Annotated in this window: 53 protein-coding genes (1 of these 53 running past the window's edge); 26 read left to right on the top strand and 27 right to left on the bottom strand. The window is 65.6% G+C overall.

Annotation, left to right across the window (positions count from 1 at the left end):
• The 3 genes in view from sdhA to sdhC are tightly spaced (at most 3 nt apart) and all read right to left on the bottom strand, a layout consistent with a single transcriptional unit that may run on beyond the window.
• Positions 1–898, bottom strand: the 5' portion of a protein-coding gene (sdhA, locus tag C167_RS0109615; RefSeq protein ID WP_017518062.1) for a succinate dehydrogenase flavoprotein subunit. 875 nt of this gene lie to the left of the window's left edge; the window shows 898 of its 1,773 coding nt (coding positions 1–898); its start codon is at positions 896–898; its stop codon lies off the left edge, out of view.
• A gap of 3 nt (positions 899–901) precedes the next feature.
• Positions 902–1,270, bottom strand: a complete 369-nt coding sequence (gene sdhD, locus C167_RS0109610) for a succinate dehydrogenase, hydrophobic membrane anchor protein (RefSeq protein WP_026078926.1) — start codon at positions 1,268–1,270, stop codon at positions 902–904.
• Entirely contained in the window at positions 1,264–1,650 is a 387-nt protein-coding gene (sdhC, locus tag C167_RS0109605) for a succinate dehydrogenase, cytochrome b556 subunit (RefSeq protein ID WP_162140471.1), read from the bottom strand. The genes sdhD and sdhC overlap by 7 nt, the downstream gene beginning before the upstream one ends.
• 354 nt (positions 1,651–2,004) lie before the next feature.
• Here sdhC and gltA point away from each other — a divergent pair, with 354 nt between their 5' ends.
• A complete protein-coding gene (gene gltA, locus C167_RS0109600) occupies positions 2,005–3,288 on the top strand; it encodes a citrate synthase (RefSeq protein ID WP_017518059.1) in 1,284 nt (427 codons plus the stop codon).
• A 194-nt stretch (positions 3,289–3,482) separates the two neighbouring features.
• Here gltA and C167_RS0109595 read toward each other — a convergent pair whose 3' ends face one another.
• Positions 3,483–4,088 (bottom strand): START domain-containing protein, encoded by a 606-nt coding sequence (locus C167_RS0109595; RefSeq protein WP_026078924.1) that lies wholly within the window; start codon positions 4,086–4,088, stop codon positions 3,483–3,485.
• Positions 4,089–4,212: 124 nt separating this feature from the next.
• Positions 4,213–4,467, bottom strand: a complete 255-nt coding sequence (locus C167_RS0109590; protein WP_017518057.1) for a YkgJ family cysteine cluster protein — start codon at positions 4,465–4,467, stop codon at positions 4,213–4,215.
• Positions 4,468–4,809: 342 nt separating this feature from the next.
• Between C167_RS0109590 and C167_RS0109585 the strand changes: the two genes are divergently transcribed.
• A complete protein-coding gene (locus C167_RS0109585) occupies positions 4,810–5,151 on the top strand; it encodes a DMT family protein (protein WP_017518056.1) in 342 nt (113 codons plus the stop codon).
• Positions 5,152–5,175: 24 nt separating this feature from the next.
• Here C167_RS0109585 and C167_RS0109580 read toward each other — a convergent pair whose 3' ends face one another.
• Positions 5,176–6,054 (bottom strand): NAD(P)-dependent oxidoreductase, encoded by an 879-nt coding sequence (locus tag C167_RS0109580; protein WP_017518055.1) that lies wholly within the window; start codon positions 6,052–6,054, stop codon positions 5,176–5,178.
• Between the two features lie 100 nt (positions 6,055–6,154).
• On the opposite strand from C167_RS0109580, the gene C167_RS0109575 reads away from it, so the two are divergent.
• Together C167_RS0109575 and C167_RS0109570 are read left to right on the top strand one after the other, a co-directional pair.
• Positions 6,155–6,706, top strand: coding sequence for an exonuclease domain-containing protein (locus C167_RS0109575; RefSeq protein WP_017518054.1), 552 nt, complete (start codon positions 6,155–6,157; stop codon positions 6,704–6,706).
• 111 nt (positions 6,707–6,817) lie between these two features.
• Positions 6,818–7,099 carry a pyrimidine/purine nucleoside phosphorylase gene (locus tag C167_RS0109570; protein WP_017518053.1) on the top strand — a complete coding sequence of 94 codons (282 nt, stop codon included), beginning with the start codon at positions 6,818–6,820 and terminating at the stop codon, positions 7,097–7,099.
• Positions 7,100–7,338: 239 nt separating this feature from the next.
• On the opposite strand, the gene C167_RS0109565 is transcribed toward C167_RS0109570, so the two are convergent.
• Both C167_RS0109565 and C167_RS0109560 read right to left on the bottom strand, forming a co-directional pair.
• Complete coding sequence (locus tag C167_RS0109565) at positions 7,339–8,256, bottom strand: CobW family GTP-binding protein (protein WP_017518052.1); 918 nt, start codon at positions 8,254–8,256, stop codon at positions 7,339–7,341.
• Positions 8,253–10,001 carry an amidohydrolase gene (locus C167_RS0109560; RefSeq protein ID WP_017518051.1) on the bottom strand — a complete coding sequence of 583 codons (1,749 nt, stop codon included), beginning with the start codon at positions 9,999–10,001 and terminating at the stop codon, positions 8,253–8,255. The genes C167_RS0109565 and C167_RS0109560 overlap by 4 nt, the downstream gene beginning before the upstream one ends.
• Before the next feature lie 112 nt (positions 10,002–10,113).
• Here C167_RS0109560 and C167_RS0109555 point away from each other — a divergent pair, with 112 nt between their 5' ends.
• Positions 10,114–11,184, top strand: a complete 1,071-nt coding sequence (locus C167_RS0109555) for a helix-turn-helix transcriptional regulator (protein WP_017518050.1) — start codon at positions 10,114–10,116, stop codon at positions 11,182–11,184.
• Between the two features lie 124 nt (positions 11,185–11,308).
• Here the strand turns inward: C167_RS0109555 and C167_RS0109550 are convergent, their stop codons facing one another.
• Positions 11,309–11,725 (bottom strand): VOC family protein, encoded by a 417-nt coding sequence (locus C167_RS0109550; protein WP_017518049.1) that lies wholly within the window; start codon positions 11,723–11,725, stop codon positions 11,309–11,311.
• A gap of 17 nt (positions 11,726–11,742) precedes the next feature.
• The gene (locus C167_RS0109545; RefSeq protein ID WP_017518048.1) at positions 11,743–12,168 is read right to left on the bottom strand and encodes a YciI family protein; all 426 of its coding nucleotides are present in this window, start codon (positions 12,166–12,168) and stop codon (positions 11,743–11,745) included.
• Positions 12,169–12,408: 240 nt separating this feature from the next.
• Here C167_RS0109545 and C167_RS0109540 point away from each other — a divergent pair, with 240 nt between their 5' ends.
• The 14 genes from C167_RS0109540 to C167_RS0109475 all read left to right on the top strand — a co-directional run bounded on the left by C167_RS0109540 (position 12,409) and on the right by C167_RS0109475 (position 26,398).
• Positions 12,409–13,059 carry a hypothetical protein gene (locus C167_RS0109540; RefSeq protein WP_017518047.1) on the top strand — a complete coding sequence of 217 codons (651 nt, stop codon included), beginning with the start codon at positions 12,409–12,411 and terminating at the stop codon, positions 13,057–13,059.
• Positions 13,060–13,131: 72 nt separating this feature from the next.
• The gene (locus C167_RS0109535) at positions 13,132–13,599 is read left to right on the top strand and encodes a YbaK/EbsC family protein (RefSeq protein WP_017518046.1); all 468 of its coding nucleotides are present in this window, start codon (positions 13,132–13,134) and stop codon (positions 13,597–13,599) included.
• 313 nt (positions 13,600–13,912) lie between these two features.
• Entirely contained in the window at positions 13,913–15,136 is a 1,224-nt protein-coding gene (locus tag C167_RS0109530) for an SfnB family sulfur acquisition oxidoreductase (RefSeq protein ID WP_017518045.1), read from the top strand.
• 202 nt (positions 15,137–15,338) lie between these two features.
• Positions 15,339–16,709 carry an LLM class flavin-dependent oxidoreductase gene (locus C167_RS0109525; RefSeq protein ID WP_017518044.1) on the top strand — a complete coding sequence of 457 codons (1,371 nt, stop codon included), beginning with the start codon at positions 15,339–15,341 and terminating at the stop codon, positions 16,707–16,709.
• Positions 16,709–17,374, top strand: a complete 666-nt coding sequence (locus tag C167_RS0109520) for a methionine ABC transporter permease (protein ID WP_017518043.1) — start codon at positions 16,709–16,711, stop codon at positions 17,372–17,374. The genes C167_RS0109525 and C167_RS0109520 overlap by 1 nt, the downstream gene beginning before the upstream one ends.
• A gap of 127 nt (positions 17,375–17,501) precedes the next feature.
• A complete protein-coding gene (locus C167_RS0109515) occupies positions 17,502–18,272 on the top strand; it encodes a MetQ/NlpA family ABC transporter substrate-binding protein (protein WP_017518042.1) in 771 nt (256 codons plus the stop codon).
• A 178-nt stretch (positions 18,273–18,450) separates the two neighbouring features.
• A complete protein-coding gene (locus tag C167_RS0109510; protein ID WP_017518041.1) occupies positions 18,451–19,686 on the top strand; it encodes an SfnB family sulfur acquisition oxidoreductase in 1,236 nt (411 codons plus the stop codon).
• Positions 19,687–19,695: 9 nt separating this feature from the next.
• On the top strand, positions 19,696–20,913 hold the full coding sequence (locus tag C167_RS0109505) for an SfnB family sulfur acquisition oxidoreductase (RefSeq protein WP_017518040.1): 1,218 nt from the start codon (positions 19,696–19,698) through the stop codon (positions 20,911–20,913).
• Between the two features lie 322 nt (positions 20,914–21,235).
• On the top strand, positions 21,236–22,633 hold the full coding sequence (locus tag C167_RS0109500) for an LLM class flavin-dependent oxidoreductase (RefSeq protein WP_017518039.1): 1,398 nt from the start codon (positions 21,236–21,238) through the stop codon (positions 22,631–22,633).
• 23 nt (positions 22,634–22,656) lie between these two features.
• Complete coding sequence (locus C167_RS0109495; protein ID WP_017518038.1) at positions 22,657–23,454, top strand: MetQ/NlpA family ABC transporter substrate-binding protein; 798 nt, start codon at positions 22,657–22,659, stop codon at positions 23,452–23,454.
• Positions 23,455–23,661: 207 nt separating this feature from the next.
• Positions 23,662–24,723, top strand: coding sequence for a methionine ABC transporter ATP-binding protein (locus tag C167_RS0109490; RefSeq protein ID WP_017518037.1), 1,062 nt, complete (start codon positions 23,662–23,664; stop codon positions 24,721–24,723).
• Positions 24,686–25,360 (top strand): methionine ABC transporter permease, encoded by a 675-nt coding sequence (locus C167_RS0109485; protein ID WP_085988843.1) that lies wholly within the window; start codon positions 24,686–24,688, stop codon positions 25,358–25,360. Before C167_RS0109490 ends, C167_RS0109485 begins: the two co-directional genes overlap by 38 nt.
• A gap of 135 nt (positions 25,361–25,495) precedes the next feature.
• A complete protein-coding gene (locus tag C167_RS0109480; RefSeq protein WP_037006082.1) occupies positions 25,496–26,005 on the top strand; it encodes a hypothetical protein in 510 nt (169 codons plus the stop codon).
• A 39-nt stretch (positions 26,006–26,044) separates the two neighbouring features.
• A complete protein-coding gene (locus C167_RS0109475) occupies positions 26,045–26,398 on the top strand; it encodes a VOC family protein (RefSeq protein WP_017518034.1) in 354 nt (117 codons plus the stop codon).
• Between the two features lie 80 nt (positions 26,399–26,478).
• Here C167_RS0109475 and C167_RS0109470 read toward each other — a convergent pair whose 3' ends face one another.
• On the bottom strand, positions 26,479–27,300 hold the full coding sequence (locus C167_RS0109470; RefSeq protein ID WP_017518033.1) for an alpha/beta fold hydrolase: 822 nt from the start codon (positions 27,298–27,300) through the stop codon (positions 26,479–26,481).
• Between the two features lie 140 nt (positions 27,301–27,440).
• Positions 27,441–28,340, bottom strand: coding sequence for a LysR family transcriptional regulator (locus tag C167_RS0109465; protein WP_017518032.1), 900 nt, complete (start codon positions 28,338–28,340; stop codon positions 27,441–27,443).
• Positions 28,341–28,456: 116 nt separating this feature from the next.
• On the opposite strand from C167_RS0109465, the gene C167_RS0109460 reads away from it, so the two are divergent.
• Both C167_RS0109460 and C167_RS0109455 read left to right on the top strand, forming a co-directional pair.
• Positions 28,457–29,449 (top strand): aldo/keto reductase, encoded by a 993-nt coding sequence (locus tag C167_RS0109460; protein WP_026078922.1) that lies wholly within the window; start codon positions 28,457–28,459, stop codon positions 29,447–29,449.
• 67 nt (positions 29,450–29,516) lie between these two features.
• Entirely contained in the window at positions 29,517–29,984 is a 468-nt protein-coding gene (locus C167_RS0109455; RefSeq protein ID WP_017518031.1) for a thermonuclease family protein, read from the top strand.
• A gap of 12 nt (positions 29,985–29,996) precedes the next feature.
• On the opposite strand, the gene C167_RS0109450 is transcribed toward C167_RS0109455, so the two are convergent.
• The 5 genes from C167_RS0109450 to C167_RS0109430 form a co-directional block, all read right to left on the bottom strand.
• Positions 29,997–30,803: a transporter substrate-binding domain-containing protein gene (locus C167_RS0109450; protein WP_017518030.1), complete on the bottom strand. Its 807-nt coding sequence runs from the start codon at positions 30,801–30,803 to the stop codon at positions 29,997–29,999.
• Positions 30,804–30,898: 95 nt separating this feature from the next.
• The gene (mgtA, locus tag C167_RS0109445; protein ID WP_017518029.1) at positions 30,899–33,616 is read right to left on the bottom strand and encodes a magnesium-translocating P-type ATPase; all 2,718 of its coding nucleotides are present in this window, start codon (positions 33,614–33,616) and stop codon (positions 30,899–30,901) included.
• 130 nt (positions 33,617–33,746) lie between these two features.
• Positions 33,747–37,412, bottom strand: a complete 3,666-nt coding sequence (locus tag C167_RS0109440; RefSeq protein WP_026078921.1) for a translocation/assembly module TamB domain-containing protein — start codon at positions 37,410–37,412, stop codon at positions 33,747–33,749.
• 14 nt (positions 37,413–37,426) lie between these two features.
• On the bottom strand, positions 37,427–39,154 hold the full coding sequence (locus C167_RS0109435; protein WP_026078920.1) for an autotransporter assembly complex protein TamA: 1,728 nt from the start codon (positions 39,152–39,154) through the stop codon (positions 37,427–37,429).
• An 80-nt stretch (positions 39,155–39,234) separates the two neighbouring features.
• On the bottom strand, positions 39,235–39,882 hold the full coding sequence (locus tag C167_RS0109430; protein WP_017518026.1) for a GNAT family N-acetyltransferase: 648 nt from the start codon (positions 39,880–39,882) through the stop codon (positions 39,235–39,237).
• A 131-nt stretch (positions 39,883–40,013) separates the two neighbouring features.
• On the opposite strand from C167_RS0109430, the gene xthA reads away from it, so the two are divergent.
• Positions 40,014–40,826: an exodeoxyribonuclease III gene (gene xthA / locus C167_RS0109425; RefSeq protein ID WP_017518025.1), complete on the top strand. Its 813-nt coding sequence runs from the start codon at positions 40,014–40,016 to the stop codon at positions 40,824–40,826.
• Between the two features lie 57 nt (positions 40,827–40,883).
• Here xthA and C167_RS33250 read toward each other — a convergent pair whose 3' ends face one another.
• From C167_RS33250 to C167_RS0109405, 4 genes are all read right to left on the bottom strand, one after another.
• A complete protein-coding gene (locus C167_RS33250) occupies positions 40,884–42,050 on the bottom strand; it encodes a hypothetical protein (RefSeq protein WP_017518024.1) in 1,167 nt (388 codons plus the stop codon).
• A 325-nt stretch (positions 42,051–42,375) separates the two neighbouring features.
• Positions 42,376–42,999, bottom strand: a complete 624-nt coding sequence (locus C167_RS0109415) for a response regulator transcription factor (protein ID WP_017518023.1) — start codon at positions 42,997–42,999, stop codon at positions 42,376–42,378.
• Positions 43,000–43,233: 234 nt separating this feature from the next.
• Positions 43,234–45,441, bottom strand: a complete 2,208-nt coding sequence (locus tag C167_RS33245) for a hypothetical protein (protein ID WP_157791825.1) — start codon at positions 45,439–45,441, stop codon at positions 43,234–43,236.
• 142 nt (positions 45,442–45,583) lie between these two features.
• Positions 45,584–45,826, bottom strand: a complete 243-nt coding sequence (locus C167_RS0109405; RefSeq protein ID WP_017518021.1) for a hypothetical protein — start codon at positions 45,824–45,826, stop codon at positions 45,584–45,586.
• Positions 45,827–46,023: 197 nt separating this feature from the next.
• Here C167_RS0109405 and C167_RS0109400 point away from each other — a divergent pair, with 197 nt between their 5' ends.
• The 3 genes from C167_RS0109400 to C167_RS0109390 all read left to right on the top strand — a co-directional run bounded on the left by C167_RS0109400 (position 46,024) and on the right by C167_RS0109390 (position 48,817).
• On the top strand, positions 46,024–47,406 hold the full coding sequence (locus C167_RS0109400) for a substrate-binding domain-containing protein (protein ID WP_017518020.1): 1,383 nt from the start codon (positions 46,024–46,026) through the stop codon (positions 47,404–47,406).
• Between the two features lie 201 nt (positions 47,407–47,607).
• The gene (locus tag C167_RS0109395) at positions 47,608–48,651 is read left to right on the top strand and encodes a TerC family protein (protein ID WP_017518019.1); all 1,044 of its coding nucleotides are present in this window, start codon (positions 47,608–47,610) and stop codon (positions 48,649–48,651) included.
• The gene (locus tag C167_RS0109390; RefSeq protein WP_017518018.1) at positions 48,617–48,817 is read left to right on the top strand and encodes a hypothetical protein; all 201 of its coding nucleotides are present in this window, start codon (positions 48,617–48,619) and stop codon (positions 48,815–48,817) included. Before C167_RS0109395 ends, C167_RS0109390 begins: the two co-directional genes overlap by 35 nt.
• A 161-nt stretch (positions 48,818–48,978) precedes the next feature.
• On the opposite strand, the gene C167_RS0109385 is transcribed toward C167_RS0109390, so the two are convergent.
• Entirely contained in the window at positions 48,979–50,208 is a 1,230-nt protein-coding gene (locus C167_RS0109385; RefSeq protein ID WP_017518017.1) for an acyl-CoA dehydrogenase, read from the bottom strand.
• A gap of 167 nt (positions 50,209–50,375) precedes the next feature.
• Here C167_RS0109385 and C167_RS0109380 point away from each other — a divergent pair, with 167 nt between their 5' ends.
• Positions 50,376–51,308, top strand: a complete 933-nt coding sequence (locus C167_RS0109380) for a LysR family transcriptional regulator (RefSeq protein ID WP_017518016.1) — start codon at positions 50,376–50,378, stop codon at positions 51,306–51,308.
• A gap of 254 nt (positions 51,309–51,562) precedes the next feature.
• On the opposite strand, the gene C167_RS0109375 is transcribed toward C167_RS0109380, so the two are convergent.
• The 5 genes from C167_RS0109375 to C167_RS34840 form a co-directional block, all read right to left on the bottom strand.
• Positions 51,563–52,690 (bottom strand): acyl-CoA dehydrogenase family protein, encoded by a 1,128-nt coding sequence (locus tag C167_RS0109375; protein ID WP_017518015.1) that lies wholly within the window; start codon positions 52,688–52,690, stop codon positions 51,563–51,565.
• Positions 52,691–52,700: 10 nt separating this feature from the next.
• A complete protein-coding gene (locus tag C167_RS0109370) occupies positions 52,701–53,891 on the bottom strand; it encodes an acetyl-CoA C-acyltransferase (protein WP_085988842.1) in 1,191 nt (396 codons plus the stop codon).
• A gap of 8 nt (positions 53,892–53,899) precedes the next feature.
• The gene (locus C167_RS0109365; RefSeq protein WP_017518013.1) at positions 53,900–54,670 is read right to left on the bottom strand and encodes a 3-hydroxyacyl-CoA dehydrogenase; all 771 of its coding nucleotides are present in this window, start codon (positions 54,668–54,670) and stop codon (positions 53,900–53,902) included.
• A gap of 18 nt (positions 54,671–54,688) precedes the next feature.
• Positions 54,689–56,353, bottom strand: a complete 1,665-nt coding sequence (locus C167_RS0109360) for an acyl-CoA synthetase (RefSeq protein ID WP_017518012.1) — start codon at positions 56,351–56,353, stop codon at positions 54,689–54,691.
• Between the two features lie 213 nt (positions 56,354–56,566).
• The coding region (locus C167_RS34840; protein WP_200860138.1) for a hypothetical protein at positions 56,567–56,726 on the bottom strand (160 nt) is incomplete at its 5' end.

Below are 56,726 nucleotides of genomic sequence, written 5' to 3'. Positions count from 1 at the left end.
CTTCCTTGACCATGGAGCGGGCAACCACGTCACGGCCAGCCAGGTCTTTCGCGTTCGGCGCATAACGCTCCATGAAACGCTCGCCGTGGGCGTTGATCAGGTAGCCACCTTCACCGCGGCAACCTTCGGTGACCAGTACACCGGCGCCGGCGATGCCGGTCGGGTGGAACTGCCACATCTCGATGTCCTGCACCGGCACGCCAGCGCGCAGGGCCATACCGATGCCATCACCGGTGTTGATCAGGGCGTTGGTGGTGGAGGCGTAGATACGGCCGGCACCGCCAGTGGCGAGGACCACGGCCTTGGAACGGATATAAACGGTGTCGCCGGTTTCGATGTCGATGGCGATGACGCCAACCACATGACCGTCCTGGTTCTTCACCAGGTCAACGGCGTACCACTCATTAAGGAAGGAAGTACCGTTCTTCAGGTTGGCCTGATAGAGGGTGTGCAGCAGGGCGTGACCGGTACGGTCGGCCGCGGCACAGGTACGGGCAGCCTGGCCACCCTTGCCGAAGTCCTTGGACTGGCCACCGAACGGACGCTGGTAGATGCGGCCCTGTTCGGTACGGGAGAACGGCAGACCCATGTGTTCCAGTTCAAACACGGCTTCCGGGCCGACGGAGCACATGTATTCGATGGCGTCCTGGTCGCCGATGTAGTCGGAGCCCTTGACGGTGTCGTACATGTGCCAGCGCCAATCGTCGTTCGGGTCGGCCGAAGCGATGGCGCAGGTGATGCCGCCCTGGGCGGAAACGGTGTGCGAACGGGTCGGGAAGACCTTGGTCACCACGGCAGTCTTGTGACCGCCCTGGGCCAGCTGCAGCGCAGCGCGCATGCCGGCGCCGCCACCGCCAACAATGATGGCGTCGAAGGAAAGAGAACGAATGCTAGCCATGGATCAGTTACCCCAGAGAATCTGCACACCCCAGACGAAGAATGCGAACATGGCCATGCCGCATACTGCCTGGACGAGGAAACGCACGACGGTCGCGGATTTGCCCAGCGCCATCTGAGTCAGGTAGTCGGTCGTGATGGTCCACATGCCGACCCATGCGTGCACGCTCAGGGATACCAGCGTCAACAGGCTGAAGATCTTCATCAGGCTGTGGGAGAACAGACCATGCCACTCGGCGTAGGAAATACCCGGGTGCGCGATCAGGAAGCCCAGCAGGAAGAGAACATAAGCCGCGAGAACGACCGCGGAGACGCGTTGAGCCATCCAGTCATACAGACCCGAACGCGACAAGTTAGTGACGTTAGTTACCATACCCATACCCCCGCCAGAACGATCAGCACCACTGCGACAGCGATGACGATTTTCGAACCACGCTTACCGCCTTCCAGTGTTTCGCCAACGCCTGCATCCATGATGAGGTGACGAATACCGGCTACCAGGTGGTACAGCAGCGCAGACAGCAGGCCCCAGATCACAAGCTTGACCAACGGATGGGTCAGACACGCCTTCACCTGCTCGAAGCTTTCTTCCGAAGCGAGGGAACGATCCAGTGCGAACAGCAGCACTGCGATGCCCACGAACAGAATGACGCCAGAGATGCGGTGGAGAATCGACGTGTAAGCAGTGATAGGGAGTTGGATGGTCCTTAGGTCTAGGTTTACGGGTCGTTTGCTATTCACGGCTTTTTTCACACTGAGAGCCCTTCTATGGATCAGGGCTAGTTGTCGGGAGGTGCACTTGTCAGGTACCCATCACCTTCGGGAGTGACAACCACCAATCAAGCGAGGCCGGACGGCCCTTGGCGGCTGGTCGCCGAGTATAGACAGTTAGGCTCCTAATGACAACGGAAAGACCTCCACCTAAGGACTAATTGCCGCACCCCCATAAAAGGCGTAAACAGGCAAATTTTTCCGGCAAAACAGGGGCTTGGAGGAGCCAAACTTCTCCGATTGTGCAAATTGACATTCGGATTTATCTCTCTATAGTGGTGCGGGCCCTGCGTGGGGGGTCGTACAGATGATTTCAAGCATAAATAGGAGGCCATCATGGCTGACAAAAAAGCGCAGTTGATCATCGAGGGCGCTGCCCCCGTCGAACTGCCTGTCCTCTCCGGCACGCTGGGTCCCGATGTCGTCGACGTGCGGGGCCTGACCTCCACGGGTCACTTCACTTTCGACCCCGGCTTCATGTCCACCGCCTCCTGCGAGTCGAAGATCACCTACATCGACGGTGATAAAGGTGTGCTGCTGCATCGCGGCTACCCGATCGAACAGCTCGCCGAGAAGTCCGACTACCTGGAAACCTGCTACCTGCTGCTCAACGGCGAACTTCCGACTGCCGAGCAGAAGGAAAAGTTCGTCGGCACCATCAAGAACCACACCATGGTTCATGAGCAGCTGAAGACCTTCTTCAACGGCTTCCGCCGTGATGCGCACCCGATGGCCGTGATGTGCGGCGTGATCGGTGCCCTCTCCGCCTTCTATCACGACTCCCTGGACATCAATAATCCGAAGCACCGGGAAGTCTCGGCGCATCGCCTGATCGCCAAGATGCCGACCATCGCTGCCATGGTGTACAAGTACTCCAAGGGCGAGCCGATGATGTACCCGCGCAACGACCTGAACTATGCAGAAAACTTCTTGCATATGATGTTCAACACCCCTTGCGAGACCAAGCCGATCAGCCCCGTGCTGGCCAAGGCCATGGACCGCATCTTCATCCTGCACGCCGACCACGAGCAGAACGCCTCCACCTCCACGGTGCGCCTGGCGGGCTCCTCGGGTGCCAACCCGTTCGCCTGTATCGCCTCGGGCATCGCTGCCCTGTGGGGACCGGCTCACGGCGGCGCGAACGAAGCCGTTCTGCGCATGCTCGACGAGATCGGTGACGTATCGAACATCGAGAAGTTCGTGGCCAAGGCCAAGGACAAGAACGATCCGTTCAAGCTGATGGGCTTCGGCCACCGCGTGTACAAGAACTTCGACCCGCGCGCCAAGGTCATGAAGCAGACCTGCGACGAGGTTCTCCAGGAGCTGGGCATCAACGACCCGCAACTGGAACTGGCCATGAAGCTGGAAGAAATCGCCCGCCACGATCCCTACTTCGTGGAGCGCAACCTCTACCCGAACGTGGACTTCTACTCCGGCATCATCCTGAAGGCCATCGGCATCCCGACCAGTATGTTCACCGTGATCTTCGCCCTGGCACGCACCGTGGGCTGGATTTCGCACTGGCAGGAAATGCTCTCCGGCCCGTACAAGATCGGCCGCCCGCGCCAGCTGTACACCGGCAGTGCGCAGCGCGACTTCGTGGACCTCAAGGCCCGCTAAGCGCTACGGCGCTAGAGAAAGGCCGCCTTCGGGCGGCCTTTTTAATTGCCTTGCCATCTGTAGGAGCGAGCTTGCTCGCGAACGGATTTCCCGGCTATGCCGGCGTCAAGCGGTTCGCGAGCAAGCTCGCTCCTACGAAAGCAAAAAAAGCCGCCCCGGGGGCGGCTTTTTCGTGGGGGAAACGACAGCGTCTATTACTTCTCGGCAGCGCTGCGCAGGCCTTTCAGGGTGTTCATCGGCGCATCGACCACGAAGCTGTTGGCCAGCCAGGACGGAATGCTGCCACCCGGCTCGGTCTGCACCTGGTAAGTCACTTCGGTCACGCCGGCGCCCTTGGGGACCAGCTTCCACTCGCCGATCAGCTTCGGCACGCGGATTTCGCCCTTCTCTTCCGGGATATAGGTCGGCTCGGCCTTCAGATGACGGATCAGGCCGCCGTCGGCGGTCTTCTCGGTGGTCACGTGGATCACCACGTCGCGGCCGGTCACCGGCCAGGGCATGTCGATCTTCGAGTAGGTCCAGGAATTGTCGCCTTCGGTCTTCAGCAGGCGCATCTCGGCGCAGGCATGGATCCACTTGCAGGAGCCGGCCACGTCTTCCTGCAGGGCGTTGATCTTGGCCACATCGGCCTTGATCTCGACGACGCCACGGTAAGCCTTGTACTTGGAACCTGCCACGGGGCTGAGGAAGACCTTCACACCGTCGTCTTCCTTCTCCAGCTTCCAGTCTTCAGCCAGGGCAGTACCGGCAAAGCCCACCACGGCAGTGGCCAGCAGGGTCATACGCAATACACCACGCATCGTCTTACCTCTCTTTATTCTTGATCTTGTGGGGGCCGGCAATCGCGCCGCCCCTTTGCAATCCGCGGTCTTGAGCGGGTCGGGGCGTCAGTATGGACCGCGAAAACGTGACTTCCAAGTCACATCAGGCAGCGGTGATGCGTTCCCACTCGGTAAGGATCTGCAGCGCCTGCTCGTTGCTGCTGCCGCAAGCATCGGCGTCCGCGTCAAAGGCCGCACAAACCTTTGGACGCCGCGAGTCGCCGAATAGTTTGCAGAGATTGCGCTCGTCCAGTTGCACGCAGCGCACACCGGCCGGCTTACCGTCAGGCATGCCGGGGATGGGCGAGGAAATCGACGGCGCGATGCAGCAGGCGCCACAGCCGATACGGCATTCCATGGATGAACTCTCTATGGGCGATCGACAAGCAGAGGGGAAAAGCTCGGCAGCCCTGCTTGCACAGCCGCCGTCAGAAATTGGCCGCCGAGCATATAGCCCGTCAGCCATTCCGCCAAGCTGGCCGGATCAGCGGAAATTCCAGACACCGCCAGCACATCAGCGCCCGGCCTGGCGGCTTCGAACAGGCGATCACGTCAGACCGGGGCCGGCGCGCCGGATGCCGGCAATCCCAGCGTCAATGCCGCGCTTGCCTCCATCAGGAACAGGATCGCTCCGGCGCCCCTTGGCTGTCGGGCGGCGCTCCACTAGGCTCACGCACTGTCCCTTACTGGAGCCTCTGCCATGCCGGTCTGGCTGCAAACCGCGTTTCTTCTGTCGCTTTCCAACCTGTTCATGACCTTCGCCTGGTACGGCCACCTGAAAACCCTGAACAGCAAGCCGTGGATCATCGCCGCGCTGGTCAGCTGGGGCATCGCACTGTTCGAATACCTGCTGCAGGTGCCGGCCAACCGCATCGGCTACACGGTGATGTCGGTAGGGCAACTGAAGATCATGCAGGAAGTCATCACGCTGGCGGTCTTCGTGCCGTTCAGCGTGTACTTCATGCAGCAGCCTCTCAAGCTCGACTATCTCTGGGCCGGCTTGTGCCTGCTGGGCGCGGTTTACTTCATCTTTCGCGCCTGAGGCGCGACTCGCAGGATGAACGACTCAGGACTCGGGCGCGTCCTGCAGGCGAGTGATAAGGCTGGAAGTGTCCCAGCGTCCACCGCCGGCGGCCTGCACCTCGGCGTAGAACTGATCGACGAGCGCGGTGACCGGCAATTTCGCGCCATTGCGGCGAGCCTCGTCGAGGACGATGCCCAGGTCCTTGCGCATCCAGTCCACCGCGAAACCAAAATCGAAGCGCCCTTCCAGCATGCTCTGGTGACGGTTCTCCAACTGCCAGGATTGCGCGGCGCCCTTGCTGATCACCTCCATCGCCGCCATGCCGTCGAGGCCGGCGCTCTGGGCGAAGTGCAGCGCCTCGGACAGCCCCTGCAGCAAACCACCGACGCAGATCTGGTTGACCATCTTGGTCAACTGGCCGCTGCCCACCGGGCCCATGCGTCGCACCATGCGCGCGTAGGTGGCGATCACCGGCTCGGCGCGGGCGTAGATGTCGGCATCGCCACCGACCATCACCGTCAGCGCGCCATTCTCGGCGCCGGCCTGACCGCCGGACACCGGCGCATCGAGGAAGCCCAGCTCGCGCTCGGCCGCCATCACGGCCAGTTCACGGGCTACTTCAGCGGAAGCGGTAGTGTGGTCGACCAGCACGGAGCCGGGCTGCATGCCCGCCAACGCACCGTCCCCACCCAGCACCACGCTGCGCAGGTCGTCATCGTTGCCCACGCAGCACATCACGAAGTCGGCCCATTGCGCCGCCTCGCGCGGCGTGTCCGCGCAGCGGCCGCCGAACTGCCCGACCCACTGCGCCGCACGACTCGCGGTGCGGTTGTAGACGCAGACCTCATGCCCTTCGCGCGCCAGATGTCCGGCCATGGGATAGCCCATCACCCCCAGGCCGATGAATGCCACTCTCGCCATCGCGGTCCCCTTGTCAGCAGAAGGCGCTCAGCCTAGCGCGGTTTGCCGGTCGCGCAAACGCCTTCCATACTCGATTCGAACCCAACCACGAGCACCGACTATGCCCCACTGGCTGGTGATCGACCTGGAAGCCACCACCGAGGAAGGCGGCTGGCCAGTCGAGGAAATGGAGATCATCGAGATCGGCGCGAGCCTGGTGGCAGAGGCCGATGGCCGCGAGCTGGACCATTTCCAGCGTTTCGTCCGCCCACAGCGGCGCCCGCTGTTGACGGCCTTCTGCCGCGAACTCACCCACATCACCCAGGCCAATGTCGATGCTGCCGCGCCGCTGCATGAAGTCTGGCCGCAGTTCGAGCGCTGGCTCGCGCAGCACAGCCCGCGCCTGGCCGGGTGGACCAGCTGGGGCGACTATGACCGCCATCAGCTGGAACTGGAGTGGCGCCGCCAGCATCTGGACAGCCACCTGTCCCGCGTGCCGCACGTCAACCTCAAGCAGCGCTTTGCCCAGGCCCGCCAGCTCAAGCGCCCGGTGGGCCTGAACGCCGCGCTGCACCTGGCCGGGCTGCATTTCCAGGGGCAGCCGCATCGCGCCCTGGAAGACGCCCGCAACACCGCCCGCCTGCTGCCGCTGACCCTGCCCGTCGCCGGCTGACGCCACCCACCAATCACTGACCGCACGGTCGCCAGCCTCGCTCTAGTGACGGGGCCGGCGGCCTTGGGCATACTGGCGGGCCCTTTTTCACCCCTCTTGCAGGAGAAGCCCATGTTCAAGGTCAACGAGTACTTCGACGGCACCGTCAAATCCATCGCCTTCGACATGACCGCAGGCCCCGCCACCATCGGCGTGATGGCTCCGGGCGAATACGAATTCGGCACCAGCCAGCTGGAGGTGATGCACGTCGTCGCCGGCGCGCTGACCGTCAAGCTGCCGGGCAGCGACACCTGGGAAACCTTCGAAGGCGGCAGCAACTTCACCGTGCCGGCCAACAGCAAGTTCCAGCTGAAAGTCGCCCAGGACACCGCCTACCTCTGCGAATACCGCTGAGTTCGGCTGCTGCGTGAAAAACCGGCCCGGGTGGCCGGTTTTTTATTGCCCGCGCCAAGCCCTGACGAAACATCGGTGGGGAGCTTGCCCTCTCCCCCACCCTCTCCCTGAAGGGAGAGGGAGCTGTCCGTGCCGGCTGCGGCCATTGTTTCAACCTGCGCCGAACGGTCCCCTCTCCCTTCAGGGAGAGGGTTAGGGAGCGGGGTAAGCCCAGGCACAGAACCCCAAAGAGCCCAGCCCTACGAAAAGCACCCTTGCAGCCCGGCCTCAAGATCAGCCCGCAACCCCGCATCCTTCTCCGCGATGAACACCAGCCGCGAGCCCTGCACCGCCTCGGCCGCTGTCGCCGGGCGCAACTGATAACGCCCACCGACATACTGCAGCCAGACCGCTTCGCCCTGCCCCGCCAATCGAATGAGCCCCTTGAGGCGTAGAAGGCCGCGCGGCAACGTCTCCAGCCATTGCTTCAGCCGCGCGCCATCGAAGCTCGCCTCGCCCTGCCAGCTCCAACTGTCGAACAGCTCGCCATGGTCGATGCCTTCCTGCCCATGGGGCCGCAGCTTGCGTGACGGCTCACCCAGCAGCAGTTCATCGGGAATCTGCGCCTGGATGGTCTCCAGCACCCGTGCACCACGGCCGAAGCGTTCGCGCTGACTGGCGCGTTCATCGCTGTCGAGCAGGTCGCACTTGTTCAGCAGCAGCAGGTCGGCGGCTGCCGCCTGCATGCGCTCCAGTCGCGCATACTCGCCTTCCAGCGGTTCCCGGCGGGCGCCGTCGACCACGGTAAGCACCGCATCCAGATGCAGGCGCCGACGCAGTTTCGGGTAGCCCAGCGTCTGCACGATGCGCTGTGGGTCGGACACCCCGCTGCATTCGATCACCACCTGTTCCAGGGGCGGGTGCAGGTTCGCCAAGCGCTCCAGTTGCGCCAGCAGGTCGTCCTGCACGCTACAGCAGATGCAGCCGTTTTCCAGGCTGTACACGGCCTCGGTCTGCTCGGCGATCATCCCGGCGTCGATATTCAGCTCGCCGAAATCATTGACGATCACCGCCAGGCGCCGGCCTTCGCAGCGCTCCAGCAGGTTGCGCAGCAGCGTGGTCTTGCCCGCCCCCAGGAAACCAGCCACCACGGTCACCGGAATGCTGGCAGCGTTCATGCGTTGACCCCTTCGATGCGCGGCGGCTCGCCCTGCCACACCGCCGTCAGAGCGGTATCGCTGAACTGGCCGAGGCGGTCGTACACCGGGCGGCCTTCGACGAACGTCAGCAGCACTTCGGTGCGATGGATGAAGTTGCGCGCCGGCTGCTCGAAGAGGTTGCGGTCAAGCACGATGAAGTCCGCCGACTTGCCCGCCTCCAGGCTACCGGTGAGCCTCTCCAGCCCCATGGCGTAGGCGCCATTGAGCGTCGCCACGCGAATCGCCTGTTCCAGGCTGATCGGCTCGCCGAAGCAGGCCGGGTCGTCGTTCCAGGGGTTCTGCCGGGTCACCAGGGTTTCCAGCGCAAGCCAAGGGTCAATCGACGCCACCGGCCAGTCGGTGCCGAATACCGCGATGCCGCCGGCGGCCAGCACCCCCTTGAAGTCATAGATGCGCTTCAGGCGATCCGTGCCGTAGCCCGAGCGCGCGCCGCTGGCGAAGGGTGTCGGGTACCAGGCCGCCGGGGAAAACTCGGCGATCACGTCCAGTTCGCGGAAGCGCTTGAGGTTGCCCGGATGCAGGATGGTGCTGTGCGCGCACTGGTGGCGCACGCCGCTGAAACCATTGCGCCGGCGCGCCTCGGCCACCGCGTCGAGGAATACGTCGGACGCCGCATCGCCGGTGCAGTGGGCGATGACGCGGATACCGCGGCGGTCCATGTCCACCACCATGTCGGTGATGTGCTCGGGCGTCAGGTTCAGCTTGCCGCGCCAGGCGTCCTCGCCCGGCCAGGGTGTAATAAGGAAGGAGGAACGCGGCTCGACGGTGCCGTCGAAATGGAACTTCACCGCGTTCGCCGACAGCCGCGCGCTGCGGTAGTAATGGCGCTCGCCGCTTAGCAGCTCCCAGCGGCGACGCACCGGGAAGATGTCGTCCTGCCAACTGATCGCCGCTTCCACGCGCAGGGTCAGTTGCCCGGCGTCGTCGAGGTACTTGAGGGCGTCCAGGCGGTTTTCGCAGACATGCAGGTACTTGGCCGCTGTAACGCCGCGCGAGCTCTGGAAGTGCACGCCCTCGCGGTAGGACTGGCGCAACACCTTGGCCGGGGTCGGCGGCATGGCGGCGTGGATCAGCGCATAGGCGCCGTCGATCAGCAGGCCGTTGGGCTCGCCGGTCAACTCGTCGCGCTCCAGGTAGCCGTTGCGCGGGTCGGCGGTGCTGGCGTCGATCCCAGCCAGTTCAAGCGCGCGGGAATTGACCATCATGGTACCCCACATGCGATCGAGCAGCGCCACGGGGCGGTCGGGCAGGATGCTGTCGAGCCACTCGCGCCCCGGCTTCAGCCCGGCTTCGCGGAAGGTATAGCGTACCCAGTACTGGCCGTAGACCCAGCCATCGCCGGGGTGGCTGTCGGCGTAGTCGCGAATGGCTTTCGCCAATTGATCCGGGGTCGGGTCCTCGATGCCAACGTCGAGATCGTCGGCATAGCGCGGGTTCAGCGCCAGGTCCGGGTGGGTGTGCATGTCGTGCAGGCCGGGCATGCAGAAGGCGCCTTCGAGGTCGCGCACCAGGGTATCGGGACCGATCAGATGCTCCATCTCCTCTCGCCGGCCTACCGCCAGCAGCCGGCCATCGCGGATGGCCATGGCCTCGGCCCAGGGCTGGGCGGGATCGAGCGTATAGAAACGGCCGTTGTGCAGCAGCAGTTCAGCGAAGCGGTCGTTTGGAGAATGGGAGGAGCGGAAGCGGTCCGGAGCGGTCATGGCAGGCCCTTATTGTTCTTGTCCGTGGAGGCAGTATAGGGCTCGGCTTCCAGCCACCGACTAGCATAAGATAACAACTCACTAGCACAAGAAGACAGCTTGAGGCTACGCCATGCCTACCGCGTCCTTCGACATCGATTACGCCTCCCGCCAGCTGTTCCGCCACTTCCTCGACGAGTGGCGCGCCCGCCCCGCTCTGCCGCCCCTGACACCCCTGCTCGGTGGCCTCGGTCTGCCCAGCAGCAGCGAAGCGGCGGCTGCCCAGATGAACTTCGCCCGCTATTACCGGCTGCTGCAGCAAGCCGCCGGGTTGCTCGGCCCGAGCGACTTCTTCCTGCGCCTGGGCCAGCGCTACAACCTCTATGACCTGGGGGTGATCGGCTATGCGCTGATCAGCGCGGCCAACCTGCGGCGCTCCTGGGACATCTCCCTCGGCCAGCCGTCGAGCCTGATGCCGCACCCCATCCACACCCACCGCGAAGAAGTTGGCGAGCACATCCGCCTGACGCTCCGACTGCCGCCCTTCAGCGACGTGGAGCGCATCGCCCTTTGCGAGGAATGGCTGAGCAGCACCTGGCGCTGGCTCTGCCAGCGCCTGCCGGACCTGGAGACCTGCCCCGGCATGCAGCTGTACCTGCCCTACCCGCCGCCAGCTCATGCGGCCTTGTATGGCGAACTTTTTCCCGGCCCCTGCCTGTTCAATGCCGGGCAAGCCGAGCTGTGGATACCGAAGGCCTTCCACGACCAGCCCTTCTCCACCGCCAACCCGTCGGTGAGCCGGCTGTGCCAGGCGCAGGGTGCAGCGACCCTGGCCAGCTTCGAGCGTGGGCCAGCGTTGCCGGACGATGTGCGCTATTACCTGCTGCAGAACGCGCGCATTCCACTCCCCGACCTGGAGCAGACCGCCGCCTGGCTGCGCCTGCCCCCGCATACGCTGCAGCGCCGGCTGCGCGAGCACGGCCTGACCTTCAAGGGAATAGTGCTGGAGGTACGCATGGCGCTGGCCCAGCGCTATCTGCTGGCCAGCCGGATGGCCTTGCAGGAAATCGCCTTCCTGCTCGGCTATGAACACGTCACCAGTTTTCACCGGGCATTCCAGCGGTTTACCGGGACGACGCCGGAGCGGTTCCGCGCCAGTCGTGGAAGCTCGGATGAACGCCCTCTCCCCCCGCCCTCTCCCTGAAGGGAGAGGGAGCCGTCCGCACCGGCTGACAGTGATGTTTCAACCTGTGCCGATCGGTCCCCTCTCCCTTCAGGGAGAGGGTTAGGGAGAGGGGCATTTTGATCGTGCAGGATCGGTGCGGCGATCAGGCTTCCTTCTCGCAATTGATCATCCACGGCACCCCGAAGCGGTCTTCCACGGCGCCGAACAGCTCGGCCCAGAAGGTCTGTTCCAGCGGCATGGTGACCTTGCCGCCCTTGCCCAGGACGTCGAACAGCCGCCGCGCCTCGGCCTTGCTGTCGACATTGAGGGTGATCGACACGCCCTTCACGCCTTCGTACTGGCCGCATTGCGGCGAGGCGTCCGAGCCCATCAGCACATGGCCGTCCACCTCCAGGCGTACGTGGATCACGCGATTCTTCAGCGCCTCGGGCATGTCCTCGCAACCCGGTGCGTCGGAGAAGCGCATCAGAGCCGGCAGTTCGGCGCGCAACACTTCGGCGTAATAACGGAAGGCTTCTTCGCAGTTGCCGTCAAAGACCAGGTAGGCATTCATCAACATGGCAGTGTCCTCCAGATTCAGGATTTGCCGGCGATTTCTGCGCGCAGGCGTTCTTCCTGCTCGCGCAGTTCAGGGGTGAATTCGGCGCCGAAGTCCTCGGCCTCGAAAATCTGCCGGATCTCGATCTCGGACTCGCCGTCGAACGGATTGGGCGAGCGCTTGACCCAGTCGATGCACTCCTGCAGCGACGCGGTCTGCATGATCCAGAAGCCGGCAATCAGCTCCTTGGTCTCGGCGAACGGGCCGTCGATCACCTGCCGCGAAGCACCGTCGAAGCGCACCCGCGCTCCCTTCGAGCTGGGATGCAGGCCTTCGCCAGCCAACATCACGCCAGCGTTCACCAGCTCCTCGTTGTAGGCCCCCATGGCGGCGAGCAGCTCTTGCTTGGGCATCACACCGGCTTCGGAGTCGGCGGTGGCTTTGACGATCACCATGAAACGCATCGTCTTTCTCCTCTTGTTGTCATTTTCAGCATGGCGGCCGGTTGCTTCCGGTTCCTGACAAGTAGTCGAAGGGCGTGACGAAAGATCGACAGGCCCCGCAAAATTTTTTCCAGCGGTCTTGCGAGGGCTTTGAGCATAGGTCGCTCGGCAGCACCCAGCCGGCGATATAGGAAAATTCGCTATGGACGCCCCTGGCTGGCGCCATTAGAACGTGCCGCTCAGCAATCGCCGGGGCCTCCCATGCAGGTTCAGCTCATCCCCATCATCGAATTGTTCTACCTGGTCGACTCCGTTCCGCTTCCCAGCAACGGTCCGTACTGGGAGCACGTCGCAAGCTGGCGGGAATACCACGAGCGCAACCTGCGGGCCAACGGCTTCAGCCCGCGGCTACGTGCCTACCTGCCGGGCAGTGCGTTCCATCGCATTGCCGACCTGAGCGACGCGGACATTTCGCGTTTGATCCAGCTGCACTGCGCCGAGGGTCTGGAAGGTTCACGGAACTGGGCCCGCGTGCCACCCCTGTCCGGGGGCTATGTGCTGCGGGTCGGCGCCCTCGACGTCCTCTTCCCGCAGTGCTGCAGCGACCTGGGCGACCTGCAAAGCTGGAAGCGCGTCGCCGCCGGCAAAAGCGCCTACCTGTACAGTGGCCACCCCTCGCCCGACATCAACCAGCACAACCAGTCCGCCAGCTTCGACTTCAATGGGCCGGGCGAGGCCTTCGTCCCACCGCCGCCCCTGCATTCGGTGACCGTGCCGCTGTCCGCCCTCACCCGCGCGGTGCAGGCAGCCGAGCGCGAGCTGAGGATATTCGCGGCCCGCCTGGAACTGCTGAACGCCAACCAGTCCATGGGCATCCCCGAGATCGAGAGGCTGCTCATCCACGGACACTGAAAGCACGCTCTGGACAGCTTCGCCCATGCTCCCTAGATTCAAACCTTTTCGCACGACACGGAGCATCGCCCCATGAGCCTGGAATCGGTTCGCGCCTTCTTTGCCGAAAAGGCCCCCGACATCGCCATCATCGAGCTGCAAACCAGCACTGCCACCGTCGCCCTGGCCGCCGAGGCCCACGGCGTGGAGCCGGGCCGCATCGCCAAGACCCTGTCCTTGCGGGTCGGCGAGCGCACCGTGCTGGTGGTCGCCCGCGGCGATGCAAGACTGGACAACCGCAAGCTCAAGGAAGCCTTTGGCGGCAAGGCCAAGATGCTCGGCGCCGAGGAAGTGGTGGAACTGACCGGGCACCCGGTGGGCGGCGTCTGTCCGTTCGGGTTGGCGACGCCGCTGCCGGTGTATTGCGATGTGTCGCTGCAGGCATTCGACGAGGTGCTGCCGGCAGCCGGCGCGGTGCACAGCGCAGTGCGGATCGAGCCGCAGCGCATGCTGGAGTTGGTCGAGGCCGATTGGATAGACGTGTGCCAGGAGCTGGCCTGAGCCCCCTGTTCCCCTGACCAGGTTCGCGAGCAAGCTCGCTCCTACAGACCAGCGTCGGCGCACACCTTGTAGGAGCGAGCTTGCTCGCGAACGCTTTCCCTTCCCGCCCCACGAACTGCCGGTGTGCTCCAGCACTGTTGCCACAGCAACACCCACCCAACACTTTGCTGTCCGCCCAGCGCCTCAACTGTTGGACTGAAAACTCAAACCATTGATTTAAAAGGAAATTAATTTCCGGCACAGCTTGTGCAATGACCCAATCAGACAGACCCGAACGCCGGGTCGATTCATCTGCCGAGGTCGCTGTACTGCCATGCCCCAACTCCCCGAATCCGCCCACTACGACATCCGCGAACCCAACGCGCACCGGATCGGCTCCGATGCCGAGGCCATCGAAATCGCCCACAAGGTCGCCGCCTTCCTGCTCGAAGGCGCCGCCGAACGCGACCGCAACCGCGAAGTCCCGCCCGAAGTCGTGGAGGTCTATTCCAACAGCGGCCTTTGGGGCATCACCGTGCCCCGCGAGTTCGGCGGCGCCGAGGTGTCCTACGCCACGCTGGCCGAAGTCATCGCCATCGTCTCCGCCGCCGACCCGTCACTGGGGCAGATTCCGCAGAACCACTACTGCCTGCTGGAAGACATCCGCCTGCAGGGCACGGAAGAACAGAAGCGCTTCTTCTTCGACCTCGCGCTCAAGGGCAACCGCTTCGCCAACGCCCTGTCGGAAACCGGTGGCAAGAACGTCCAGGACATCCAGACCCGTCTGCGCCATGACGGCGACAGCGTGCTGATCGACGGCCGCAAGGGCTATTGCACCGGCTCGCTCTACGCCCACTGGATCGGCGTGCTCGGCCTGGACGAGCAGAACAACGCGCAGCTCGCCTTCGTCCCGCGCGATACGCCGGGCCTCGTCATCGTCGACGACTGGGCCAGCATCGGCCAGCGCACCACTTCCAGCGGCACCGTGCTGGTGGAAGGCCTGCGCGTGCCGGCGTTCAACGTCTTCCCGACGCACCGCTCCTATGACGTGCCAACCCTGGCCGGCCCGTTCGCCCAGATCACCACTGCCGCCATCGACGCCGGCATCGCCCGCGCGGCGCTGCGCGACACCATCGCCTTCGTCCGCGAACAGGCGCGCCCATGGATCGACGCTGGCGTGGAGAAGGCCAGCGAAGACCCGCTGACCATCATCCAGGTCGGCGAACTGGGCATCCGCATCGAGGCCGCCGACGCCCTGCTGGAACGCGCCGGCAAGGTGATGGACGCCGCCCGCCCGGCGCCGGACGAGGACAGCGTGGCCCGCGCCTCGGTCGCCGTGGCGAAAGCCAAGGTGCTGACTACCGAAGTCGCTATCGACGCCACCAACAAGCTGTTCGAGCTGGGCGGCACCCGCTCCACCCTCGCCCGCCACGGCTTCGACCGCCACTGGCGCAACGCCCGCGTGCACACCCTGCACGACCCGGTGCGCTGGAAGTACCACCTGGTCGGCAACTGGCTGCTCAATGACAAGCGTCCGCCGCGCCACGACTGGAACTGAAAACGGTGAATACGCCTGCTGCGCGAACCGATAGCTGCGTGACTCGCGTTCGCTCGCCCTTCGGGCCCGCCTTCGGCGGTTCAGGTGAAATCACCTGTGCGACGGTGCTCGCGCTGTTCATTCGATATGTCTCGTCGCTGCGCTCCGTCCGCCTGGCTCTCGGATCGCTCGCGACGGCCTATTCACCGTTTTGGTACCCGCTATGAAAGAGATTCGCCTCAACGCCTTCGCCATGAACTGCGTCGGCCACCTGTCGCCCGGCCTCTGGCGCCACCCGCGCGACCAGCAGGCGGCGCGCTACACCGATATCCACTACTGGATCGAACTGGCGAAAACCCTCGAGCGCGGCAAGATCGACGGGCTGTTCCTGGCCGATGTGCTGGGCGTCTACGACGTCTACCACGGCAACGCCGACGCCGCGCTGTTCGCCGGCGCGCAGGTGCCGGCCAACGACCCGTTGCAGATCGTCCCGGCCATGGCCGCGGCCACCGAGCACCTGGGTTTCGGCATCACCGCCTCGGTGTCCTTCGAGCACCCGTTCCCCTTCGCCCGGCGCCTCTCCACGCTGGACCACCTGACCCGAGGCCGCGCCGGCTGGAACATCGTCACCTCCTACCTGAACAGCGGCGCGCGCAACCTGGGGCTGAAGCAGCAGCTCAACCACCAGCAGCGCTATGCCCTGGCCGAGGAGTACCTGGAGGTCTGCTACAAGCTCTGGGAAGCCAGCTGGGACGACGACGCGGTGGTCGCTGATCGCAAAACCGGCGTCTACGCCGACCCGCGCAAGGTGTACCCCATCGAGCACCAGGGCGAGCACTTCGACGTGCCCGGCTTCCACCTGAGCCAGCCCTCGCCGCAGCGCACCCCAGTGCTGTACCAGGCCGGTGCATCCAGCCGTGGCAAGGCGTTCGCCGCTGGCAATGCCGAGTGCGTATTCGTCGCAGCACCCACGAAGAACATCCTCCGCGACCAGGTGGCCGACCTCCGCCGACTTGCCGTGGAAGCCGGCCGCCAACCCAGCGACGTGCTGGTGCTGAACCAGCTCACCGTGATCGTCGCGCCGACCGACGAAGAGGCCCTGGCCAAGCTGGAAGACTATCGCCAGTACAGCGACCGCGAGGGCGCCCTGGCACTGGTATCCGGCTGGACCGGCATCGACTTCGGCCAGTACGCGCCGGACCAGGTGTTGCGCCACGTACAGAGCGACGCCATCCAGTCCGCGGTGGACGCCTTCAGCGCCGCCGACCCGGAGCGCCAGTGGACCGCCGCCGAAATCGCCGACTACTGCGCCCTAGGGGGCGACGGCCCGCTGCTGGTGGGCTCGCCGCAGACCGTGGCGGACCAGTTGCAGGCCTGGGTCGAGGAAACCGACGTCGACGGCTTCAACCTCTCCAGCCTGGTGGCGCCGGAAACCTTCGTCGACATCGTCGACCTGCTGGTGCCCGAACTGCAGGCGCGCGGGCTGTTCAAGCGCGAGTACGAGCAAGGCACCCTGCGCCACAAGCTGTTCGGCCAGGGCGACCGCCTGCGCGCGCCGCACCGCGCCGCGACGCTTCGCCGGGGTGAAAGGTAATGGACGGCTGGTTCCGCAACCTCGACTGGCACGACCTCGGTCAGGCCTGCCTGGACACACTCGCCATGCTCGGCGGCGCACTGGCCTTCACCGTGCTGCTGGGCCTGCCGCTGGGCGTGCTGCTGTACCTCACCGGCAAGCGCCAGTTGCATGAGAAACCCGGCCTGTACCGCGCGCTGTCGGTGGTGGTGAACATGCTGCGCTCGCTGCCGTTCATCATCCTGCTGATCGTGCTGATCCCGGTCACCACGCTGATCACCGGGACCTCGCTGGGCGTCGCCGGCGCCATTCCGCCGCTGGTAGTGGGCTGCACGCCGTTCTTCGCGCGGCTGGTGGAAACCGCCCTGCGTGAAGTCGACCGCGGCCTGGTGGAAGCCACCCAGGCGATGGGCGCCAGCACCTGGCAGATCATCTGGCACACCCTGCTGCCCGAAGCGCGCACCGGGCTGGTCGCCGCCGTGACCGTCACCGCCATCGTGCTGGTGGACTACACGGCGATGTCCGGCGTGATCGGCGGCGGCGGCCTGGGCGACCTGGCCATCCGCTTCGGCTACCAGCGCTTCCAGACCGACGTGATGATCATCACCGTCGCCCTGCTGATCCTGCTGGTGCAGGCCCTGCAGATGAGCGGCGACCGACTGGTAGCACGCTACACGCGGCGCTGAATTCCCCGCCCACTCCCCATCAGGGAGCGGCACCTTCGATCCAGCCGCCGGCAGCCGGCCCCGCTGCCATCCAGGCCCCACGTCCACACCACGACGGCCCACCCCAACTGTTCAAGGAGCAACACCCATGAAAAAGGCCATCGCCATCCTGGCAGCCGTCGTCGCCTTCTCCGCCCACGCGGGGGAAAAACTCGTGGTCGGCGCCACCCCGGTGCCCCACGCCGAGATCCTCGAATTCGTCAAACCGGAACTGGCCAAGGAAGGCGTCGACCTGGACATCAAGGTCTTCACCGACTTCATCCAGCCCAACCTGCAGCTCGCGCAGAAGAACCTCGACGCCAACTACTACCAGTACCGCCCCTTCCTCGATGACTTCAACAAGACCCGCCACACCGACCTGGTACCGGTGGTGGGCATCCACATCGAGCCCTTCGGCGCCTACTCCACCAAGTACAAGTCCCTCGCCGAACTGCCCGACGGCGCCAGCGTGGCCATCCCGAACGACCCGGTGAACACCGGCCGCGCCCTCGTGCTGCTGGCCGAGAGCGGCCTGATCAAGCTCAAGGACCCGACCAACCCGCAGTCCACCGAGCGCGATATCACCGACAACCCCAAGCACCTGAAGATCCGTGAGCTCGAAGGCGCCCTGCTGGCCCGCGCAGTGAAGCAGGTGGACCTGGCGTTCATCTTCGCCAACTACGCGCTGGAAGCGGGCATCGACACCAAGAGCGCGCTGATCGTGGAGAAAGGCAAGGACCTCTACGCCGAGTTCCTCGTCGCCCGCCCGGACAACATCCAGGACCCGGGCATCCAGAAGCTCGCCAAGGCGCTGAATTCGCCGGAAGTCCGGCAGTTCATCCTGACCCGCTACAAGGGCGAGATCGCCCCGGCGTTCTGATGCGAGATCGGGCGCGCGGGGGCGAAGCACCCTCTCCCCCGCCCTCTCCCTGAAGGGAGAGGGAGCCAAAAGCCCGCCGGCTGATGCAACTGTTTCAACGCACTCGGACAGTCCCCTCTCCCTTCAGGGAGAGGGTTAGGGAGAGGGAGTTCCCTGCTCCACAACCACAGGAAACCGCATGACCAACGAATCCGCACCCAAGGACCTTCGTGACCAGGCGCCCCGGCTACTCCCGGCGCGCCGCATCGAGAACGACGCCCAGGCCATCGACGCCGCCCACGAAGTGGCCCGCCTGGCGAAACCCGGCGCCGCCGCCCGCGACCGCGAGCGCGCCCTGCCCTGGCGCGAGCTGGAGCACTTCACCGCCCTCGGCCTGGGCGGCATCAGCATTCCCCGGGAGTACGGCGGTGCGCAGGTGTCCTACGCCACCGTGGCCGAGGTCTTCCGCGTGATCTGCGCCGCCGACCCGGCGCTGGGGCAGATTCCGCAGAACCAGTTTGGCCTGCTCAACGTGATCGACAACGCCGCCAGCGACGCGCAGAAGCGCGTGCTGTTCGGCGGCGTGCTGAATGGTCGGCGCATCGGCAATGCCGGCCCCGAACGCAACACCCGCAACACCCTCGAGCTCAAGGCGCGGCTGGTTCGCGACGGCGAACACTTCCGCGTCAGCGGCGAGAAGTTCTATTCCACCGGTGCGCTGTTCGCCCACTGGGTCGCGGTGAAGGCCATCGACGAGGAAGGCCGCGCCGTCATGGGTTTCGTCGAGCGCGGCGTGGAAGGCCTGCGCATCGTCGACGACTGGTCCGGCTTCGGCCAGCGCACCACCGCCAGCGGCACCGTGCTGCTGGACAACGCCCCGATCGCCGGCTCGCTGGTGATCCACAATGGCCGTCTGGCCGACGTGCCCAACATCCAGGGCGCCGTGTCGCAATTGATCCAGGCCGCCATCGACGCCGGCATCGCGGCGAACGCGCTGGAAGACGCCATCGACTTCATCCGCACGCGCACCCGCCCCTTCATCGACGCGAACGTCGAGCACGCCAGCGAAGAGCCCTTCACCGTCGCCGAGATCGGCCGCCTGCAGGTCGAACTGCACGCCGCCGAAGCGCTGCTGGAGCGCGCCGGCCATGTGCTCGACGAAGTCAGCGCGCGGCCCATCGACGACGAGTCCGCCGCCCGCGCGTCCATCGCGGTGGCCGAAGCCAAGGTGCTGACCACCGAGATCAGCCTGGCCGCCAGCGAGAAGCTCTTCGAGCTGGCCGGCAGCCGCGCCACCCTCGCCGAATTCAACCTCGACCGCCACTGGCGCAACGCCCGCGTGCACACCCTGCACGACCCGGTGCGCTGGAAGGTCCAGGCGGTTGGCGCCTATCACCTCAACGGCGCCCGCCCGGCGCGTCATTCCTGGATCTGAGGAGCGCCGATGAATAGCCTCGTACAATCTCCCCTGCAGCAGAGCAGCCCCATCCACATCATCCGCAGCGACGACGAAGCCCTGGACGTCGCCCGCGCCCTGGCCGCCGACTTCCGTGAAGGCGCCATCGCCCGCGACCGTGAACGTCGCCTGCCCTGGGACGAACTGGAGCGCTTCAGCCGCTCCGGCCTGTGGGGCATCACCGTGCCTCGCGAGTACGGCGGCGCCGGGGTTTCCCGCGTCACGGTGGCCCGCGTGATCGCCATCATCTCCGCCGCGGATGGCTCGCTGGGACAGATTCCGCAGAACCATTTCTACGCTGTCGAACTGCTGCGGGTGAACGGCAGCGAAACGCAGAAGGCCCGCCTGTTCGCCGAGGTCCTGGCCGGCGTGCGCTTCGGCAACGCCCTGGCGGAAATCGGCACGCGCACCGCCCACGACCGCACCACCCGCCTCACGCGCGAGGACGGCCAGTTGCGCATCCACGGGCGCAAGTTCTACTGCACCGGCGCGCTCTATGCGCAACGCATTCCGACCCTGGTGATCGACGACGAGGGCGTCCAGCAGTTCGCCTTCATCGAGCGCGACAGGCAGGGCGTGGAGGTGATCGACGACTGGTCCGGCTTCGGCCAGCGCACCACCGGCAGCGGCAGCGTGGTATTCGATGGCGCGCCCGTGAGCGAGGACGACATCGTGCCGTTCCAGAGCGCGTTCGAGCGCCCGACCACCGTCGGTCCCTTCGCGCAGATCCTGCACGCCGCCATCGATGCCGGCATTGCCCGAGGCGCCTATGAGGATGCGCTGGTGTTCCTGCGCGAGAAGGCACGGCCGTGGATCGATTCGGGCGTGGACAAGGCCAGCGACGACCCGCTGGCGATCAACGAAATCGGCCGCCTGGCGATCCGCCTGCACGCCGCCGAAGCGCTGCTGGATCGCTCGGGCCGCGTGCTCGACGCGGCCACCGCCGAGCCCAATGCCGAGAGCGTCGCTGCCGCCTCCATCGCCGTGGCCGAGGCGCGGGCGATCACCACCGAAGTCTCGCTGCTGGCGGGCAGCAAGCTGATCGAACTGGGCGGCAGCCGCGCCAGCCTCGCCGAGCTGGGCCTTGACCGCCACTGGCGCAATGCCCGCGTGCACACCCTGCACGACCCGGCGCGCTGGAAGTACTTCGCGGTGGGCAACTACTACCTCAACGGCAAGCTGCCGCCGCGTCGGGGGACCCTCTGATGCCCCGCACCGCCTCCGCTTTTCGTAGGAGCGGACTCCGTCCGCGATCAGCCCCTGCGCTGCGCCCTATCGCGGAAAAAGTTCGCTCCTACAAAGGCGCTCCGTCGTGCACCGCGCCCGCTTTTCGTAGGAGCGAGCTTGCTCGCGAACAGCCCGAGCGCTGGATGGTTCGCGAGCAAGCTCGCTCCTACAGGGCTCCTGGCTGCAACGTAGGGCGCATAACGCCCACGGCGTTATCCGCCATGGCGGATAACCCGTTACGGGTGATTCGCCCTACGGCTGCCGCAGAGCCCTTACCGAGCCGCCCTCGCAAGGACTTCCCATGACCCAGAAGCAGATCCTCCTCAACGCCTTCAGCATGAATTGCGTCGGCCACATCAACCACGGCCTGTGGACCCATCCGCGCGACCGCTCGACGGACTTCAACAAGCTCAGCCACTGGACCGACCTCGCGCGCCTGCTGGAAAAGGGCCTGTTCGACGGCCTGTTCCTGGCCGACATCCTCGGCGTCTACGACGTCTACCAGAACGGCATCGAGCTCACCGCGAAAGAAGCCATTCAATTGCCGGTGAACGACCCGCTGATGCTGGTCTCGGCCATGGCCGGCGCCACGCAGCACCTGGGCTTCGGCGTCACCGCCAACCTCACCTACGAGGCGCCCTACCCGTTCGCCCGCCGGCTCTCCACGCTGGATCACCTGAGCGATGGCCGGGTCGGCTGGAACATCGTCACCGGCTACCTGGAAAGCACCGCCCGCGCCATGGGCCAGGCGCGGCAGATCGACCACGACCGCCGCTACGACCGCGCCGACGAGTACCTGGAGGTGCTCTACAAGCTCTGGGAAGGCAGCTGGGAAGACGACGCCGTAATCGCCGACCGCCAGCGTCGCGTCTACGCGCAGCCGGGCAAGGTGCACAAGGTCCGTCACCACGGCGAGTTCTTCGACGTCGAGGGTTACCACCTCAGCCAGCCCTCGCCGCAGCGCACGCCACTGCTGTTTCAGGCCGGTGCGTCGAATCGCGGGCTGGCCTTCGCCGCGCGCCACGCCGAGTGCGTCTTCGTCTCGGCGCAGACCCGCGAAGCCACCCGCATCCTGGTGGACCGCATCCGCCAGGCGGCGGTCGATGCTGGCCGCCGGGCGGACGACATCAAGGTGTTCATGGGCATCAACGTCATCGTCGCGCCGACCGAGGCCGAGGCCCGCGACAAGCTCGCCGAGTACCGCCGCTTCGCCAGCGCCGAGGCGGGGCTTGCGCACTTCGCCAGCACCACCGGCATCGACTTCTCGCGCTATGCACTGGACGAGCCGATCCGCTACGAGAAGACCAACGCCATCGAGTCCGCCACCAAGGCCCTGACCGTCGCCCGCACCGACGCCACCGTGCGCCAGTTGCTGGAGCAGTTGGCTCTCGGCGGACGCTACACCACGTTGGTGGGCAACCCGGTGCAGGTGGCAGACGAGTTGCTGGGCTGGATCAACGAGGCGGGCCTGGATGGGTTCAACCTGACCCGCACCGTGGAGCCGGAAAGCTATGCCGACTTCATCGACCTCGTGGTGCCCGAACTGCAAAGCCGTGGCGCCTACAAGACCGCCTACGCAGACGGCACCCTGCGGGAAAAACTCTTCGGCGCCGGCCGCGCCCGACTGCCCGCAAGGCATGTCGGGGCAAGCTTCCGCCAGGCAACCGCCACTGGAGCGACTCCAGCCTTCCCTGCGTAAAAACTCTAAAAGGATTCGTTGCCATGCATGCACGCTTCAAGCTGACCCTCGGCCTCTCGCTGAGCCTCCTCGCCGCCGGCCTCACCCAGGCTGCCGACACCCTGCGCCTGGGCACCACTGCCGCCTTCGCCCCGCCGCTGGAAGTGGCGGTGAAAGAAGCCGCCCAGCAGGGACTGAAGGTCGAACTGGTGGAGTTCACCGACTGGAACGCACCGAACATCACCCTCGACCACGGCGATATCGACGCCAACTACTTCCAGCACACACCCTTCCTGGAGAACGCCAACCGCGAGGGCGGCCTGCACCTGAAGGCGTTCGCGCCGGGGATCATCAACAACGTCGGCCTGTACTCAACCAAGTACAAGGCCATCGCCGACCTGCCCGATGGCGCCAAGGTCGCCATCGCCAACGACCCGATCAATGGCGGTCGCGGCCTGCAACTGCTGCAGAAGGCAGGGCTGCTCAAGCTCAAGGATGGCGTGGGCTACAAGGCAACGCTGGACGACATCGTGGCCAACCCGAAGCACATCCAGATCATCGAACTGGAAGCCGTGCAGTTGGTGCGCGCACTGGACGATGTCGACCTCGCCCAGGGCTACCCGCATTACATCAGCCTGGCCGGGACCATCGACCCTAACAGCGCGCTGCTGTTCGACGGCATCGAGAACAAGGAGTACGTCATCCAGTTCGTCACCCGTGACGACTTCAAGGACCCGGACGGCCGGCTGAAGAAATTCGTCGACCTCTACCAGCACTCGCCGCAGGTCCGCGCCGCCCTGGACAAGGCCCACGGCTCGCTCTACCAGCCGGGCTGGAAGTAATGCGCCGGAAACGCCTACGCCAACGGCAGCCCTTTCCCTGAAGAGAGAGGGAGCTGTCCGCAGCACACCGAACATTGGTGCCACCTCGGTGCCTCCGGCCAAAAGCCGAAACTCCCGAATACACCGAACCAGTCCCCTCTCCCTTCAGGGAGAGGGCTAGGGAGAGGGAAACAGCCCCGCTCCAAACTCAAAGAACAGGCCCCCACCATGGTCAGCTTCAACCGCAACCTCGAACTCGCCACCCAGCACATCGCCCTGCGCGGCCTGGGCAAGACCTACGCCGGCCACCATGGTCCGGTGGAGGCGCTGAGCGACATCGAACTCTCCGTCCGCCGCGGCGAAGTGTTCGGCATCATCGGCCGCAGCGGCGCCGGCAAGAGCTCGCTGATCCGCACCCTCAACCGCCTGGAACAGCCCAGCGTCGGCCAGGTGCTGATCGACGGCGAGGACATCGGCGCCTTCGATGCCCAGCAACTGGTCGGCCTGCGCCGCCGCGTGGGCATGATCTTCCAGCACTTCAACCTGATGTCGGCCAAGACGGTCGCGCAGAACATCGCCCTGCCCCTGCGGGTGGCCGGCGTACCCAAGGCACGCATCGCCGACCGAGTGGATGAACTGCTGCAACTGGTCGGCCTGACCGACAAGCGCCACGCCTACCCGGCGCAACTCTCCGGCGGACAGAAGCAGCGCGTCGGCATCGCCCGCGCGCTGGTGCACCAGCCGGAAATCCTGCTCTGCGACGAGGCCACCTCGGCGCTGGACCCCGAGAGCACCCAGGCCATCCTCGCGCTGCTGCGCGACATCAACCGCCGCCTGGGCCTGACCATCGTACTGATCACCCACGAGATGGCAGTGATCCGCGAAATCTGCGACCGCGTGGTGGTGCTCGAACGCGGGCGCATCGTCGAACAGGGCGACGTCTGGGAAGTCTTCGGCAACCCCCGGCACGAGGTCAGCCGCACCCTGCTCGGCTCGCTGCAACAGCACCTGCCGCCAGACCTGCTGGCGCGCCTGGAGCATCCTTCGGCCGACGAAGTCATCCTCGACCTGCACTACACCGGCGTACGCGAGCAGGAGCCGGACCTGCTGGCCATCGCCCAGGCCCTGGGCAGCCGCGTCAGCCTGCTGCACGGCGGCATCGAGCGCATCCAGGGCCGCGCCCTGGGCCGCCTGCTGCTGAGCGTTGCCGCGCCCGCCGCCAGCGCCCCGCAACTGCTCGAACGCGCCCGCGATGTCGCCGACCGCCTGGAGGTGCTCACCCATGCCTGAACGCCTGTTGCAAGGTCTGCTCGACACCCTGCTGATGATCGGCGCGTCCTCGGCCATCGTCTTTCTGGTGGGCATCCCGCTGGCCCTGGTGCTGGTCACCACCGGCCCCGGCGGGATCTTCCAGGCGCGCCTGCTCAACCAGGGCCTGGGTAGCGTGGTCAATGTGCTGCGCTCGATTCCGTTCCTGATCCTGATGGTCGCGCTGATTCCCTTCACCCGGCTGATCGTCGGCACCAGCTACGGCGTGTGGGCCGCGGTGGTACCGCTGACCATCGCCGCCACGCCGTTCTTCGCGCGCATCGCCGAAGTCAGCCTGCGCGAGGTCGACCACGGCCTGATCGAGGCCGCGCAAGCGATGGGCTGCCAGCCCCGGCACATCATCTGGAACGTGCTGCTGCCCGAGGCGCGGCCGGGCATCGTCGCCGGCTTCACCATCACCCTGGTGACCATGATCAACTCCTCGGCCATGGCCGGCGCCATCGGTGCCGGCGGCCTGGGCGACCTGGCCTACCGCTACGGCTACCAGCGCTTCGATACCCAGGTGATGCTCACCGTGATCATCCTGCTGGTGGCGCTGGTGACCCTGATCCAGTTCGGCGGCGACCGCCTGGCGCGCTGGCTGAACAAGCGGCTGTGACGTTCGTCGGCTGACGTTGGCGCTGCCTAACTTCCACGCGGGTTGCGTCTAACCTGACAACACACCCGCCCCTCCGTGCCCAGGCACAGCTCGTGGATGCGTGGCGTCCCTGTGCCCACTGCGGAGGCGTTCGTCGTGGCCAACCCCCTGTCCACCCTGGGTATCGTGCATACCGCCGTCAGCCTGGTGCCGCTCGTTGCCGGCCTCTGGGCGTTCTACCGGGCTGGGCGCATCGATCCACGCAGCGCGGTCGGGCGCTGGTATGTGTGCGGAATGATCCTTGGCGTGCTCACCGCGTTCGGACTCTCCAGCACGGGGGGCTTCAATGCGGGCCACGCCATCGGCATCCTCTGCCTGGTCGCCATCGCGGTGGGCAGCTACGCGCAACGTATCAGTGCGCTCGGCGGACTGGGCGAATACCTGGAAACCGCAGCCATGAGCTTCAGCTTCTTCCTGATGATGATCCCCACGCTCAACGAATCCCTGTCGCGCCTGCCGCCGTCCAACCCCATAGGCCACGGCCCGGACTCGCCGCCGGTACAGACGGCCGTGATGATCGCCTTGCTGGTCTTCAGCATCGGCGTGCTCTACCAGTTCTACCGCATCCATCGCCGCCGCATGCCACCGGCACGCCCGGTGCACTAAGGGTCTATGCCGGCGGCGTCCCCTTTTCGGAGCGCCGCCATGACCGTCCGCCGCATCGTCGCCAACCTCGCCACCGGCAAGCCTGCCGACGTCGCGCGTTTCTACCGCGAGCTGTTCGACCTGGAAATCGTGATGGACCACGGTTGGCTGATCACCCTCGCCAGCGGTGACAGCGCCCTGGCACAGATGAGCCTTGCCAGCGAAGGGGGCTCCGGCGCGCCGGTGCCGGACCTTTCCATCGAAGTGGACAATCTCGACGAGGTACACGAGCGCGCCCTGGCCGCCGGCCATGAGATCACCTACACGCTTACCCTGGAGCCCTGGGGCGTGCGGCGCTTCTTCGTGCGCGATCCGTCGGGGACGCTGGTGAACGTGCTCCAGCACGTTCATTAAGAAGAGGGTTCGCGAGCAAGCTCGCTCCTACATTCGCCTTGGCATTCTTCCTGTAGGAGTGAGCTTGCTCGCGAAGTCTTTCAGCGATTAAGGAAGCTCAGCAAATCGTCGTTCACCTGATCGGCCATGGTGGTGCACATGCCGTGCGAACCGCCCTTGTAGACCTTCAGCTCGCCCTTCTGCACCAGCTCCACCGAGCGCTGGCCGGCAGCACCGATGGGCACGATCTGGTCGTCGTCGCCATGGAGGATCAGCGCCGGGACGTCGATCTTCTTCAGGTCCTCGGTGTAGTCCACCTCGGAGAACTCGCGGATGCACAGGTACAGGCCCAGGTGCCCGCCCATCATGCCCTGCAGCCAGAAGTTGTCGATCACCCCCTGGGACGCCTTCACACCCGGCCGGTTGTAGCCGTAGAACGGCAGCGCCAGGTCCTTGAAGAACTGCGAGCGGTCTTCCTTCACCCCCTTGCGGATGCCATCGAACACATCGATCGGCAGGCCGCCGGGGTTGGCCGCGGTCTTGAGCATCAGCGGCGGCACCGCACCGATCAGCACGGCGCCGGAAAGCCGCTTGGTGCCATGGCGGCCAATATAGTGCGCCACCTCGCCACCGCCGGTGGAGTGGCCCACCAGCGTGGCGCCCTTCAGATCCAGCGCGTCGATCACCGCCGCCAGGTCGTCGGCGTAGGTGTCCATGTCATTGCCCTTGGCCGGCTGGCCCGAACGCCCATGGCCGCGGCGGTCATGGGCGATGACCCGGTAGCCCTTCTGCACCAGGAAGAGCATCTGCGCATCCCAGGCGTCGGCATTGAGCGGCCAGCCGTGGGAGAACACCACCGGCTGCCCGCTGCCCCAATCCTTGTAGAAGATCTCAGTGCCATCTTTCGCTTTGACGAAGCTCATTTAGGTCGTTTCCTTCAGGGAGTGGTTGAAAAAGAAACGCCGTGACCTCAGCGATAGCGGACCGCTCTACGGCGGCCTTGAGCATAGCCAGCGCGGTGACGCCGGCAGCCGCTCCCGGCAGCTTTCCGACGAGCGACGGCTCAGCCGATGCCTGCCGCGAACAGTCCACCGAGCCAATCGGAGAACACCCGCAGGCGCCGCGACATCTGCCGGCGCACCGGGTGCAGCACGCTGACCGGCAGCGGCGGCGGCTGCCAGGCACGCAGCACCTCCACCAATTCGCCGCTGGCCAGGCCCTCGCGCAGGTGGTAGCGCGGTGCCTGGATCAGGCCGAAGCCGGCGCGACAGGCGGCGATGTAGGCGTCGGCGTGGTTCACCGACAGGCGGCTGGGCAGCCGCTGCGTCCGTAGCTGGCCGTCGAAGCGGAACTCCAGGTCGAAGATGCGCCCGCTGGAAGCCGACTGGTAATTGACCGCGAAATGTCCTTCCAGGTGATCCGGATGCTCGGGCAATCCGAACTCCCGCACATAGGCGCGGCTCACGCAGGTCAGTTGCTCCAGCTCGGCGATGCGCCGACCGACCAGGCTGGAATCCGGCAGTTCACCGGCACGCAGCACGCAGTCCACGCCCTCGCGCACCAGGTCCACCTGGCGGTCATTCAGGCTCAGTTCCAGCTCGATCTGCGGGTAGCGCCGGCAGAATTCCGGCAGCGCCGGGATTACCACCAGCCGCCCCAGCGAGCTGGGCAGGTCGATGCGCAGCTTGCCGCGCGGGTTGTCGGGCGAGTCGGAGAAGCAGTTCTCCGCCTCCTCCAGATCCTCCAGCAGGCGCACGCAGCGCTCGTAGTAGGCCTGGCCATCAGCCGTGACGCTGACCTGCCGCGTGGTGCGGCGCAGCAGTTGCACCCCCAGGTGCGTCTCCAGTTGCTGGATCAGCTGGGTCACGCTGGCGCGCGGCATCTGCAGGCTGTCCGCCGCCTTGCCGAAGGCCTTGAGTTCGACGATGCGGGTGTAGACCTGCATGGCCTGCAAGCGGTCCATGGCACGCTCCGATTATTCATCCAGGCCGAATAGTTAAACCGCAATCTGCCAGTTTATCCATGCCTGACAAACAACAAGAATGGTGCTGCCCCTTTCCTCACCCCGGAGAATCCCGCATGAAGACCCGTCGCCTGGGCTCGCAAGGCCCCCTCGTCTCCGCCATCGGCCTCGGCTGCATGGGCATGTCCGACTTCTACACCACCGGCAGCGATGAAGCCGAATCCATCGCCACCCTGCACCGCGCGCTGGAGCTGGGCGTCACCCTGCTCGACACCGCCGACATCTATGGCCCGCATACCAACGAGGAGCTGCTCGGCCGCGCCCTGAAGGGCAAGCGCGAGCAGGTCTTCCTCGCCACCAAGTTCGGCATCGTGCGCACTCCGGACCAGCCGCAGGTGCGCGGTGCCAACGGCAGCCCGGCGTACATCCGCCAGTCCGTCGAAGGCAGCCTGAAGCGCCTGGGCACCGATCACATCGACCTCTACTACCAGCACCGCGTCGACCCCAAGGTGCCCATCGAGGAAACCGTCGGCGCCCTGGCCGAACTGGTGAAGGCCGGCAAGGTGCGCTATCTCGGCCTGAGCGAGGCCTCGGCCGACACCCTGGAGCGCGCACACCAGGTCCACCCGATCACCGCACTCCAGAGCGAGTACTCGCTGTGGACCCGCGATCCGGAAGAGAATGGCGTGCTGGCCGCGTGCGAACGCCTGGGTGTCGGCTTCGTACCCTACAGTCCGCTGGGCCGTGGCTTCCTCACCGGCGCGCTGAAGAGCCCGGATGATTTTGCCCAAGACGATTACCGCCGCTCCAGCCCGCGCTTCACCGGGGAAAACTTTGCGAAGAACCTGCGTCTGGTGGACAAGGTCGCCGAGCTGGCCGCCGCCCGCGGAGTGAAGCCCTCGCAACTGGCACTGGCCTGGGTGCTGGCCCAGGGCGAGCACCTGGTGCCGATCCCTGGTACCAAGCAGCGCAAGTACCTGGAAGAGAACGTTGCCGCCGTGGACCTGGCGCTGACCCAGGCCGAGCTGCTGGAACTGGACGCAATCTTCCCGGCCGGGGCGGCTGCGGGCGGGCGCTACAGCGAACAGGTAATGGCGCTGATCCAGTAAAAGCTCTGCATCGGGGCTCCGGTGGACGCTCGCAGCGGTTATGCTGACAGGGTCTACCGGAGGCTCCATGCGATTCGTTCCCGCCGCCCTGCTCGTACTTTCCTTCCTTCCCCTCGCCGCCCACGCGGATGAGGAATGCCAGGTAACGGCCGTGTTCAGCGGCGACCAGCTGACCTGCCAGCGCGCAGACGGCGGCGATACGACGATCCACCTGCGCGGCATCACCGCACCGGCACTGGAACAGCCCTTCGGCCAGCGCTCCCGTGCGGCCCTGGTGCAGCTCGCGCTGGGCAAGAGCGCCACCCTCAAGCACGCCGAGCAGCTCCCTGACGGCAGCCTGCGCGCGGCGGTCTGGGTCACTCCGGCGGAATGCCCGAACTGTGGTCACACGCTGGATATCGGTCGGGCACAGCTGAGCATCGGTCTTGCGCGTTGGCGGCAGAGCGATGCGCAGACGCCTGAGGAAGTCGGCCAGTACCAGTTCGAGGAGCACGAGGCCAAGGCGCGCCGCACCAATCTCTGGCGCAAGCCCTGACGCGGCACTCCGTCAGATGCCGACGTACTGCTGCAGGATGCGCCGATCCTCGCCCGCATCCACCAGCGCCTTCAGCGTCTGCGCGTAGCGACGGACGAAGTCCTGGTCCTGGGTGCGCTTGCTGAAGGCGACTTCCGCCGACTCCGCTGACACCACCACGCCGGTAGGCTCGATGCGCCCGGCCAGGCCCAGTTGCTGCAGTTCGTACCGACCACTGTGCTCGTCGGCGATGATGCCGTCGATGCGGCCCTTGTCGACCATCTGCCAGAGGTTACCGCGGCTGGGGTTGAAGAACACCCGGGCGGCATAATCGGGGTCGGCCATCAGTTGGCGGTAGGGTTCGCCGTAGGACACGTCGATCTGCGCGCCGAGGCGGAAGTCACTGCCCGGCAGGTCGGAAAGCTGCTGCAGGCTGCCCAGTTGAGGCAGGCCGCGACGAACGAAGAGGATATTGCGCGAGGCGGGCAATAAAGCGCCGGAAAACCAGGCGTACGCCTCCCGCTCGGGCTTACGGAAGGCACCGGGCAGCACGTCGAGACGACCGAGTTCGAGTTCCTTCAGCGCCCGCGCCCAGGGCAGCTTGACCATGCGCACCTGGCAGCCCAGGCGCGCCAGTGCGGCACGGTTCAGGTCGACGTAGAGCCCCCCGATGCGGCCGTCGGGCAATTGCATGCTGAACGGCGGGTCATCGTCCCAACGCAGGGTCTTTTCACACGCGGCCAGCGGAACGCTGGCCAGCGCCAGGCCCAGCAGTGCCAGGCGCTTGAGACGTGCACGGGAAAACAACGGCAGGCGATGGGCTTGCGACGGCAAGATCACGACTCACGGCAGGAGAAGACGGATGCCTGGAGTGTAGTTAACCCGGCGCTCGCGTGACCAGCGGTGATCGGGTTCGCACGTTGGTTCCGTTTCGCTCATTGCCAGCCATAGCGCCGGGCAAACCAACCCTTCACCGTCTGGGTCAGCGCCATGTAACCCAGCAGGATCGCCACCAGCCACGGCCAGTAGCCCAGCGGCAGCGCCTGCATGCGGAAGGAATGCGCCAGCGGTCCCATGGGCAGGAAGATCGCCACCGCGACGATCGCCAGGGTCATGCCCAGCAAGGGCCAGGCGGCCCGGCTCTGCAGGAACGGAATGCGCCGCGTGCGGATCATGTGCACCACCAGCAGTTGCGAGATCAGCCCCTCGACGAACCAGCCGGACTGGAACAGCGTCTGCTGCGCCGGCGAATTCGCGCCGAACGCATGCCAGAGCACGAGGAAGGTGGCAATGTCGAAAATCGAGCTGATCGGCCCGAAGAACACCATGAAGCGCCCCAGCCCGCCCGGGTTCCACTGCTGCGGCTGGCGCAGCAGCTCGTCGTCGACGTGGTCGAAGGGAATGGCGATCTGCGACAGGTCGTAGAGCAGGTTCTGCACCAGCAGTTGCAACGGCAGCATCGGCAGGAAGGGAATGAAGGCGCTGGCCACCAGCACGCTGAACACGTTGCCGAAGTTGGAGCTGGCCGTCATGCGGATGTACTTGAGCATGTTGGCAAAAGTGCGGCGCCCTTCGATCACGCCCTCCTCCAGCACCATCAGGCTCTTTTCCAGGAGGATCAGGTCGGCGGCTTCCTTGGCGATGTCCACCGCCGAATCCACCGAGATGCCGATGTCCGCGGTGCGCAGCGCCGGGGCGTCGTTGATGCCGTCGCCAAGGAAGCCGACCACGTGGCCGCGCTGGCGCAGCACGCGCACCAGTCGCTCCTTGTGGCTGGGAGTGAGTTTGGCGAACAGTGTGGTGCGCTCGGCCAGTTCGCCCAGCACCACATCATCCAGTTCGTCCAGCTGCGGCCCGAGGAGCACGCCCTCGACCACCAGCCCGACATCGCGGCAGACCTTCAGGCTGACGCGGTCGTTGTCCCCGGTCAGTACCTTCACGGCCACGCCGTTCTCCGCCAGCGCCCTGAGCGCCGGAGCGGTGGTTTCCTTGGGCGGGTCGAGGAAGGCGATGTAGCCGGCCAGGCACAGACCACTCTCGTCCGCCACGCCATAGGTATCGCGGGTGGGCGGCAGCTCGCGGGTGGCCACGGCGACTACCCGCAGGCCTTCCTGGTTGAGCCCGTCGGCGACCGCGCGGATGTTCTCCAGGCGCGCCCCGCTGAGCGGCTCGACGCCTTCGGCGGTTTCCACCGTGCTGCAGACGGCCAGCACTTCTTCCAACGCGCCCTTGCAGATCAGCAGGTGGTTGTCCTCGCGCTCGCTGACCACCACCGACATGCGCCGGCGGGCGAAGTCGAAGGGAATCTCGTCGAGCTTGCAGAAGCGGCTGTCCACCTTCAGCGCATGGCGCAGTTCGACGTGTTCTAGCACGGCGACATCCAGCAGGTTCTTCAGCCCGGTCTGGTAGTGGCTGTTGAGGAAGGCGAGCTGCAGCACGCGGTCCTGCACCTGGCCGAAGGCATCGGTGTGGCGTTCGAGGACGATGCGGTCCTGGGTCAGGGTGCCGGTCTTGTCGGTGCAGAGGATGTCCATGGCGCCGAAGTTCTGGATGGCATCCAGGCGCTTGACGATCACCTTGCGCCGGCTGAGTACCACCGCCCCCTTGGCCAGGGTCGAGGTGACGATCATCGGGAGCATTTCCGGGGTCAGGCCCACGGCGATGGACAGCGCGAACAGCGCGGCTTCCAGCCAGTCGCCCTTGGTGAAACCGTTGAGCAGCAGGACCACCGGCGCCATCACCAGCATGAAGCGGATCAGCAGCCAGCTGACACGGTTGACGCCGGTCTGGAAGGCCGTTGGCGTCGGGTCGCTGGCAATGACCTTCTCGGCGAGGGAGCCGAAATAGGTACGCGTACCGGTGCCGATCACCACCGCCAGGGCGGAGCCGCTGACCACGGTGGTGCCCATGAAGCACAGGCTGTCGCGCTCCAGCGGGTTGCCCTGGCGAGCGTCGCGCAGCTGGGCGAACTTCTCCACCGGCAGGGACTCGCCGGTGAGCGCGGCCTGGCCGACGAACAGGTCCTTGGCGCTGAGCAGGCGTACGTCCGCCGGGACCATGTCACCCGCCGACAGCCACAGCACGTCGCCGGGCACCAGCTCGCGGATCGGCACTTCCACCCGCAACGCAGGGCCTTCGCCTTCGGTACTGCGGAACACCGTGGCGGTGTTGCTCACCATCGCCTTGAGCTTCTCGGCGGCGCGGTTGGAGCGTTTCTCCTGGATGAAGCGCAGCAGAGTGGAAATGCCCACCATGCTGCCGATCACGACCGCAGCCTCGACATCCTCGGTGAACCAGGAAATGCTCGCCAGCGCGGTAAGCAGCAGGTTGAAGGGGTTGCAGTAGCAATACCACAGGTGCATCCAGGCACCGATGGGGCGGTCCTGGTCCACTTCGTTGAAACCATCGCGCTGGCGGCGCTCGTCCGACTCGACCTCGTTGAGCCCTTCGCGCCGACTTTGCAGGCGGTCGAGCACCGTGGCCGGTTCCAGCGCGGACCACTCCAGCAGGGCTGCCGTCAACGCATGAGGCGGCTGTCTTCCGGCGGCGGAGCCACGCAACAGGTCGCGCGCCGCCAGCCGTCGCAGTTGGCGGGCTGGAAAACCCTTGTTGATGAATTCGAGCAGGTGGGTCCTGAAGAGGTCCAGGCGCATGATGACTCCCCTTGTGCGCACATCGTCCGGCGGCGGGGGGAGTCTGTGCCGGGTACCTTAAGGGGTCATGAAGGTTGGCAGAGCGTCCAAGCGGAGCGAGTCGGCAGCGAATCGCCGCTGCCGACCGCACTCAGAAGTCGCGCTTGTAGAAGATATCCAGCGAACTGGCCAGGCCGCTGGCCGCTTCCAGGTAGACCTTCTTGCTCAGCAGGTAGCGCAGCGCGATGGTGTTGGCGGGCTCGAACACACCCACCCCGTAGCGCAGGCTGAGACGGTCGGAGAGCTGCCCGCTGGCGACCACGCTGGTGCTGTTGCCGGTGCCTTCGGTGTCCAGCTGGAAATCCTGAATGCCCAGGCGCTGGGCAACTTCGCCGGTCAGCGGCGCGCTGCCGGCAAGGCCGAGCGCCAGCGCCGCCTCGCCGAGCATGTTGCTGTCCTCGCCCGTGGACATCGGCCGGCCCAGCACCAGGTACGACAGCGCCTGCTGCTGGCTCATGGCGGGCTCGGAGAACACCTCGCTGCGCGGCTGCTCGGCGTTGCCGGTCAGGCGCAGGCCGGCGACCACATCATCGACCTTGCGGATCGCCTCGACATCGAGGAACGGCTGGTCGATGGGCCCGGCGAACAGCAGGCGCGCACGGCGGATGCTGAGCTTCTGCCCGTAGGCGCGGTAGCGCCCGTTGTTCAGGCGCAGCTCGCCACGGGTGTCCATGTTGTCGCCGATATGCACCTGGCCCGCCAGCTCGGCGTTCAGGCCGAAGCCGCTGAAGGTCAGCTTGTCGCTGCCGACCCTGACGTCGATATCCATGTTCAGCGCCAGGGCGCTTTTGGGCTCCTGCTTCGCCCCGACTATCACGGTGTCATCGGAGACCTTGATCGTGGACGGCGGCAGTTGGCGGATGGTGATGGCACCGCGTGGCACCTGTACCGAGCCTGATACCGCGAGCCGTTCACCCGCCATTTGCACCTTGAGGTCGGGCTCCACTTCGAGGTTGGCGTAGGGCTCCACCGTTACCGGCAGGCGACTGCCGCGCAGCTTCACATCGACATCCAGGCCACTGAGCCAGGCGATGCGGCCGGACAGGCTGCCGTTGCCGTGTTCGCCCGCCTTCCAGTCGCCGCTCAAGTCGACCTGTTCGCCGGCAATTCGCGCGATGACCTGCAACTGCTCGAAGCGGGTCGGCAGGTCGCCACCGGAGATTTCTCCATCGTTCAGGCGCAGCTCGCCGTCCACCCGTGGCGCCAGCAGCCCGCCGGAAATCCGCCCGCTGCCATTGAGGTGGCCTTTCAGGGTTTCCACCATGGGCGCGAAGGGCCGCGCCACGGAGATGTCCAGGCCGTTGAGGCTGAAGGTGCCGTTCACCGGCTTGGCTTTCGGGCGCGGGTCGAGCTGGACCTGGGCCTGCAGGCTGCCGAGCTTGTCGCCGAGGAATTGCAGATGGGTGTCGATGCGCCGGGGCGTAAGGCGGCTCTCCAGCTGCAGACGCTGGTAGGGGAAGTCGACCCACTCCTCCTGTTCCTTGATGCGCAGCGTGCCGTTGTCGGCATTGATCAGGATGGCACCGTTGGGGCCGCTGGCAGGCAGGTCGAGCTGCACGTCGCCGTCGAGCTTGCCCTTCCAGGCGAAGTCGTCGGGTAGCCAGCGCGCCAGGCTGTCCAGCGGGAACTCGCGCAGGTGCAGGCGCAGGCGCGGATCGGGCATCAGCCTCTGGTCTTCCATGCACAGGCTGGCGGGGCCGGAAGCCCAGCAATGGGCGCCGAGGTTGATGCGCCCATCCGCCAGGCGCTCCAGGCGCGCCGGCTGCTGCAGGCGCCAGTCCTGTCCGCCGCTCTGTACATCGCCTTTTGCCAGACGCCCGCGCCAGTCCTTGCCGTTCCAGTCGCCGTCCAGGCCGAGGTCGAGCACGACCGGCTTGCCCTGCAGGTTCAGGGCAAGCTGCTGGCGCTTGAGGTCGCCGCTGCCCTCCAGCTTGAGAGCGCCGAAATCGGTGTCGCCGCTGTGCAGGCCCTGGGCAGTCAGGTTCACCCGGCCGCGCTGGGCGGCATCGAGTGAGACGCTCAGGTCCAGCGAGCGCAAGCCCTGGTCACCATAGGCGACGCGCTGGCCGTCGAGCTTCAGTTGCCCTTGCGGCGCCTGCAGCGTGCCGGCCAGATCGAGCTGGCCATTGAGACGACCGAACAGCTGCGGCCACAGCTGGCCGAGACGATTCAAGGCGATGTCGAGACGACCGGACAGTCGCTGGTCCAGCGCGGCCTGTCCGCTGATGCGGTTGTCGCCCAGTTGCAGCGCCAGGCCATCGACCTTCCACGCCTGCCCCGCCGCCGTGGCATTCGCCTTGAAAATGGCCGGCTGGCCACGCAGGCGGCCCTGCAAGTCGAGGTTGGCGTCGAGGCTCAGCGCCTCTCCCTTGAGTGAGCCCTTGCTGCGCAGTGGCCCGCCGAGGCGGCCGGGCATCTCTTCGAGCCAGTACGCCGGGTCGAGATCGGACAGGTCGAGGGCGGCATCCCAGGTCACCGCATCGGCGAATCCAACCTTCAGGTGCCCTTCGGCCTTGCCCTGCCCCGCCACCAGTTTCAGTGACGGCAGGAAGACTTCGGAGAGGTTGCCCGACACCGGGCTGGCCAGGGTGAAATCACCTGCCGGCCCCTTGAAGGCGCCGTCGAAGTTGCCCAGGTAGGCGCCATCGCTGTAGCTCACTTCAGCCTTGAAGGTGTGCACGCTCACCGGCGGTTCTTCGATCTCCGGGTACAGGCGACGCCAGGGGAAGTCGAGCCAATCGAGTTGGGCGTTGGCGGCGAAGGCATCCTTCCAGTCCAGGCGGCCGGTCAGCGCCACGCGCTGATCCTTGGCGGCGCTCAGGTCCAGGGCGGCGATGTCCGCGCCCTCGGCGTCGACGCGACCACGCAGGGTCAGCACCACCGGGCTTTCCTCGGCCGGAAGCACGGCAGCGCCAGCGAGCTGGTAACCATCCTTGAGGTTGCCGCTGGCGTTCAGGCGCAGCTGGTTCAGCATCAGGGTATCGGGCAGCGAGGCATCCGCCTTGAATCCGTCTGCGGTCACCAATGCGGTGGCCGGCAGGTTCTCGGCCAGCGGTTGCAGGTCGCCGTTCAGGTTGCCGTTGAGGTAGCCACTGCTCTGCGCCTGTAATTTGAGGTGCCCCATCAGCTCGCCCTTGGCCTGCAATTGCAAGGTCCAGGGCTTCTCGCCCGGCGCGGGCAGTCCAAGGGTGCCCTCCGCCTCCAACGGCCAGCCCTGGGTCGGCTTCAGCAGGCCCTTGAGCGATAGGCTCAAACCATCGCGCGAGAGTTTCACCGAGTCGATGTGCAGGCCTTCATGGTCCCAGTGCGCCGCCAATTCCGCGTCGCGCAGCTGTTCCTGGCCATCGAGCAGGAAGCGGCCGATACGGATATCCCCCAGCTCCAGCGACAGCGGCAGGCTCAGGTCGGGCAGCTCGATGGGGCCGGACGCCTCGCTCGGCTCGCTCGGCGGCAAGGTCAGCAACACCTCGTTGGCCACGACCTTGTGCAGGCAAAGGGTCATGCGCAGCAGGCAGGCGGGTGACCAGTCGATCTGCGGCTGGTCCAGCAGCAGATGGGTGGTGCCGTCGGTCCATTCCAGGCGCCTGGCCCTGAAGCCACCGGCGAGGCGACCGTCGAATGCATCGACGCTCAGCCCTGGTACCCAGCCCAGTACGGCGCGACTGCCCGATGCTGTGCCGAGCAAGGTCGCCACGACGATGACCAGCAGCAGGATCAGCGCGAACACACCGCCCAGGCTCCAGCGCAGCGCGCGCATCCAGCCCGCGCGGCTCATAGTTCAGGCCCCATGGAGAAGTGCAGGCGGATGCCACCGTCTTCGTCCAGGCCATCGGCGAGGTCCAGGCGCAGCGGGCCGACCGGTGAAATCCAACGGATGCCGATGCCGACGCCGGTCTTGATCGAGGGGAAGTCCAGCGAGTCGAACGAATTGCCCTGGTCAACGAAGGCCGCAACGCGCCAGCGCTCGGCGATGGGGTATTGGTATTCGACGCTGCCGGCGACCATGTAGCGGCCACCGATGCGGTCGCCGTCGGAGTTCTTCGGCGACAGCGTCTGATAGTCGTAGCCGCGCACGCTCTGGTCACCGCCGGCGAAGAAGCGCAGCGACGGCGGGATCGCACTGTAGTCGTTGGTGGCGATGCCACCCACCTGGATGCGACCGAGCAAACGTTGCCCTCCCCAGAAGCTGGTCACGCCCTTGGCCATGGCGTTGATATGGGCGACGTCGGCATCCGCCAGCAGCCCTTGCTTGGCGCCTTTCACCTCGAATTGCAGGCGATAGCCCTTGCCGGGATCGATCTTGTTGTCGGCCTCGAGGATCGAGTAGCCGATACCCGGCATCAGGAAGCTGCTGGTACCGTCGTCGTCGCCCAGTTTGTATTCCTCGCGCTGCCAGTTCAGCGAGACGACCCGCTGCCAGCCGCTATCGAGTTTGTGGTGCCACTCGCTGCCGAGGGTCAGCAGCTTGCTCTGGGTGTCCACCAGGTCTTCGTACTGGTAACCACTGGTGAAGCGCAGCTTGTCGGTGAGCGGCGGGTCCAGCGGAATCTCGTACCAGGCGCCGACGTTCTGCCGGGGAGCCGAGACTTCCGCTTCGAAGCCCAGACTGTGGCCCTGCGGGTTGACCCAGTGGCGGGTCCAGGTCGCCCGCGCACGCGGTCCGACGTCGGTCGAGAAGCCCAGGCCCAGCCCCATGGTGCGCGGTTTGCGCGCCTCCAGATGGACGTGCACCGGAACCACTTCGCCATCGGCATTGGTCGGCGCGGCATCGACCCGCACGCCATCGAAATAGCCACTGGACTGCAGCGCCTGGTTGAGGTCGGCGATCTGTTCGGAGTCGTAGTCGGTACCCGCCTTGAACGGCACCATGCGCTGCAGCAGGTCCTCGTCGAAGGGGAAATCGCCGGCGAAATCCACCTTGCCCAGCCGGTAGCGCGGGCCGCTGGCGTAAACCAGATCGATGTCCGCCACACCGGCCTCGGGGTCGATGCGCAACTGTTGCCGGGTGAACTGCCCACGGAAAAAGCCGAAGCGCGAGGCCTGATTCTGGATCAGCCGCTTGGCATCTTCGTAGGCGCCGTGGTTGAGTTGCGCGCCAGGCTTCAGCGAGTCGCCGCCGGGCACCCGGAAGCTCTTGAGACTGGCCGCCGGCCCCTCGACCCGCACGGTGACATTGCGCAGGTGAATGGGCTCGCCGGGCCGGACATGGATCCGCAGGGTCGGCACCTTGTCATCCATCACCCGACCGCGGATGCGCGCCTGGTAGTAGCCCAACGCCTGGGCGGCCTTTTGCGCCTGCTCCACGGCATTGCGCCGGAATCTTTGCAGGGCCGCCTGATCACGCTCGCCAAGGCTGCCCACATAGGCCTCGATATTGGCCTTGAGCGCAGCGTTGGCGGGGGTGATACGAACGTCGAGATGGGCTTCCGCCGCCAGGACCGTCTGCAAGCAGAAGGCCATTACCAGCAGCAGCCCAAGCAATCCTTGGACAACTCTCATGGCGCGAAATGCTAGCACGGGTTTTCCCCGTGCTGCCTTTCTTCAGGCTGTAGGAAGCGTCTGAGGATTCAAAGCGCAGCCTATCCCGCAGACACTTGTACCGCCTCACGTGCATGGACGGGGTGGAAGAGAACATGCTCGCGGATCGGCCCGAGCGCCACCTCCCCCAGTTCCTCGTATCCGTGGCGCCGGTAGAACTCCAGGTAGCGCGCGTTGCCGGTATCCAGCACCAGCCCCTGCGAGCCTCCATCCTCTGCACACCAGGCGTGCAGCGCATCGAGCAATTGCTCACCCAGGCGCTTGCCCTGGAATTCCGGGTGCACCCCGATCAACGGCAGAATGTGATAAGGCCCTGGCGGCAGGCAGCCGATCACAGCGGCGTGATAGTCCAGGTAGCGGCGGGTACAGCCCAGGCCAGTGGTGAGCAGCATGCGCATGCGCCAGAACCAGCTTTCGGTGACGTCCAGACGACGTTGCGGTGGCACCACCAGCGCCACGCCCACCAGGCGATCCTCGATCAGCAGGCCCAGGGCCGGCAGCTCTTCGAGGAAATGCTGGTTGACCAGCTCACGGACGGTCGCCCGCACGCGCTGGTCAAAACCCGCGCGGTCGGATTCGAACAAATAGGCGAAGGTGGGTTCATGACGATAAGCGTGATAAAGCAACGAACGGACTTCACGGCAGTAATTGCCGTCGAGCAGTCGGACTTCGGCGAGGGTATCAGGCATGCGGACGCCTCTTCTTGTTGTGTGTTCCCAGGGGTTAGCGACCCAGCCAGGAAACCCTAGCAGCGCCTCGCCGGGGTCGCCAGGATTGGCCAGCATGGGCTAGCATCGTGCTTTTGCCAGGGCGCCTTAGGATGAAAATCGTCTCCTTCAATATCAACGGATTGCGCGCACGACCGCACCAGCTCCAGGCGATCATCGAGCGCCACCAGCCGGACGTGATCGGCCTGCAGGAAACCAAGGTCGCCGATGAGCAGTTCCCTCGCGAAGACATCGAAGCCCTCGGTTACCACGTGCATTACCACGGGCAGAAGGGCCACTACGGCGTCGCCCTGCTCTCCCGCCAGGAGCCGCTGGAACTGCAGCGCGGCTTTCCCAACGATGGCGAGGATTCCCAGCGCCGCTTCATCTGGGGCACCTTCAAGGACGCCAATGGCGAGCTGATCACCGTGATGAACGGCTATTTCCCGCAGGGCGAAAGCCGTGACCATCCGGTGAAATTCCCCGCCAAGCAGCGCTTCTACTCCGACCTGCAGGACCTGCTGGAAACCCGCTTCCAACCCGACCAGCAGTTGGTGGTGATGGGCGACATCAACATCTCCCCCGAAGACAGCGATATCGGTATCGGCGAAGAGAACCGCAAGCGCTGGCTGAAATCCGGCAAATGCAGCTTCCTGCCGGAAGAGCGCGAATGGCTGGCGCGCCTGAAAGGCTGGGGCCTTTTGGACACTTTCCGCCTGCAGAACCCGAGCGTTGACGACCGCTTCAGCTGGTTCGATTACCGCAGCCGCGGCTTCGAGGACTCGCCCAAGCGCGGCCTGCGCATCGATGTCATCCTCGCCTCCGAGGCCCTGCGCGACCGCATCGCCGATACTGGCGTGGATTACGATATTCGCGGCATGGAAAAGCCCTCGGACCACGCACCGATCTGGCTGCAACTGAAGTAATCGCCCTGCACGAAAAAGCCCGGTCTATGCCGGGCTTCTTCTCTTCTCGGTAACAGCTCAGGCTTCTTCCGCACCGCTTCCGACCGTTTTGCTGATGGCGCTGTAGGTCGTGTTGAAACGCACGGTCTCGTTGAAGCCCTTTACGATGGCGCCGAAGCGCTCCTTCGCATCGAGCAGTTGCTTGAAGCGCTCGGCCAGTTCCGAGCTCTGGCGTTGCAGGCCGGCCTCGCGTTCGTCGAGTTCCTGGCCCCGCGCACGCAGCTGAGTCTGCTGGCGGTCGATGCTCTGCTGTTCCTGGCTCAGGATCTCGGCACGCTTGGTGGTTGCGCGGTCACGGCTGTCGACGGTTTCCGCCAGGGCCTGCAACGCACTGCTACGCTCCGCCAGCACGGCGGCATTATGCTCGGCGATGCGTTCGATACCCTGTTTTTCTTCCTGCAGGCGTTGCTCCTGCTGGCTCAGGCGCTCTTCCCGCTCGGCCAGTTGACGCTCACGCTCCAGCGTCGCCAGGCGGCGCTCCTCGAGCGCCTCGCGCATCTTCACAATCTCCAGTTTCTGCTGCGACAAGCCATGGGCCATACCGGCCAGCGAGTCGAGGGTGGACTGTACGTCGTGCAGGACACCCTCGGTCTCCATGGCCGAGGACGGCCGCACGGTGACAGCGGACTCGGCGGACGCCCGGGTGCTGGCGGCATCGGTGGTGGCAGGTTGTACTTGAGCGTTCATGGCAGAGCGTTCCTCGTGGGAAAAATGAATAGTCGGCTCGAGGTCCGGCGAAACCATTGCCGCCTCAGCCGTGGTGGACTCGCGTTCCTGCGCCTGCTCCTGCTCCGGCAGCCGCAGCGAATCGAGCAGGATGGCGGCCGTTTCCGCGTCGGGCCTCGCCAGCGACTCGCTGGACTCGGCGCATCCGGGCTCCTTGGCGCCCAGGCCGGAACAGGCCGAAGCAAGTTCGGCGAGATCGCGCTCGAGGTCTTCGAAAGCCTCGACGGCATGCGTATCCGCCGGCCGCCCGGCAGGCGAAACCACACCGCCCTGGATCGATAGGTAACCGGCCGACAGGGCGGGGCGGGCGATGCCCTTGGCGGACACGGACGGGTCCGCCGGGAGGCCGGACAGGTGTTCATCGGTGGCAGAGGAAAGCCGTGCGGTTGCCTGATCGGAGGTCTGGGCCGACGAGCCCTCCTCCCGGTGTTCTTCGAACCGATTCGTATCTGAAGTCATGAAACGTCCTACCCTGAGGGTGGTCAGCCCACCGTCCCCTGCGCGCAGCTCAAAGGCATCGAACGAGGCCGGAGTCGGTGGTGACGCCGCTTCGACTACAAGGGCAATCAGGCCGACGGGAATCCGATGGGATGCCCTGCTCTCCCTGGTAGAAAGTGCAGGACAGGTTGCAAGAAGAATTCTTACAACCTGGAACCATGGTGAATGTCAGTAAATTCCTGCATCGACGAAGGAAAACCACGCAATACCAACCGACTTCATCGGCCTCTTTCGGCAGCGCCGGCTGCCCGCAGGACGCAGCGAAGCCAGTTGAACAAGTCGGTGCTCAGAGCAGCCCGATTTCCTGGCTGATACTGAACAGCTCCTCCAGGCTGGTTGCCGACAGTTTTCGCATGAGCTGCCGCTTGTGCTGGCCGATGCTCGCCCCTGACAGCGCGAGGGCCTCCGCCAACGAAGCGACCGAACGTCCATGGTGCAGACCGTGCAGGACGGCGACCAGATGAGTCGGCAAGGACAGCGCCGACTCCAGCCGCCTGTCGTCGTTGAGGGGAAGTCGCGCATGCTCGGGAAATACCTTGCCCCCGGCGAGCACCGCATCGACCGCCCTGCCGAGCAGAGTTGGCCGGTCATCCGTCAACAGGAAGCCCGACACGCCGATGCGAATGGCTCGTTGAATATTCATGGGCGATCCCAGGCTCGAGCAGACCAGCACCGGCGTAGAGGGCTTGAGACGGCCATCGCGGCGGAGCATGGTGACCAGCTCCATACCGTGAATGTCCGGCAACTCGAGCGTCACCACCAGCAGGTCGCAGTTGCTGGCGTCCAGGCTGTTCAAAGCCTGGCGGGCATATTTGAAATGCACGTCGCACTGATGGCCGTGGTCCAGCAGAAACCGGCGAATCGTGACGAAGTCCCGCCGTGATGGTTCGATGAATACTATGCGGGCCATGTTCCTCCTTGCAGCTAAGGCCCCGCGGGCCGGGTGCGACATGGCATATTGAGTGCATCCACGACAGCCGTCGTTCCCGCAGAAAGTTCATTGTGTGGTTGCCCCAGCGGAATACGCCGCCGGCGCAACCGACGAAGCCGGAAGTCCATGTCTCGGCAGCGCCCGTTGCGCCAGCGCCCTTCTGCGGCAGGTGTTCTTCGACCCGCGCGTCGAGCGACGCGCCAGCCGTTCCGGTCATTCGTTGACCGTCTTGGAAATGGCGGACAGGGTGCTGTTGAACTGCACCGTCTCGTTGAAGCTCTTCACGATGGCGCTGAACTTGTCCTTGGCGCTCTGCAGTTGCTTGAGCCGGACCGACAGTTCCTCGCTCTTGCGCTTGAGCGCGCTTTCCCGCTCGTCCAGCTCGCTGGCGCGGTTGCGCAAATTGGCGGCCTGTTCGTCGATGCGCTGCTGCTCCAGTTGGATCGCCTCGGCACGCTTGATGGTGGTCTTGTCGCGCAGGTCGACGGTCTGGGCCAGTTCCTTGAGGGCTTCGCTGCGCTCGGCCAGCAGGCGATTGTTCTCGGCAGTCATGCGGTCCAGGTTGGTCTTGGCTTCCTTGAGATGGTTTTCCAACTGTTGCAGACGCTCCTCCTTGTCCGCCGCCAGTCGTTCGCGTTCCTGCAACTGGGCGTTCCACTCCTCCAGCTCTTCCTGCAGGCGGCCGGCCGCCTGCTTTTGCTGGGTAAGACCCTGGGCCATGCCTGCCAGGGAGTTCAGCGTGCTCTGTACGTCGGACAGGACATCGTCGGGATCAGCCTCGAGCTGCGGCACGCTCAGCGTGGCCGCCACTTCCTGCAACTCCACCGAAGTGATAGGCGCAGTGTTCTGGGCCTCGACTTCGATCGACTCATCGCGCATTTCGGTCATTTCAGTTTCCTTCTGGATAAAGATTCCCTGAAGCGCCGCCGCTTCGGGGATGCTGTGGCCGGTCCGGCGGACCTCGGCAAGGGGTTCGGAAGTGTTGTCCGCTGCCACGGCCGGCTCGCCCCGCGCGACGGGCGCCTCGTCATGGACAGCATTGACCGCGGCCAGCACGGCCAGGGCGTCTTCGAGATCCGCAATCATCGGCCCGAAGCCGAACTCCTCGGCGCCGGACGCGGTCCGGGCGGGGTCGAACACTGGCGTGTCGGCCGTGTCCTGCTCAGATTGCTGGTACGGCTGCACCGGCTCCCAGTGCATGACCGCTGCGTGGCTTTCCACCTCGGCACTCGGTCCGGCGTCAGGCGTTTCAGGCAGCGTCGGTTCGGCAACCGCCTCGATGTGGGGCTCGCTCACCGGGAGGGTATCCAGCGCGCCGGCTTCCGCTGCTTCGGGCTCCGCCGGCATTTCCGTGAGGGGTTGCTCGAGGGCCATTGCGGCCGGGGGACGGCTTTCCTCAACCGCCGCAGGCATGTCAACCGGCTCCGGTGCCACGGAATGGGGCGCTCGTGCCGCCGGCTTCCGGCCGATACGCACACTGCTGACGACGATGGGCGGGGCGACGAATTCCGGCGCCTGCATGACCGGCTCCGGCTCCGGCTCCGGCTCCGGCTCCGGCTCCGGCTCCGGCTGATGGTCGATCGCGCTCTCCGCGACAACCAGCGGAACATCCACTATCCGTTCCTCGAAGACCTCCTGCACCGTCTCTGGCAGCGGTTCGGCGGCCTCCTCGACCAGAGTTTGCGGCAAGGTGGCCTCCGCAATGTCCATTACTTGTTGCGCGGAAACCGACAACGCATCGGCGAGGGACGCCTGCTCAGGTTCAATTGCTGTCGTTACCACGGGCACTTCCATTTCCAGCCTATCGTCATGGTGCACTTCCAGTTGCGGCTCGTCCGCTTCTTCCTCGGGCTGCTCGGATGCAGTCGCCATTTCCACGGGCACTGGCAGCTCGACCGGCGCCACGGATTCGGGCGATGTCACTGCCGGCGATTCGGAATGTTCCTCTGCTTCTTGCACAACCTTCGGCGCGACGGCCTCTTGCGCTTCGGCCATGACCGGCGGCTCGTCGTTTTCGGCGGTCTCCGCTTTCGCCTCCTCGTCGGCGCTGTTGAGCCTCGACTGGCGGGCGAAACTGGCAAAATCGAGGATCATCTCGGTGGCCAGTTCGAAGCCCAGGTCCTCGATCCGCGCCGGTGTGTCCTCGTCATCCTCTTCCGGGCGTCTCAGGACGCTCGCCGCCTCCGGCGGGCATACGCCCAGCATCCCGGCGCGGGACAACAGGTGCAGCCAGGAGCGCAACGGCTGCAACGGCAGCTTGACGCCATGGAAGGTCAGTATCCGCAGGGATGGCAGGCTCAATGCACGGCGCCGCCAAGGACGTCCCCAGGAAGCGGCGGATGCGACGTGCAGGGCCAGGGCGGTCGGTTTGACACGATGCTCGGAACCAGACGTGGCTGGCGCGCTATGGAGTTGGGTCATGATCACTTTCCGACGGGGACGTTGAAACGGCGCAAGTTTCGCTTGGCCGGCATTCCGGCGTTATCAGGCTTTCCTGATGCGCCAGGAGGTTTTTCCCATCAATCATCAGTGCCCAGTTGCTTCCGCCTGCTACCGGGGTGGTTCAGTCGTGGCTCGAACGGGCCGGGTTCCTCCTGGCCGCGCGAGCCACGGAGAAACGCCGCACCACACCGGCGCAATCCAGCAGCGTCACCAGAACGAACAACGGGACCACCAGCATGAGCATCGAAGGCGCCGACGCAGCTGCCCGTTCCGGCGCCATGACGAGGGAGCCCGCCATCAGCGCAACCAGCAGGATGACCACAAGCTTCATGAGGACCGAGGCAAAATCGAGAATCTCGTCCATTTCCTTCTCCGGCGCAGGCAATTCGAGCGTCCGGTATAGCCCTGGCCCAAGGGCAGCGAAATCGGAATTCTCCTGCAATCCACCAGCCATGTCTGAAGCGGGGACACAGCGCACTGCGCTGCCGCGAGGCGTCACATCGATGCAATGATTCCGACTTAATCTGCCGCGCCAACGATGCCTCAAATGGAAGTTGACCCATGCAGTACACGTCGAGCCCCAGCGATGCCCAACCCTGGCCCGTCACCATCGCCTGGCTCACCATCGCCTTCATCTGCTATGCGTTCCCATGGTCGGCATTCGCCGCCCTGCCCTCATCACAGGGTGGTGAACCGGTATTGCGTATTCAGGGCTCCAACACCATCGGTGCGCACCTGCTGCCTGAACTGGTGAAGGGACTGCTGGTCAGCGAGGGCTACAGCGACGTCAGCGCCAGGCCGGGCAAGGCAGAGAACGAACAGCGCATCATCGGTCGCACTGCCGACGGCAAGGAGGCCATCGTCGACCTGGCAGCCCACGGCTCCAGCACCGGTTTCGTCGCCCTGAAGGACAACACTGCCGAGCTGGCCACCGCCTCGCGGCCAATCAAGGACGCCGAAGTCGCGGGCCTGTCGGCGTCAGGCAACCTGCGCAGCGCCAAGGCCGAACAGGTCATCGGCATCGACGGCCTGGCAATCATCGTCAATGCGGCCAACCCACTGGACGAACTGACCACCGATACGCTGGCGAAAATCTTCGCCGGGGAGGTGAAGACCTGGGAGGAAATCGGCGGGCGCGGCGGTGCCATCCGCCTGTATTCCCGCGACGACAACTCGGGCACCTTCGATACCTTCAAGGAGCTTGTCCTTGCGAGTCACGGCAAGGCACTGGCGAGCGGAGTCCAGCGTTTCGAATCCAGCGACCTGCTGTCGGCCGAAGTGAGCAAGGACCCGCAAGGCATCGGCTTCGTCGGCCTGTCGTCGATCCAGCAGGCCAAGGCGCTGCGCATCGCCGACGGCGACTCCCAGGCCATGCCACCATCGCCCACGCTGATCGCCACCGAGGACTATCCGCTGTCGCGCCGCCTGTTCCTCTACATGAAGCCCGAGGAGCCGAACCGCTGGGCCCGTGCTCTGCTGCAGTTTGCCCAGGGTGACAAGGGCCAGGCCCTGGTCAGCGCCAGTGGCTTCGTCGGCCAGCGCGTGCAGGCGGTGAAGATGGCCCCACGCGCCAGCATGCCGGAGAACTACCAGGCGTTGGCCCGTGACGCCGAGCGGCTGTCGGTGAACTTCCGCTTTCGCGAAGGCAGCGCCACCCTGGACAACAAGGCCCAGCGCGATATCGACCGCCTGCTGGCGTACCTGCAGCAGAACGGCAAGATGAACAAGCAGGCCGTGCTGGTGGGCTTCGGCGATCCGAAACAGGACCCCGCACGCGCCGAGCTGCTGTCCAAGCTACGCGCCATGGCCGTTCGCCGTGAGCTGGCGAAGGAAGGCGTCATGTTCCGGGAGATCAGCGGCATGGGCGACGCACTGCCGGTGGCGGCCAACAATGACAACGATGGCCGGGTGAAGAACCGTCGTGTCGAGGTCTGGGTTTACTGACCGATACTTTCCAGTCAGCGTCTAGACTGTCATCAGGCGCTGATTCCTCATTCCGAATTGATGTAGGAACTTGTTACGTTCCATTGCTTGCCTGAGACATCGGCTCTGTTATTTTCCCGCCAGTGACGCCGGGCCCCTCTGACGGTTGCCAACCGCCATGTCGGAGTCACTTTTCGACAACGACACTAAGGGAGGGGCCACATGACAGCTCTGCACGCCTTTTTGACCGAACCATTCCTCGGAACCGCCACCTGGTTCTGGCTGGCCTTCCTGGCCATCGTCATTCTTCTGCTCGTACTCGACCTGGGCGTCCTGCAACGCGATCACCATGAGATCGGCGTGCGCGAGAGCCTGCTGCTCTCCGCCGGCTACTTCGCCTGCGGCCTGGCCTTCGGTGGCTGGGTCTGGTACGAGTTCGGTGCCACCAGCGCGGTGGAGTACTACACCGGTTTCCTCGTCGAACAGTCGCTGTCCATGGACAACGTGTTCGTCATGGCGATGATCTTCGGCTTCTTCGGCATCCCCCGCCGCTACCAGCACCAGGTGCTGTTCTGGGGCATCCTCGGCGCCATCGTCATGCGTGCGCTGATGATCGGCCTGGGTGCGGCGCTGGTGAAGGAATTCGAATGGATCATGTACGTGTTCGGCGCCTTCCTGCTGTTCAGCGGCGTGAAGATGCTGCTGGCCAAGCATGAAGCCGAGCCGGACCTGGCCAACAACCCGGTGCTGAAGTTCCTGCGCAGGCACATCCGCATGACCGACACCCTTCACCAGCACCACTTCTTCGTGAAGATGCCGGATGCCTCGGGCAAGCTGGTGCGCTATGCAACCCCGCTGTTCCTGGCGTTGATCCTGATCGAACTGGCCGACCTGGTGTTCGCCGTGGACAGCGTGCCGGCGATCTTCGCCATCACCCAGGACCCGTTCATCGTCTACACCTCGAACATCTTCGCCATCCTCGGCCTGCGCGCCCTCTACTTCTCGCTGGCGGCGATGATCCACCGCTTCGTCTACCTGAAGTACGCCCTGGCGTTGGTGCTGGTGTTCATCGGCACGAAGATTTTCCTGCACGGATTCATCGGCAAGGTTCCCGCCGCCCTGTCGCTTGGCGTAACCTTCGGCCTTTTGGCAGGTGGCATACTGCTATCCTTGCTCAAGACCCGCCGATCCAGCGAGGAGCCGCTGGAAATCGTCAGCCAGGAGAGGACCCATGCAAGCGCTGGAGGTGAGGATCGAAGCCGTTGAGTTTCGCGGCCGGGCCTATTGGCAGGTCCGCCTCGGTCGCCGTGCGCTGCGTTTCCCCCACGAGGCCGCCGCGCGCGCCTTCGCTGCCCAGCTGCATACGCGGCGACAGTGGCTGATCGAGCAGCGGGCGAAGGCCGAGGGGCCGGAGCCCTCTCCTTCGCAATGAATGAACAAGGCCAGCGCATGCTGGCCTTGTTCGTTGGAGGTGCTGTTCGCGAGCAAGCTCGCTCCTGCGAAGAGCGCTCCGGGCGACGGCGAGCGCAGGAGCGGACTCTGCGCCCATGAAAAAGGCCCGCATCAGCGGGCCTTTTTCCGGGTTGCCTAGGCTCAGCGGCTGCTGCGCAGTGCATCACGCGGCACATACTTGCCGATCTCGTACTTGCCGATGGCCGCGCGGTGCACTTCGTCCGGGCCGTCGGCCAGGCGCAAGGTGCGCTGCATGGCATAGAAGTATGCCAGCGGCGTGTCGTTGGAAACACCGGCGCCGCCGTGCATCTGGATGGCGCGGTCGATCACCTGCAGGGCAACGTTGGGCGCCACGACCTTGATCTGGGCGATTTCGCTCTGGGCGAACTTGTTGCCGGCGGTGTCCATCATGTACGCGGCATTGAGGGTCAGCAGGCGGGCCTGGTTGATCTCGATGCGCGAGTTGGCGATGTGGTCGATGTTGCCGCCCAGGCGCGCCAGCGGCTTGCCGAAGGCAGTGCGGCTGACGGAGCGCTTGCACATCAGTTCCAGTGCGCGCTCGGCCATGCCGATGGAGCGCATGCAGTGGTGGATACGGCCCGGGCCGAGGCGCCCCTGGGCGATCTCGAAGCCGCGGCCTTCGCCGAGCAGCACGTTCTCGTAGGGCACACGGACGTTCTCGAAGAGCACTTCGGCATGGCCATGCGGGGCATCGTCGTAGCCGAACACCGGCAGCGGGCGGAGGATCTTCACGCCGGGGGTGTCGGTGGGAACCAGGATCATCGAATGCTGCTGGTGACGCGGCGCGTCCGGGTTGGTCAGGCCCATGAAGATCATGATCTTGCAGCGCGGGTCGCAGGCGCCGGAGGTCCACCACTTGCGACCGTTGATGACCCACTCGTCACCCTCGCGCACCGCATTGGCTTCCATGTTGGTGGCATCCGAGGAAGCCACGCCCGGCTCCGTCATGGCGAAGGCGGAGCGGATCTCGCCGCGCAGCAGCGGCTCCAGCCAGGTGCGCTTGTGCTCTTCGGTGCCATAACGCACCAGCACTTCCATGTTGCCGGTGTCCGGCGCGGAACAGTTGAAGGGCTCGGACCCCATCAGCGAGCGGCCCATGATTTCCGCCAGCGGCGCGTATTCCATGTTGGTCAGGCCGGCGCCCAGCTCGGACTCGGGCAGGAACAGGTTCCACAGGCCCTCGGCGCGGGCCTTGGCCTTGAGCTCTTCCATGATGGCCGTGGGCTGCCAGCGGTCACCCTGGGCCACTTGCTCCTCGAACACCTTCTCGGCGGGATAGACATAGGCATCCATGAACGCGGTAACGCGTTCACGCAGGTCCTGAACCTTGGCGGAATAAGCGAAATCCATGGGGGCTAACCTTCTGGCGGCGGTTGTTTGTGTAGGGATGATGCTAGATCAGCCAAGGGCATTTACCCAGCCTATTATCCGAATCAATGAACATTCATAACCCGTATGGACCTGAGCGCAGGTTCGGGTATGATCGGGCCAAAACAATGACAAGCGGGAGCCCTGGAATGAACCTCAGCAAGGTCGATCTGAACCTGTTCATCGTCTTCGACGCGATCTACACCGAAGCCAACCTGACCCGCGCCGGACAGATCGTTGGTATTACCCAGCCCGCCGTCTCCAATGCCCTCGCCCGCCTGCGTGAAACCTTCAACGACCCGCTGTTCGTGCGGACCGCCCAGGGCATGGTGCCCACGCCGATGGCGCAGAACATCATCGGCCCGGTGCGCAACGCCCTGCAGTTGCTGCGCGTCTCGGTGCAGGAAAGCCGCACCTTCACGCCGACCCAGGCGAGCAAGACCTACCGCATCAGCATGACCGACCTCACCGAGGCCATCGTCCTGCCGCCGCTGTTCCAGCGCTTGCGCCGCCTGGCGCCGAACGTGCACATCGAAAGCTTCCTCTCCAAGCGCCGCGAGACCACCAAGGAACTGGCCGCCGGCCGCCTGGACTTCGCCGTGGACGCGCCGCTGAATACCGACCCGCAGGTGCGCCACGTCAAGCTGATGGAGGACCGCTACGTCTGCGCCATGCGCCAGGGCCACCCGCTGGCCAAGGACAAGGTGACGCTGGAGGAATACCTGTCGGTGGCGCACATCCAGATTTCCAGCCGCCGCAGTGGCCTGGGCTACGTCGACCTGTCGCTGGGCAAGATGGGCCTGCAGCGCAAGATCGCCCTGCGCTCGCAGCACTACCTGATGGCTTCGACCGTGGTGCAGCAGACGGACATGGTGGTCACCGTGCCCGAGCGCTTCGCCCGCCACCACGGCCTGCATTTCGTCGACCTGCCGGTGAACGACGTGCCCAAGCTGGAAACCCACCTGTACTGGCACGAGAGCACCGACCAGGACCCCGCCAACCGTTGGATGCGCGAGCAGATCATCGAGCTGTGCCAGCAGGTGACGGCGCGGGAAGCGCGCGAGGCGGCGGAGCGCGCCTGAAGCAGCAGGCGGTGCCGGTCGATGGGTATCGCTTCGATCCACGCCATCCTGCGTTTGGCCCACTTGCCACAGCCAACCTTGTAGGAGCGAGCCTGCTCGCGAACCGCCCAGCCACAGAATCACCGGCGAGCACCGTTCGCGAGCAAGCTCGCTCCTACGAAAAGCAAATCAGCGCAGCCTGACAAGCCACCCGCAGACCCCGGACTGCCGAAGTGCCTGTCCAACGAACAGGCCGGGGTCTGCCGGCGAACCCTTTACAAGCTGCGCGCGATCACCAGCCGCTGCACGTCGCTGGTGCCTTCGTAGATCTGGCACACGCGCACGTCGCGGTAGATGCGTTCAACCGGGTAGTCCTGCAGATAGCCATAGCCACCGAGGGTCTGGATCGCCGCGGAGCACACGCGCTCGGCCATCTCCGAGGCGAACAGCTTGGCCATGGAGGCTTCGGTGAGGCACGGCAGGCCGGCTTCGCGCAGGCTGGCGGCATGGTGAACCATCTGCCGCGCCACCGCGATCTCGGTCGCCATGTCGCTCAAGCGGAAGGCCACCGCCTGGTGCTGGATGATCGGCTTGCCGAAGGTCTCGCGCTCGTGGGCGTAGTCGCGGGCATATTCGAAGGCCGCGCGGGCCATGCCGACCGCTTGCGAGGCAATGCCGATGCGCCCGCCTTCCAGATTCGCCAGGGCGATGGCGTAGCCCTGCCCCTCTTCGCCCAGCCGGTAGCTGGCGGGAATGCACACGTCGTCGAAGGCGATCTGGCAGGTATCGGAAGCGTGCTGACCGAGCTTGTCCTCGACGCGCACCACGCGGTAGCCGGGGGTGTCGGTGGGCACGATGAACGCGCTGATGCCCTTCTTGCCCGCCGCCGCATCGGTCACCGCAAAGACGATCACCAGGCCGGCATGTTTGCCGGAGGTGATGAACTGTTTGCTGCCGTTCAGCACGTAGTGGTCGCCGTCGCGGCGCGCGCGGGTCTTCAGGAAGCTGGCGTCGGAGCCGGCCTGCGGTTCGGTCAGGGCGAAGGCGCCGATCATCTCGCCACGGGCCAGGGGCACCAGGAACTGGCGCTTCTGCTCGTCGTTGCCGAACTTGGCGATGGGCATGCAGCCCACCGAGTTGTGCACGCTCATGATGGTCGAGCACGCGCCGTCGCCGGCGGCGATTTCCTCCAGCGCCATGGCATAGGCCAGGTGACCGGTCTGCGCGCCGCCCCACTCTTCCGCCACCAGCATGCCGAGGAAGCCGAGGTCGGCCATTTCCTTCAGTGCTTCAGCGGGAAAGCGGTGCTCGCGGTCCCAGTCGGCGGCGAAAGGCCTGAGCCGCTCCTGGGCGAACTGGCGGGCAACGTCTCGGATCTGGATATCTTCTTCGCTGGGAATCATCTCTCGCTCCTTAGGCCAGGCGCTCGACCGCGATGGCCGTGGCTTCGCCGCCGCCGATGCACACCGAGGCCACGCCGCGCTTGAGGTCGTACTGCTTGAGTGCCGACAGCAGGGTCACGATCACCCGCGCGCCGGAGGCGCCGATGGGGTGGCCGAGGGCGCAGGCGCCGCCGTGGACGTTGAGCTTCTCGTGGGGGATATTCAGGTCGCGCATGGCGGCCATGGCAACCACGGCGAAGGCTTCGTTGACCTCGAACAGGTCGACGTCGCCGACCGCCCAGCCGGTGCGTTGCATCAGGCGCTCCACCGCGCCCACCGGGGCGGTCGGGAACAGGTTCGGCGCATCGGCGTAGGACGAATGGCCACGGATCGCCGCCAGCGGCGTCAAGCCGCGTTTCTCGGCTTCGGACAGGCGCATCAGCACCAGCGCGGCGGCGCCGTCGGAGATGGAGCTGGCGTTGGCCGCCGTCACGGTGCCGCCTTCGCGGAAGGCCGGTTTCAGGGTCGGAATCTTGTCCAGCTTCGCCTTCGGCGGCTGCTCGTCTTCACTGATGGCACGCAGTTCCTTGCCGGACTTGACCGTCACCGCGACGATCTCATCCTTGAAGCGGCCTTCGCCCATGGCCTTCTGCGCGCGGGTCAGCGAGGTGATCGCATAGGCATCTTGCTGCTCGCGGGTGAAGCCGTATTTCTCGGCGCAATCCTCGGCGAAGGTGCCCATCAGGCGGCCCTTGTCGTAGGCGTCTTCGAGGCCGTCGAGGAACATGTGGTCGAGCACACGACCGTGTCCCATGCGGTAGCCGCTGCGGGCGCGCTCCAGCAGGTACGGCGCGTTGGACATGCTCTCCATGCCGCCAGCCAGGGCGACGCGGGCACTGCCGGCGAGGATGGCGTCGTGGGCCATCATCGCGGCCTTCATGCCCGAGCCGCACATCTTGTTCACCGTGGAGCATGGCGTACCGCGCGCCAGGCCCGCGCCCAGCACTGCCTGGCGTGCCGGCGCCTGGCCCTGGCCGGCAGCGAGCACGCAGCCGAGCACGGCTTCATCCACTTCTTCCGAGCCCAGACGGGCGCGCTCGACGGCCGCTCGGATCGCGGCTGCGCCGAGGGTGGCGGCGGTGACATCCTTGAAGTCGCCGAGGAAGCCGCCCATGGGAGTACGGGTGGCACTGACGATGACGATGGGATCGTTCATGGCAATTCTCCTGCTTACTTCGCGGCCATGCGGATGGCGCCGTCGAGGCGGATCACCTCGCCGTTGAGCATGCTGTTCTCGATGATGTGGCGGGCCAGCGCGGCGTATTCGTCCGGGCGGCCCAGGCGCGGCGGGAACGGCACGCTGGCGCCGAGCGAATCGCGCACTTCCTGGGGCATGGCGGCCATCATCGGCGTCTCGAAGATGCCGGGGGCGATGGTCATCACGCGGATGCCCGAGCGCGCCAGTTCGCGAGCGATGGGCAGGGTCATGCCGACCACCGCGCTCTTGGAGGCGGAGTACGCGGCCTGGCCGATCTGCCCGTCGAAGGCGGCGACCGAGGCGGTGTTGATGACGATGCCGCGCTCGCCACCGGCGTCAGGCTCGTTGCGGGCCATGGCTTCGGCGGCCAGGCGCAGCATGTTGAAGGTGCCGATCAGGTTGATGTTGATGGTGCGGGTGAAGCTCTCCAGCCCGTGCACGCCGTTGCGGCCGATGACCTTTTCCGCCGGGGCCACGCCCGCGCAGTTGGCCAGGCCGTGGAGCGCGCCGAAGCTGTCCACCGCGAGTTGTACGGCGGCCTTGCCGTCCGCTTCGCTGCACACATCGGTACGGATGAAGCGCGCATTCGCCTCGCCCAGCTCGGCAGCCTGGGCCGCGCCGGCTTCGGCGTTGATGTCCGCCAGCACCACCTTGGCGCCAGCGCTCACCAGCAGCTTCGCGGTGGCGGCGCCGAGGCCGGAACCGCCGCCGGTGATGAGGAATACCTTGTTCTGGATCTGCATGGAGTCTCTCCGCTGTACTTAGTGAGCCGCCACTTTCTCGGCCGCTTCGCGTTGCTTGGCGATCTCCTGGTTGCGCAGGAGGAAGCGCTGGATCTTGCCGCTGGGGGTCTTGGGCAGTTCCTCGACGAACTCCACTTCCCGCGGGTAGCTGTGCGCCGACAGTCGCTTACGCACGTACTGTTGTAGTTCCTCGGCCAGCTCCGCGCCCGGCCGGTAGGACGAACAGATCACCACGAAGGCCTTGACCAGCTCGGTGCGTTCCGGATCGGGCTTGCCGATCACCGCCGCCTCGATCACCGCCGGGTGTTCGATCAGTGCGCTCTCCACGTCGAATGGGCCAACGCGGTAGCCGGAGGTGGTGATCAGGTCGTCGGCGCGGCCGACGAAGCTGATGCTGCCATCGGCGTTCAGCTCTACGGTATCGCCGCTCAGGTAGTAATCACCGACGAAGGCCTTGGTCTCCATGCCCTGGTAGCCGGCGAACCACATCATCGGCGAATGCTTGCGATCCATGGCGAGGATGCCCGGCTGGCCAGCGGGCAACTCGTTGCCCTGTTCATCCAATACCACCACGCGGTGGCCGGGGATGGAGAAGCCAGCGGCGCCCAGGTGCACCGGATGTTCCAGCTCGTGGTGGTTGGCCAGCACCATGCCCAGCTCGGTCTGGCCGTAGTGGTCGTGGATGGTCACACCCAGCTCGCTGGCGAACCAGCGGATCACTTCCGGCGTCAGCGGCTCGCCGGCGCTGCTCACCGCGCGCAAACGGCCCCTGAGCGGTTTGGACACCGCCTCGCCGGCAGCGATCAGCAGGCGGTAGGCGGTGGGCGAGCCGGCCAGGTTGGTGATGCCGTACTTGCGCACGATGCGGCAGGTGCTCTCCACAGTGAAGGCACCTTCGTAGAAGGTGATCGGGTGCCCCATGGCCAACGGACCGGTGACGCCGTAGTAGAGACCGTAGGCCCAGCCCGGATCGGCGAGGTTCCAGAACGAATCCTCCTCGCGCAGGCCCACCGCATCGCGCATGTAGCCGACGAAGGCGACGATGGCCTTGAGCGGCACGGCCAGCGGCTTGGCCAACCCGGTGGTGCCGGAGGTGAACATCAGCAGGAAGGGGTCTTCGCCGCTGCGCAACACAGGTTCGAAGTCCGGCGAATGATGCTCCAGTTCGGCCCAGAAGCTGTAGTCGCCGTGGCGGATGCCCTGCCCCTTCGGCCCACCGACCGTCACCCGCGCGAAGGCGTCGGGCACCTCGTCGAGCTTGCCGCGGTTGGCGCCGTCAGTGACGACCACCTTGCTGCCGGCCAGCTTGACCCGGTGTTCGATGGCCTTGGGCCCGAAGGCAGTGAACAGCGGCTGGTAGACCGCGCCCAGGCGCCAGGTGCCGAGCACGGCGATGAGCAGTTCGGGGGTACGCGGCAGCATGCCGGAGACCACATCGCCGGGGCGCACGCCCAGACCGTGGAGGAAGCTGGCGAAGCGGCCGGAGAGCTCCTTGAGCCGGGTGAAGGTATAGGAGGCGCTGTCGCCATCCTTGCCCTCCCAGAACAGCGCGACGCGGCCGGGAATGGCGTGGCGGTCGCAGCATTCGACGCAGGCATTGAGGGCATCGAGGTTGCCGGCCAGGACGGCGTCGGCGGTGGCGCGGTAGTCGAACTCGGCCGTGGCGGTGGTATGGGAACGCATCGCGGAACTCCTGGGTTTGTTCTTGTCTGGAGTCCCCTGATGTTCCCGCTGCGCTGGCCCGCGGGCAATGTCGAAAGCCGCCAATCTGGATGAGCGGATTGGACAGCGGTTGTGCTACTGGGGCGTTCCGTACGCGGGCTGCCCTCTCCCTAACCCTCTCCCTGAAGGGAGAGGGCTGGGGAGAGGGAAAAGCCCGAGCACCAACCGCAAGCATCAAACCCTGAACTGATCCATCAACCCCTGCTGGTGGTTCGCCAGCTTGTTCAGCGACTGGCTGACCTGCGCCGATTCCTGCGCCTGGCTGGACAGCGATTCGGTGACGTCACGAATCCCCGCCACGTTGCGATTGATCTCCTCGGCCACCGCGCTCTGT

Source organism: Pseudomonas nitroreducens TX1 (assembly GCF_000313755.1).
Classification (GTDB): domain Bacteria; phylum Pseudomonadota; class Gammaproteobacteria; order Pseudomonadales; family Pseudomonadaceae; genus Pseudomonas; species Pseudomonas nitroreducens_A.
Note: the sequence above shows the minus strand (reverse complement) of the source record. Positions and strands in the feature narration are given on the sequence as shown.

Coding starts and splice junctions, on each gene's coding strand:
- C167_RS0109490 (WP_017518037.1), top strand. CDS start 23,662: ATGGTCAGCTTCAACCGCAACCTCGAACTCGCCACCCAGCACATCGCC.
- C167_RS0109580 (WP_017518055.1), bottom strand. CDS start 6,054: ATGGCGAGAGTGGCATTCATCGGCCTGGGGGTGATGGGCTATCCCATG.
- C167_RS0109520 (WP_017518043.1), top strand. CDS start 16,709: ATGGACGGCTGGTTCCGCAACCTCGACTGGCACGACCTCGGTCAGGCC.
- C167_RS0109510 (WP_017518041.1), top strand. CDS start 18,451: ATGACCAACGAATCCGCACCCAAGGACCTTCGTGACCAGGCGCCCCGG.
- C167_RS0109405 (WP_017518021.1), bottom strand. CDS start 45,826: ATGGACGAGATTCTCGATTTTGCCTCGGTCCTCATGAAGCTTGTGGTC.
- C167_RS0109590 (WP_017518057.1), bottom strand. CDS start 4,467: ATGGAATGCCGTATCGGCTGTGGCGCCTGCTGCATCGCGCCGTCGATT.
- C167_RS0109460 (WP_026078922.1), top strand. CDS start 28,457: ATGAAGACCCGTCGCCTGGGCTCGCAAGGCCCCCTCGTCTCCGCCATC.
- C167_RS33245 (WP_157791825.1), bottom strand. CDS start 45,441: ATGACCCAACTCCATAGCGCGCCAGCCACGTCTGGTTCCGAGCATCGT.
- C167_RS0109395 (WP_017518019.1), top strand. CDS start 47,608: ATGACAGCTCTGCACGCCTTTTTGACCGAACCATTCCTCGGAACCGCC.
- C167_RS0109465 (WP_017518032.1), bottom strand. CDS start 28,340: ATGGACCGCTTGCAGGCCATGCAGGTCTACACCCGCATCGTCGAACTC.
- C167_RS33250 (WP_017518024.1), bottom strand. CDS start 42,050: ATGACTTCAGATACGAATCGGTTCGAAGAACACCGGGAGGAGGGCTCG.
- C167_RS0109435 (WP_026078920.1), bottom strand. CDS start 39,154: ATGAGAGTTGTCCAAGGATTGCTTGGGCTGCTGCTGGTAATGGCCTTC.
- C167_RS0109500 (WP_017518039.1), top strand. CDS start 21,236: ATGACCCAGAAGCAGATCCTCCTCAACGCCTTCAGCATGAATTGCGTC.
- C167_RS0109525 (WP_017518044.1), top strand. CDS start 15,339: ATGAAAGAGATTCGCCTCAACGCCTTCGCCATGAACTGCGTCGGCCAC.
- C167_RS0109540 (WP_017518047.1), top strand. CDS start 12,409: ATGCAGGTTCAGCTCATCCCCATCATCGAATTGTTCTACCTGGTCGAC.
- C167_RS0109545 (WP_017518048.1), bottom strand. CDS start 12,168: ATGCGTTTCATGGTGATCGTCAAAGCCACCGCCGACTCCGAAGCCGGT.
- C167_RS0109505 (WP_017518040.1), top strand. CDS start 19,696: ATGAATAGCCTCGTACAATCTCCCCTGCAGCAGAGCAGCCCCATCCAC.
- C167_RS0109430 (WP_017518026.1), bottom strand. CDS start 39,882: ATGCCTGATACCCTCGCCGAAGTCCGACTGCTCGACGGCAATTACTGC.
- C167_RS0109380 (WP_017518016.1), top strand. CDS start 50,376: ATGAACCTCAGCAAGGTCGATCTGAACCTGTTCATCGTCTTCGACGCG.
- C167_RS0109475 (WP_017518034.1), top strand. CDS start 26,045: ATGACCGTCCGCCGCATCGTCGCCAACCTCGCCACCGGCAAGCCTGCC.
- C167_RS0109565 (WP_017518052.1), bottom strand. CDS start 8,256: ATGAACGCTGCCAGCATTCCGGTGACCGTGGTGGCTGGTTTCCTGGGG.
- C167_RS0109530 (WP_017518045.1), top strand. CDS start 13,913: ATGCCCCAACTCCCCGAATCCGCCCACTACGACATCCGCGAACCCAAC.
- sdhD (WP_026078926.1), bottom strand. CDS start 1,270: ATGGTAACTAACGTCACTAACTTGTCGCGTTCGGGTCTGTATGACTGG.
- xthA (WP_017518025.1), top strand. CDS start 40,014: ATGAAAATCGTCTCCTTCAATATCAACGGATTGCGCGCACGACCGCAC.
- C167_RS0109585 (WP_017518056.1), top strand. CDS start 4,810: ATGCCGGTCTGGCTGCAAACCGCGTTTCTTCTGTCGCTTTCCAACCTG.
- C167_RS0109455 (WP_017518031.1), top strand. CDS start 29,517: ATGCGATTCGTTCCCGCCGCCCTGCTCGTACTTTCCTTCCTTCCCCTC.
- C167_RS0109570 (WP_017518053.1), top strand. CDS start 6,818: ATGTTCAAGGTCAACGAGTACTTCGACGGCACCGTCAAATCCATCGCC.
- C167_RS0109365 (WP_017518013.1), bottom strand. CDS start 54,670: ATGCAGATCCAGAACAAGGTATTCCTCATCACCGGCGGCGGTTCCGGC.
- C167_RS0109560 (WP_017518051.1), bottom strand. CDS start 10,001: ATGACCGCTCCGGACCGCTTCCGCTCCTCCCATTCTCCAAACGACCGC.
- C167_RS0109415 (WP_017518023.1), bottom strand. CDS start 42,999: ATGGCCCGCATAGTATTCATCGAACCATCACGGCGGGACTTCGTCACG.
- C167_RS0109400 (WP_017518020.1), top strand. CDS start 46,024: ATGCAGTACACGTCGAGCCCCAGCGATGCCCAACCCTGGCCCGTCACC.
- mgtA (WP_017518029.1), bottom strand. CDS start 33,616: ATGCGCCTGGACCTCTTCAGGACCCACCTGCTCGAATTCATCAACAAG.
- C167_RS0109360 (WP_017518012.1), bottom strand. CDS start 56,353: ATGCGTTCCCATACCACCGCCACGGCCGAGTTCGACTACCGCGCCACC.
- C167_RS0109390 (WP_017518018.1), top strand. CDS start 48,617: ATGCAAGCGCTGGAGGTGAGGATCGAAGCCGTTGAGTTTCGCGGCCGG.
- C167_RS0109515 (WP_017518042.1), top strand. CDS start 17,502: ATGAAAAAGGCCATCGCCATCCTGGCAGCCGTCGTCGCCTTCTCCGCC.
- gltA (WP_017518059.1), top strand. CDS start 2,005: ATGGCTGACAAAAAAGCGCAGTTGATCATCGAGGGCGCTGCCCCCGTC.
- C167_RS0109470 (WP_017518033.1), bottom strand. CDS start 27,300: ATGAGCTTCGTCAAAGCGAAAGATGGCACTGAGATCTTCTACAAGGAT.
- C167_RS0109375 (WP_017518015.1), bottom strand. CDS start 52,690: ATGATTCCCAGCGAAGAAGATATCCAGATCCGAGACGTTGCCCGCCAG.
- C167_RS0109495 (WP_017518038.1), top strand. CDS start 22,657: ATGCATGCACGCTTCAAGCTGACCCTCGGCCTCTCGCTGAGCCTCCTC.
- C167_RS0109485 (WP_085988843.1), top strand. CDS start 24,686: ATGTCGCCGACCGCCTGGAGGTGCTCACCCATGCCTGAACGCCTGTTG.
- C167_RS0109385 (WP_017518017.1), bottom strand. CDS start 50,208: ATGGATTTCGCTTATTCCGCCAAGGTTCAGGACCTGCGTGAACGCGTT.
- C167_RS0109550 (WP_017518049.1), bottom strand. CDS start 11,725: ATGTTGATGAATGCCTACCTGGTCTTTGACGGCAACTGCGAAGAAGCC.
- C167_RS0109555 (WP_017518050.1), top strand. CDS start 10,114: ATGCCTACCGCGTCCTTCGACATCGATTACGCCTCCCGCCAGCTGTTC.
- C167_RS0109575 (WP_017518054.1), top strand. CDS start 6,155: ATGCCCCACTGGCTGGTGATCGACCTGGAAGCCACCACCGAGGAAGGC.
- C167_RS0109595 (WP_026078924.1), bottom strand. CDS start 4,088: ATGCGTGGTGTATTGCGTATGACCCTGCTGGCCACTGCCGTGGTGGGC.
- C167_RS0109440 (WP_026078921.1), bottom strand. CDS start 37,412: ATGCGCGCGCTGCGCTGGAGCCTGGGCGGTGTGTTCGCGCTGATCCTG.
- C167_RS0109535 (WP_017518046.1), top strand. CDS start 13,132: ATGAGCCTGGAATCGGTTCGCGCCTTCTTTGCCGAAAAGGCCCCCGAC.